Source organism: Pseudomonas fluvialis, assembly GCF_002234375.1.
GTDB lineage: Bacteria > Pseudomonadota > Gammaproteobacteria > Pseudomonadales > Pseudomonadaceae > Aquipseudomonas > Aquipseudomonas fluvialis.
Map to the genome: position 1 here is coordinate 1 of NZ_NMQV01000001.1, position 57010 is coordinate 57010.

Here is a 57010-nt window from a genome sequence, read left to right on the forward strand (position 1 = left end):
GCGTTTCGATCAAGTCTTTCGCCTCAACCGAGGCCGCGCATTCTACAGCAGCCTTTCAATCTGTCAAGCTGTTTTTGAAGAATTTTTCGTTTCTTCTCAACCGCTTAGCTGAACCGAAGCAGCGCTTCCGATCAGCGGGAGGCGCATATTACAGCATCCGAAAACACTGTCAAGCACCTCATTCATCAACAGCGCTTTAGCCCTGCCGACCCGGCGCATTCTACAGAATCGCACCGCTCTTGCAAGCCTTTTATTTACCTAAGTCTTTGATTAAGAAGACTTTTTATGTAAGACCGGCATTGCAAGAGCGGCGAATTATAGGCAGCTCAGCCCGCAGGTCAAGCTTTATTTCCAAACATCCCTCATCAGCCTCAAGGGCATCGCAACAGCCGGTATACGTAATATCAACAGCAACCCACCCACCAAGGCATATGCCAACCATTCACCCCAGTCTGCCCTCACTACCCAGAGCATATGCAGCAATACCAAAGGCAGGATCAGATATATCGTGCGATGCAGGCGGCGCCAGTTCTTCCCCAGCCAACGCTGGCTAGCCCGTGTTGAAGTGAGTGCCAGCAGCAACAGGAGCATCCAGGCTAGCGCGCCAACGGCGATGTAGGGTCGCTGCGCCAGCTCTGCGGACAACGCCCCCCATTGCCAACCAAGCAAGAAGAACAGATAAGCCAGCACATGCAGGCAACCGGCAGTAAAACTCCACAAGCCAAGCTGACGGCGCACCAGCTGCCACCCCGCCCAACCGGTCATTTTTCGTAGCGGAGTCATCGACAAACATGCCAGCAAATAGAGCAGAGCCCATGAGCCCAGACTGTCTACCAGCGCCTTGCCCGGATCCGCACCCAACTGTTCATTGATCGCCCCCCAGAACAGGTGCAGCAAGGGGACCAAGGCCAGAACGAATACCGAAACGCGCCAGTACAGTTTCGCTATCAATAGTTCACCCGCAAATCCATGTTGCTATATAGCCCCGCAACCTCCTCATACCCATTAAACAGGCGCGTATCGATTACGTTCGGCGCAAATAGCCTGCCCGGTAAGCGCCGCTCACGAGCCTGACTCCAGCGAGGATGATCCACATGCGGATTGACGTTGGCGTAAAACCCATACTCTTGCGGCGCCATAGATTCCCAGGTGGTCAACGGACGCTCCCGTAGAAAGCTGATACGCACAATGGATTTGATGCTCTTGAACCCATATTTCCACGGCACGACAAGACGCAGAGGCGCCCCATTCTGCCCAGGCAGGCTACGCCCATACAGACCAACTGCCATGAAGGTTAATGGATGAGCCGCCTCATCAAGATGCAACCCCTCACGGTAAGGCCATTCAAGCAAACTAAACCCAGAACGCACACCCGGCATATTCTCAGCATCTACCACGCTTTCGAAGCGCACATAGCGGGCATGCGAACTGGGCTGGACACGCTCAAGCAGATCTCGCAGCGGAAAACCCAGCCAGGGGATGACCATGGACCAGCCCTCAACACAGCGCAGACGATAGATACGCTCTTGCAGTCGGTAGGGCGCCAGCAATTCATCCAAGGGCAGACGCCCTGGGCGAGCCACCTCACCATCCACCCAAAGCGACCAGGGTTGCGGCTGCCAGTTCCCCGCATGGCAAGCTGGATCCCCCTTCTGAGGACCGAACTCGTAGAAATTGTTGTATTGCGTGACATCACGAAAAGGCGTGAGCACCTCATCCCCGGCATCTCTACGCTGCCAACGTGCTTGCATCAGCTTGTCGCGCAACCAATCTGGATCCTGGCTCGCCGGCACCTCGCTATACGGAGAGACGCCTGCGCCACTCGCAGATCCATGAGCACCTAGCAAACCAGCAGCCGCGAGCCCTTGAAGGAAATGCCGGCGCGCCCTATAAATCCGCTCATCGGTGACATCCGCCTCAGTATTACGCGAGGAGGAAAAGGACTGGATTAACATGCAAGCTCCGCAGTCTTGACCTATGACAGGTCAACAGACCGCGGAGTGGGAGGAAAGTGCCTAGCTCACTGCCTTACGACGGCGCAACTGCAGGAGGTACTGCACAGGCCCGGAAGCCGCATAGGCCAGAAAAATCAGCAGCAAAATGCGCGGCGGGTCACTGAAGACCACCGCAAACACCAGCACCACAACCAGAATCGCCACGAACGGCACACGTCCCTTCAGATCCAGATCCTTGAAGCTGTGGTACTTGATATTGCTGACCATCAACATGCCGGCAGCAGCGACGACCAGCGCCACCACAAACGCCATGTTAGAGCCCTTGATACCAAAATCACTGAAGGCCCAGACGGTGCCGGCTACCACCGCCGCCGCCGCAGGACTGGCCAGGCCGATAAAGAACCGCTTGTCAGCACTCCCGACCATGGTATTGAAGCGTGCCAGCCGCAATGCAGCACCCGCCACATAAATAAAGGCGACCATCCAGCCAACCTTGCCCAAACTCCCCAGAGCCCACTCGAAAGCCACCAGTGCCGGAGCCACGCCAAAGGCCACCATATCGGACAGCGAATCATATTCGGCGCCGAAAGCACTTTGCGTATTGGTCAGCCGAGCGACGCGACCATCAAGACCGTCAAGCACCATGGCGACAAATATGGCAATTGCCGCACTGGCGAATTGCCCGTTCATGCCATTGATGATGGCGTAGAAGCCGGAAAATAACGCCGCCGTGGTAAACAGGTTGGGCAGCAGGTAAATACCGCGATGGCGCACCTTGCGCCCTTCTGCATCTCGACCTTCTTCGACATGCTCATCGATAGGCAGCAGACTTTCGCTGCCGGCACTGCCCAGGGGCTCTTCGGGACGTTCACTCATGAACCATTCCTTGCGACTGATGCTGTATGAATTGAATCAGGCGTCACCCTGCGGGTTCAGCGCCGATGCGCAGGCTTTATACCAGATGCCACGCTGCAAAACGAAAAAACGCGGCTTTCGCCGCGTTTCTTCAGTCATCGTGCGACTCAGTTCTTGGCCTTGTCGACGATCTTATTGGCAGCGATCCACGGCATCATGGCACGCAGCTTCTCGCCGACCACTTCAATGCCATGGGCAGCATTGTTACGACGGTAAGCAGTCATCGACGGGTAGTTGGTAGCCCCCTCGCTGATGAACATCTTGGCATATTCGCCGTCCTGAATGCGCTTCAGTGCATTGCGCATGGCGGCACGCGACTGCTCGTTGATGACTTCCGGACCGGTGACGTACTCGCCGTACTCGGCGTTGTTGGAGATCGAGTAGTTCATGTTGGCGATGCCGCCTTCGAACATCAGATCGACAATCAGCTTCAGCTCGTGCAGGCACTCGAAATAAGCCATCTCCGGCGCGTAACCGGCCTCCACCAACGTTTCAAAGCCCGCCTTGACCAGCTCAACACAACCACCGCACAGAACAGCCTGCTCACCGAACAAGTCGGTTTCAGTTTCGTCCTTGAAGGTAGTTTCGATAATGCCGGTACGGCCACCACCTACGCCACAGGCATAGGACAGCGCGACGTTCTTGGCGTTGCCGGAAGCATCCTGATAGATCGCGATCAGATCGGGGATACCGCCGCCACGCACGAACTCGGAACGCACAGTATGACCAGGCGCTTTCGGAGCAATCATGATGACATCCAGATCAGCACGCGGCACAACCTGGTTGTAGTGAATCGAGAAACCGTGAGCGAAGGCCAGGGTTGCGCCCTTCTTGAGGTTCGGCTCGATCTCTTCCTTGTACAGCTTGCCCTGGAACTCGTCCGGGGTCAGGATCATCACCAGATCAGCAGCAGCCACAGCGCTCTTGACGTCAGTCACTTTCAGGCCATGTGCCTCGGCCTTGGCAACAGTCGCCGAACCGGCACGCAGACCAACGGTCACATCAACACCGGAATCCTTCAGGTTGCAGGCATGGGCATGGCCCTGGGAGCCGTAACCGATGATGGCTACTTTCTTGCCCTGGATGATCGACAGATCACAATCCTTGTCGTAGTAAACATTCAAGCTCATGGAAATCTCCTAGTGCGCGGCCTCAAGGCCATTTATTCAATTGGTTAGATGCTCAGGACCTTGTCACCGCGGGCGATGCCGGTAACACCTGTGCGTACGGTTTCCAGAATCGACGTAGTGCCGATGGCCTGGATAAAGCTGTCCAGTTTGTCGCTGGTGCCGGCCAGCTGAATGGTGTACACGCTGCTGGTGACATCCACGATCTGCCCACGGAAGATATCCGTGGTGCGCTTGATCTCGGCACGCTGCGCCCCGGTCGCCTTGACCTTGACCAGCATCAGCTCACGCTCGATGTGCGCGCTTTCCGACAGGTTCACCAGCTTGACCACTTCGATCAGCTTGTTGAGGTTCTTGGTGATCTGCTCAATGACGTCATCCTGACCAATGGTGGTCAGGGTCAGACGTGACAGACTGGGATCCTCGGTAGCCGCTACGGTCAGGCTTTCGATGTTGTAGTTACGCTGCGAAAACAGGCCAACCACGCGCGACAGCGCACCAGGCTCGTTTTCCAGCAACAGGGAGATGATATGGCGCATGATCAGGTCCGCTCCGTCTTGCTCAGCCACATGTCGCGCATGGCGCCATCGCGGATCTGCATCGGGTATACGTGTTCGCTGGTATCCACAGCAATGTCGAGGAATACCAGACGGTTCTTCATGGCAAAGGCCTCAGCCATCTTCGCCTTCAGCTCGCTACGCTCGGTGATGCGCATGCCGACATGTCCGTAGGACTCCACCAGCTTGACGAAGTCCGGCAGGGATTCCATGTAGGAGTGTGAATAGCGGCTGCTGTACTGCATATCCTGCCACTGACGCACCATGCCCAGCGCCTGGTTGTTCAGGCAGACAATTTTCACCGGCAAGTCGTACTGCAGACAGGTTGACAGCTCCTGAATATTCATCTGGATGCTGCCTTCACCCGTTACACAGGCGACGTCCGCCTCGGGGAAGTTGAGTTTGATACCCATCGCCGCCGGGAAACCAAAACCCATGGTGCCCAGACCGCCGGAGTTGATCCAGCGATTCGGCTTGTTGAACGGGTAGTACTGCGCGGCAAACATCTGATGCTGGCCTACGTCGGAGGTGATGTAGGCATCACCCTCGGTGACCTCCCAAAGGGTTTCGATGACCGTCTGCGGCTTGATGATCGAGCCGTCCCCTTCATCGTACGGGAACAGCTTGCGGCCACCGCGCCACTCGTCAATCTGCTTCCACCAACTGGCCACGGTTTCCTTGTGCGGAGCCTGACCGATCTCCTTGAGGATGGCGACCATCTCGCTCAGCACACTATCTACCGGACCAACGATCGGAATATCCGCCTTGATGGTCTTGGAGATGGATGCCGGATCGATGTCCACGTGGATGATCTTGGCGTTTGGACAGAACTTGGCCGCACCGTTGATGACCCGGTCATCAAAGCGCGCGCCAACAGCCAGGATCACATCGGCATGGTGCATAGCCAGGTTGGCCGTGTAGCTGCCGTGCATGCCGAGCATGCCGACGAATTGCCGGTCACTACCGGGATACGCGCCAAGCCCCATCAGGGTATTGGTTACCGGCAGGTTGAGCATTTTGGCCAGTTCGGTCAGGGCAGCCGAAGCGCCGCCCATGATGACCCCGCCACCGGCGTAAAGAATCGGGCGTTTGGCAGCCAGCAGCATTTCCGCCGCCTTGCGGATCTGTCCGGAATGACCGCGTGTAGCCGGGCTGTATGAACGCAGCTTGACCTTCTTTGGGTAGCTGTACTCGAACTTCTTGGTTGGATCACCCATGTCCTTGGGAATGTCCACCACGACCGGCCCTGGACGACCAGACTGCGCGAGGTAGAACGCCTTCTTGATCACCTCGGGAATTTCCGAAGGATGCTTGATGATGAAGCTGTGCTTCACGATGGGCCGAGAAATGCCCACCATGTCGGTTTCCTGGAAGGCATCGGTGCCTACCATGTTGCTCGGTACCTGGCCGGAAATGATGACCATCGGAATCGAGTCCATGTAGGCGGTGGCAATCCCGGTAATGGCATTGGTTGCACCAGGCCCCGAAGTCACCATGACCACACCGGCCTTGCCGGTGGCGCGCGCATAGCCATCCGCCATGTGCGTGGCAGCCTGCTCGTGACGCACGAGGATATGGGTTACCTCGGGCTCCTTGAACAAGGCATCGTAAATATGCAGGAGGGCACCACCTGGGTACCCGTAGATGTACTTAACGCCTTCGTCACGCAATGCGCGAACGACCATCTCAGCGCCAGATAAAAGCTCCACGTCAATCCCCTCTATAACGCTAGAACGCCAGCCAGCTGGCTTGGCTCTCAAATAGGTGCTGTCAGACACAGAGCATGAGCGACGGGTGGTCGCCGACTACGTCAGCTCCTGACTGAGCAAGCATCGGGATACGCCAGTTGTTTCTGGAGCACCCCACCCAGCGCGAGGTAACGCGGTACGGGTAGAACAGGTCGGCGCGGATATGCACCTCATGATCTGCTGCGCGAACTGACAGGAACAGTCCAGCGCCAGCGAATCCTGAATTGTTCGGATTAGACAGGGTCAAGTCAAGTCATGTGACCCAGTTATCTGCCCGCAAGAGGCGTGATGCAGTGCCAACACACGGCCCCGCGCTTTTGGTTATAGTAATCTCCAGCTTTGCTCAACCGGCACAAGGACATCGCATGCGTCGCATCATTCTCACAGGCAGCCTAGTCATGGCCATGAGCCTGCCCAGCATGGCCGCCCAGGTCTACAAATGGGTCGACAGCAACGGCGTAACGCACTTCAGCGCGCAACCGCCCGAAGACCAGAGCGCCACCAGCATCAGCACCACTATCAAGCCACCTAAGAGCAGTGGCAGCGTAGCGCCGCTGCCCAAGCTGGACAGCCAACTGGAAGCAGGACAGCAGAAAGCCACCGACGACAAGGTCAAGCGCGAAGTGGCCGAGCAAGAGAGCAAGCGCAAGCAGTATTGCAGCGACCTGCGCGAGAACCTCTCCCAGCTTCGCCTCAACCCACGGGTACGCGTCGAGGAAAATGGTGAAATACGCCGTCTAAGCGCTGAAGAACGCCAGGCGCGAATTACCGAAGCAGAAAAGAGCTTGCAGGAAAACTGCCGTTGATACCGTTCAACTGACGGAAGCAGCGTCACTCAGCAAAGCATCGAACTGCTCCAGCAGGGCTATCAGGCCAAGCGCCGATACGCCCTGCAGGGCAAAACTGTACTGCGCCATGGGGGCGATCGCTGAAGCGCCCGGCAAGGGCGCACCTTCCCCAAGCAACTGATGCATGCGCGGCAGAAATATCCACTGCAGCCATTCGATAAAACTCAAGGTATCGACGCAGAAAGGCTCCCGACTGGCCAGCCGCTCAACGCTGGGCGCCTGCGACGCCCAATAGCCTTGCCGGCGCAGCTCCGCTTCGATCAGCAACAGCAGATCAGCCACCTGGTGACTACGCGAATCCATCATCAGAACGTTGCCCGGGCCCGTTCGCGCGCCTGCGCCGCGCCCGCCGCATCACCCTGCTGCTGACGCGCGCGGGCGATCACATCCCAGAACCCCGCCTGCATGGCAGCTCGCCCGCTGGCATAGGTCAAGCCACGTCGCGCCAGTTGCTCAGCCTGGGCGGCATCGCCCTGAGCCAGGCGCACTTCCGCCAGGCGATAGAGCACCTGCGGCTCCCGCGGTGCGATACGTTGTGCACGCTCAAGACTGGCCGCAGCACCCGCCAGATCACCATTGCCCTGCTGCTGCGCGGCCCCCGTCAGGAGCGCCAGCACCGGGCCATCCAACTGTTCATCGGCAGCCAGCACGGAAGACGAACCCGGCACCCCACTGGGCGCACTGTATACGGGGGTATTGGCAAGCGCTGGCGGCAAGGCGGGGGGTACCACGCCAGCTGGCCCGTCGACCACACTACTGGTGATCGGCGCACTGGAGGTCTGTAACGGCGCACTGACCACACCGGGCGGCACCATGACCACGACACCCGAGTCTTGCGGCAAGGTCTGTGGAGATAGCGTATCCGCAGCCGTATAGGCCGGCGCAGCAGAACCCTCTTCCAACTCAGACCAGGGCGCCCCGGCATCGACAACAGGAATGGCACCCTGCTGCGGCGTGGCACAGCCACCCAGCAGCAAACCGGCAGCCAGCAGTATCGGCAACTTGTTCACGTCGCATCCTCGTAATTATCAATCAAGCCAGCCACGCACCCAGTCCATTACCGACTCCACCGGCGCGCCCAGCGACATACCGCAGGGCGTACCGGGAGCCGGCTGACTGCCGCGGATATAAGGCATTTGCACAGCACCGGGACAGCCCGGATCCGAACCCAGGCCGGTTTGCCCATCGATCCAGGCTGGCACCACGTTATCCGGCATCGGCATATCCAGCGGCAAGGGATCGGCGCGACGCATGAAATCGGTCCACACCTGCAGGGCGCCTGTGGCACCGGTCAGCGGTGTCTTGCCATTGTCGTCACGCCCCATCCATACCACACCCAGCAGATCCTGGCCAAAGCCGGCAAACCAGCTATCGCGCGAATCATTACTGGTTCCCGTCTTACCGGCCAGCTTGAGATTGGCTGACAACTGGTTGTACACCGACCGACCGGTACCTTCGCGCATGGTGCGCTGCATGGCTTCTTGCAGCAGGTAGATGGCACCGGGATCAAAGCGCTGCTGCACCTGGAAGGGATAGCCCTTGAGCGGCTCGCCATTGGCCGTCAAGACACTGCGAATGGCCCGCAAAGGGGTGTTGAAACCACCATTGGCCATGGTCTGGTACATCGCACCGACCTGCATGGGGCTCATGCTCCCCGCCCCCAGCAACATGGAGGGATAGGCAGGCCAGTCGACCTCTACCCCCAAGCGCTGCACGGTGCGCAGCACGCTGGGCACACCGAGCTCCAGCCCCAGGCGCGCAGTCGACAGGTTGTAGGATTGCGCCAGCGCCTGATAGAGGTACAGCGTGCCATGGCTTTGCCGGTCATAATTCTGTGGACGCCAGACCTGGCCATCCTGCCCCTTGACCGACAGAGGCTCATCCTGCAGCCAGCTGGTCAAGGTGTACTGGCTGGGGCGCTCCAGAGCGGTCAGGTAGATCGCCGGTTTGATCAGCGAACCGATCGGCCGCTGTGCATCCAGGGCCCGATTGAATCCGGCAAAGCGCGGCTGCCGGCTACCGATCAGGGCCTGCACTTCACCTGTTTCCGGGTTGCTGACCAACATGGCCGCCTCGACCTTATCCACCCCCTGGCGACCGGCCAGACGCTTGAAGGTTTCCGCCATGGCCGTCTCGGCCTTGCGCTGCAGGATGGGATCGAGGCTGGTAAAAACCCGCAGCCCTTCTTCGGTCAAATCCGATTCACGATAATCCTGACGCAATTGGCGCTTCACCAAGTCGAGAAACGCCGGGTAGGAACTGTTGGCCATGCTGCCGCGCTGGGTAACCCCCAACGGCCGCTGCTTGGCCGCTGCGCCCTGCGCGGCATCCACCACGCCCTGTTCAACCAGCAAGTCCAGCACCAGGTTGCGTCGCGCCAGGGCTCGTTCGGGGTGACGGCGCGGATTGAACACCGTCGGTCCCTTGACCATACCGACCAACAACGCGACTTGATCCAGCTTCAGCTCATTGAGCGGCTGACTAAAAAAGTACTGCGCGGCCAGACCAAAACCATGCACAGCCCGCTGACCATCCTGACCGAGAAACACCTCGTTGAGATAGGCCTCGAGGATTTCCTCCTTGCTGTAATGCAGCTCCAACAGCACGGCCATCATCGCCTCAACGGCTTTGCGGCTGAGGCTACGTTCACTGGTCAGATAGAAGTTCTTGACCAACTGCTGGGTCAGGGTACTGCCGCCCTGGCGCAACTGTCCGGCAGTAGCGTTGACCCACACCGCGCGCAAGATCCCTTTCGGCGACACACCGAAATGTTTGAAAAACTCGCGATCTTCTACCGCCACCAAGGTTTCCACCAGGTAAGGCGGCACCTGATCCAACTGGATCAACAGGCGATCCTCGTTATGCGCAGGGTACAGGCCACCAATCAGCAATGGCTCCAGGCGCGCTACCGGCAGATTAGCGCCGCTGGCCAGTTGCAGCGCCGCGACATAGTCGCCCGAGAAACGCACGCGCACGCGTTGCGCCGGTTCCTGGCCTTCATAGAACTGGAAGCCACGGCTATGCAACTCGATCTGGTTACCCGCCACGGCTACCGCACCGGGACCACTGGCCGATGACTCGCGTCGGTACCCCAACGCCTCCAGCTCACTCAGGAAATCGTCTCGATTGAGCTTGAGCCCGACAAACAGCTCCAGCGGCCGCGCATAGACCTTGGCCGGAACAGTCCAGCGCTTACCGGAAAACTTTTCCTGCACCACCGCATCGAGGTACACGGCAAATACCGCCAGCACCACCAGGCCGACCAGGGAAAGTTTGAATAACCAGCCCAGCCAGCGGCGACCGGCGGCAGGAGCAGAGCGTTTGGCGCGTTTGCGCGGAGTACGGGAACGAGTCATGGCGGGCGATTATACGCACTTTGCCCCACCCCAACAGGCACGCCGCAGCGGTTTGCACAGCAACGCACAGCAGCCATAATGCCAGCCCCGAACCACGCCCCAGCAAGGACTGAACGTGAGCCAAGCCCTGATCGCCGCCCTGCAGAACCCCGCCCTCTACCCCCACCCGGTGGAGCAGTTCCAGGTCATCGAGACCCATATTTCCTGGGTGCTGCTCACCGGCCCCTATGCTTACAAGATCAAGAAGCCGGTCAACTTCGGTTTCCTCGATTTCACCACCCTGGCCGATCGCCAGCACTACTGCGCTGAAGAGCTGCGCCTCAACCAGCGCCTGACGCAAGGTCTCTACCTGCAGGTACTGGCCATCGGCGGCAGCGAACAGCACCCGCAGCTCGGCGTCGACGCCGGAGCGCCAGTGATCGAATACGCCCTGCAGATGCGCCAGTTCCCACAAAGCCAACTACTTGCCGAGGTACAGGCACGCGGCGAGCTGCTGCCACAACATATCGACCAGCTGGCCGAGCAAATCGCCCGCTTCCACGCCAGCACGCCGGCACTCCCCCAAGAGCACGCCCTGTGCAACAGCGCGGCGATTGGGGCGCCCATGTGGCAAAACTTCGAGCAGATCCGTCCGCTGCTGCAGGATAGCCGCGACCTGCAACAGCTGGAGGCCCTCGAAGCCTGGACACGCAGTACCTTTGCCCGTCTCGAGCCCCTGCTGGAGCAACGCTGCCAGCAGGGCATGCTGCGCGAATGCCATGGTGACCTGCACCTGGGCAACGCCGCGCTGCTGGATGGCCAGCCAGTGTTCTTCGACTGCATCGAATTCAATGAGCCGTTCCGCCTGATCGATATCGCCTCGGACGCCGCCTTCCTGGTCATGGACCTGGAAGACCGCGGCCTGAAGCCCCTGGCGCGGCGCTTCCTCGACCAGTGGCTGGAGCACAGCGGCGACTATGCGGCGCTACCATTGTTCAACCTGTACCAGGCCTACCGCGCACTAGTACGCGCCAAGGTCAGCCTGTTCAGCATGGCCCAGGAAGGCGACGCTGTGCAGCGTGCCGTCATGCTTCGCCAATACCGTCGTTACGCCGATCTGGCGGAAAGCTACAGCGCCATTCCGTCGCGCTTCCTGGCTATTACCCATGGCGTATCCGCCGTCGGCAAGAGCCATGTAGCCATGCGCCTGGTGGAAGCACTAGGCGCCATCCGCCTGCGTTCGGACCGCGAGCGCAAGCGCCTGTTCGCGGCCCAACAAGGCGCAACCCAGGACACGCTGTACGCTGGCCTATATAGCAGCGAAATCAGTGCGGCAACCTACGCTCATCTGCATCGTTTGGCTGGCGACATTCTCGCCGCCGGTTATCCGGTGGTGATCGATGCCACCTATCTCCAACACAGCCAGCGTCAAGCCGCCCAGGCAGTCGCCGAAACACTGGGCTGCCCCCTGCTGATCCTCGACTGCCACGCGCCACAGGCCTATATCGAACAGTGGCTGGCGCAACGCCAGGCCGACCAGCAGGACCCCTCCGACGCGACATTGGCGGTAATTGCCGCTCAACAGAGCCGACGCGAACCCTTGCTACACGAGGAGCAACTGCTCTGCCAGCGAGTGGACACCCATAACGCCAGCAGCCTGGACAGCCTGATCGAACGCATTCGCCAGCACCTTCCCGGCCTGTGACAGGTACGCCCGGGCAAAGCGCCCGGGCGCTGGCTATACTCGGGAAAACGGCCAACAGGATGACTTGCCATGCCCGCCCCACGCCAACTGGATAACCCGCTGTATCGGCTCCTGCACAGTGAGCGCGTCAAGGAATTCAACGCGCAAAAGCCAGCCGAAGGCCTGATCGACCTCAGCGGCGGAGATTTCCGTGGGCTTGACTTGCGTCTGCTCGACGCCGACCGGGTGATCCTCCGCGACGCCTACTTCCGTGGCGCAGACCTGCGCGGGGTAGACCTGCGTAGCTGCCAGATGGAGGGGGCGAGCATCGCTCATGCGCAAATCTCCGGCGCCTACTTCCCGGCCGAACTGAGTGCTGACGAAATCCTCATGTCGCTCAACTTCGGCACACGCATGCGCTATCGCCCCTGAGCCGCCAGCCATCATGCCCAGCACCAGCCGCGACGAGCTGCAGGAACTGCAGAATCTCGGCAAGACATCTGCCCAGTGGCTGCATGCCTGCGGCATCCACAGCATCGCCGAACTACGCCGACTGGGCGCAGTTCAGGCCTATGCCTGCGTGCGCCAACGCGGCTTCAGGGTCACGCGCAGCCTCCTCTATGCGCTGGACGCCGCGTTGCGCGACCTGCCCAGCCGGCAGCTGGATGAACAGCGCAAGGCCGAGCTTGATCGCCTTTACCACATCAGCCAGGAGCACAATGCACGCCAGCTCACACCTTGAACAGCGCGCCATTTACGCCCTGCCAGGCACAGCCTATTGTTTCACGGCCAGGCCCATGTCCAGCCATACCGCCACACTGACCAGCCGTCCTACCAGACTCACAGATCGCTCAAGGAATTACCGTCATGTATCTACTCGGGGAGCAACCGGCCTACGCCGACCAGCTGATCAACCGCCTGCAGAGCATTCCTGCCCAGTTGCTGCAGGGGCTAAGCCCGGAAGGCCCGGCACTGATCTTTGCCGGCAGCGACGATCTGTGCGCCGAACTGCCGCCCAACCAGCTGTACCTCATCGAGAACGGCCTGCTACACGCGTTGGTCGATGAGCGCCCGCTGTTCTATCTACAGGAAGGCGACCTGCTGGGCCTGCGCCAGGGCATTGACATGCCCAGCTGCCGCTACAGCAGTGACGAGCCGGTCACCTTGCTACCCTACGCGCGCAGCAAGGTCTTCCAGCATATCTATGCCGATGAAACTCGCCAGGAGCTGTTCCTGCAGTACCTGATCGGCCAAACCGCGCTGCTCTCCGACGCGCTAGCGCGCCTCAAGCAACCGGAAATCCGCCCCGCCACAGGCTTCCAGCATTTCGCCGCCGGAGAAGAGCTGATTCACCAGGGTGATGAGGCGGATCATGTATTCATCATCATCGAGGGACATGCCGAAGCCTATGTCGATGGGCACAAGGTCGGCGACGTACAGAAGGATGAGATTTTCGGCGCAATGGCCGTCTTCACCCGCGAGAAACGCAGCGCCACGGTCATCGCCAGCGAGCCCTGCACGGTCATGGTGATTCCCAAGGAGCAGTTCCTCAGCCTGATGCAGAGCAACCCACGCATTGCCCACAGCCTGATCGAAAGCATGGCACGGCGCATCGACCTGCTTAATCGCGAGGTCACCCAACTGCGCCTGAAACAGGAGCCCGCCGAAAGTTTTTGAAAATTATTCTCAAAAAGACTTGCACCATTTATGAGAATAGTTATTATTAACTCAACTGGCCGCGAGGCCAGCCAGATAGCGGAAAGGTCTGGCAGTCTGACCCTTCAGGTTATCTCCTCATCAGGCTAATCACGGTTTTTGACCCGGCTCTGCCGGGTCTTTTTTTGCCTGCTCAACGCTGCCGTAGGCTGGCGCAATAGTCCTGCTCCTCGACGGCCGCGCTGTACCACACATAGTCCGCCTGCTCAGCCGTGACCTCGCGCCCGGCCTCGGCGAGGATCAATACGCGAGCCGCAGGCCCGCCAAGATCAGCCAGGTGCAGGGGCACCCCCACATCGCGCCGCACGTGGTAGGCCCCGGCCAGCAGCATGGCCGGCTGCGCAGCGGCCAACAGCGCCTCGGCCATGCGCCGGTCACGCTGCTGCTGTACCGCCAGCATGGCCGGCAACTGGCTTTCCGGTAGTAACTGGCAATGGCTCTCGCGTATTTGCGCCAACAGTGCCTGGCGCACCGCTGCAGCACTGCTCGCCGTGCCGACCAGCGGCGGAGGCTGGCGATACACCTGCAGCAACTCGCTACGACTCAGATTGGCAGCCAGCAATGGATAAGGCTGACGCAGTGCGTATTCCACCAGCGGCCCATAGAGATGCCAGGGCCAGCCGGCCTGCCAATGCAATGCCAGCAGCGGGTCCGCAGGTCGCGCACCACGCCGCCAGTCATCCTGCGCCTGGCGTAGCGCCTGCTGCTGACTGCTGTCGAGCATTTCCAGCAACAGGCTACCCTGTGCGCGGCGCTGCACCAGATTACGCAACAACCAGAGCTGCAGGGCATGATGATCGGGATTGTCGTGTTGCTCGCCGACCAGCAGCAAAGGGGTCGAGGCCAGTGCCTCCAGCAGTTGCGCAGGCGTCAACAGCCGGCCAGTGCGCAATTCGATGATATGCCCCAACTGGGTATGTTCGCGCGCTTGCGGACTTTGCCAGGCCGGCAGGGCGCTAGGCGCCTGCAACGACTGGCAGGCAACCAGGCCCAGCAGACAAAACAGTAGCAACACACGCATGTTTGACTCCTCGGGTCAGCGGATCAGCACCAGCGGATGATCCAGCAGGGGGTGACGCTGTACCAGCACCGGTAAGCCGAACACCTGCTCCAGCAAGCTGGCTTCGAGTACCTGTGCGGGGCTGCCCTGGGCGTGCACGTGACGCTGGTGCAGCAACAGCAGGTGATCACAATAGCGTGCCGCCAGGTTCAGATCATGCAGCACGACCAGCACCGCCACGCCACGCCCGGCTAACTGTCGCACCGCCTGCAGGATGCCGTGCTGATGCGCCGGATCGAGCATCGCCGTCGGTTCATCGAGCAGCAACACCTGGCCAGGTTGACCAGGCCAGAGCTGTGCGAGCACCCGGGCCAGGTGCACACGCTGACGCTCACCACCGGATAACTCCAGGTAGTTGCGCCCTCGCAGGTGGACGGCATCGGCGGCCTGCAGCGCCGCAGCTACCCGCTGCTCCGTCTGCTGGCGGGCTTCACTGTGTGGCAGACCGCCAAAAGCCACTACCGCTTCGACGGAAAACGCAAAATTCAGCGTCGAGCTCTGCGGCAGAACGGCAAGTTGAAGGGCGCGCTCACGCGCCGACCAGGCGCGCAAGGGGCGCCCCTGCAGTAACACCTGCCCCTGAGTAGGCTCCAGCTCTCCGCTCAACGCCGCCAGCAGCGAGCTTTTACCCGCGCCATTGGCGCCCAGCACGCCCAGCACCTGCCCCGCCGGCAACGTCAATTCGACGTTTTCCAGCACGGCACACGGCCCCCGACAAACTTGCAGTTGCCGCGCCTGCAATACCCCGTCCATCAGTAGCGTCCCCGACTCAGCAGGTAGAGAAAAAAGGGCGCGCCGATCAGCGCGGTGACGATGCCCAGCGGCAACTCGGCCGGCGCCAGCAGCAGGCGAGCTGCCAGGTCGGCCAGCAACAACAGGCTGGCCCCGGCCAGGGCGGCCGCCGGCAACAGCAAGCGATGATCCGGCCCGAGCAGCAGGCGCATCAGATGCGGCACCACCAGTCCGACAAACCCCACCATGCCCACCGCAGCAACCGATGCACCAACCGCCAGCGCGGTGGCCAGCACCAGCTCGGCCTTCAGCCGCTCGACACGAAACCCCAGGTGACGCGCCTCGGCTTCGCCGAGCAACAGCACATTCAGCGCGGCGGCGCGGCGTGGCAGCCAGGCCAGGGCCAGCAGGCCAATCAGCAGCAGCGGCCAGACTCGTGCGTAGCTGGCCGTATTCAGACTGCCCATGTTCCAGAACACCAGGCTGCGCAATTGCTGCTCATCGGCCAGGTAACTGAACAGGCCGACCAGCGCACCGGCCAGTGCCGTCAGGGCGATCCCTGCCAGCAACATCGAAGCAACGTGAGTGCGACCGTCACGTTGACCGAGGCGATAGACCAACAAAGTAACCAGACTGCCGCCAGCAAAGGCGGCCAGCGCCAGCGCGGAAGACTGCAGCCAGTCCGGCAAGCCGGCCAGGCCGAGCAGGGAGCCGCAGACGATGACCAGCGCCGCCCCGAGTGCCGCACCACTGGAAACGCCGATCAAACCCGGATCGGCCAGCGGGTTGCGGAACAGCCCCTGCATGATCACCCCGGACAGCGCCAGCAACGCGCCCACGCACATCCCCAGCACGCTGCGCGGCAGGCGAATCTGCGCGACGATCAGCTCGGCCTGCTGCAATCCCGCGCCATCCAGCGGCACACCACAGAGGCGCAGCAGCGCCTGCAGGCTATCCAGCAATGGCAGGCTCAGCGGCCCCAGGGCCAGGGACAACCAGAAGCTGGCCAGCAGGAGTCCGGCGAGCAGCATGAATACGTAACGCGGAGCCAGGGAAAAGGCCATGTCTATGCCTGCAAGTACAAATCAGCCGGCAGGATAAGAGTCCGGCGCCCGCCTCGCCAGCCCCATGCCTGGTGCGCTTTGCCGGACAAGCCGCCGCCAGGCGATAATTGCGCCTTGTCCTACACGCCAGGAACAGCCGTATGCCACTGCTCTGCACCAGCCGCGAACTGCCCGAAGGCCAGAGTCGCGGTTTCCAGCACGGCACCCTGCGCCTGCTCGCCGTGCGGCATGCCGGACAGGTCTACCTGTACGAAAACCGTTGCCCGCACCGCGGCATTCCGCTGGAGTGGCAAGCCGACCAGTTTCTCGACAGCAGCGCTAGCCTGATCCAGTGCGCCAGCCACGGCGCACTGTTTCTCATCGAGGACGGCCAGTGCGTTGCCGGCCCGTGCAGCGGACAACGGCTGCGCGCCCTGGCCTGCCACGAGGACGCCGCCGGCATCTGGCTGGACGCCGAATAGACCGCCGCTCAGGCGGTGCCGCCCACCGTCAGCTGCTCGATCTTCAGGGTCGGCTGGCCGACGCCGACCGGCACCGACTGGCCATCCTTGCCACAGGTGCCCACGCCGCTGTCCAAACTTAGGTCATTGCCGACCATCGATACCCGGCCCATGGCTTCCGGTCCGTTGCCAATCAGCGTCGCGCCCTTGACCGGCGCAGTGATCTGCCCGTCCTCGATCAGGTAGGCCTCGCTGGTGGAAAACACGAACTTGCCACTGGTGATGTCCACCTGCCCGCCACCCAGGTTGGCGCAGTACAGGCCTTTCTTCACCGAGCGGATGATTTCCTGCGGATCGCTGTCGCCACCCAGCATGTAGGTATTGGTCATGCGCGGCATGGGCAGGTGCGCGTAGGACTCGCGCCGCCCGTTGCCGGTCAGCGCCATGCCCATCAGCCGTGCATTCAGCTTGTCCTGCATGTAGCCGCGCAGGATGCCGTTCTCGATCAGTGTGGTGCACTGCGTCGGCGTGCCTTCGTCATCCACACTGAGCGAGCCACGGCGCCCACTCAGCGTGCCATCGTCGACGATGGTGCAGAGCGGCGAAGCCACCGCCTGGCCCAGCCGTCCACTGAACGCCGAGCTGCCCTTGCGGTTGAAGTCGCCCTCCAGGCCATGCCCCACGGCTTCGTGCAGCAGCACCCCCGACCAGCCCGGACCGAGCACCACCGGCAGGCTACCGGCCGGGGCGGCGACCGCCTCCAGGTTGACCAGCGCCTGGCGCACCGCTTCGCGGGCATAGGCCATGGCCCGCTCCTCGCCCTGGCTATCGGCCTGCAGGAAATAGCGGTAGTCACTGCGCGCCCCACCGCCTTGTGCGCCGCGCTCACGACGCCCTTGCTGCTCGACGATGACACTGACATTGAAACGCACCAGCGGACGGATATCCGCACTCAGGCTGCCATCCAGTGCCGCGACCAGAATACGTTCCCAGACCCCGGCCAGGCTGACTGTGACCTGTTGCACGCGCGGATCGAGCGCCCGCGTGGCGCGGTCGATACGTTGCAACAAGGCCACCTTGTCTGCCCGCGACAGTACATCCAGCGGATTGTCCGCCGCGTACAGCGGACTGAACGGCGGCACCTGGGCGGCCTGCACCCGCCCCTGCTGCCCGGCCCGGGCAATCGAACGGGCGGCACGCGTTGCCTGGCGCAAGGCGGGCAGCTCAATACCGTTGCTGTAGGCAAAACCGGTTTTTTCACCGGCCAGCGCGCGCACACCAACGCCCTGGTCGAAGTTGAAACTGCCTTCCTTGACGATGCCGTCTTCGAGCATCCAGCTCTCGGAAATCTGACTCTGGAAATACAGGTCGCCGGCATCCACGCCAGGCCCGGCCAACTCACCGAGCAAAACCGGCAACTGCTCAAGGCTCAAACCACCCGGAGCCAGCAAATGTTCGCTGACCTGGGCTAGATAATTACTGCTCATGCGCACTCCACAACGCTCGTTGGCAAAGGGCCAACGAGCTGAAAACGACGATGTTCTTCTACCGGCATGCGCTGGCGAATGGCCTGCTGTTCCGCGACATCCACAGTAGCCAGCAAGACGCCGGAGCCTGCGGCCTGCTCGGCGAGCACCCGCCCCCAGGCATCGATGATGGCCGAATGCCCGAAGGTCTGCCGTCCACCCGGATGCATGCCCCCCTGATTGGCCGCCAGTATGGCGCATTGGCTTTCAATGGCGCGAGCACGGGTCAACACCTGCCAGTGCGCCGCGCCGGTCACTGCGGTGAATGCCGAAGGCGCACTGATCAGCTCGGCACCGGCCTGACGCAAGGCGATGTACAGCTCGGCGAAACGCAGGTCGTAGCACACCGTCAGCCCCAGCCGGCCACAGGGCGTATCTGCCAGCACCAACTGCTCGCCGAACGCATAGTCGTCCGACTCACGATAGCGCCCGCGCTGGTCGGCCACGTCGACGTCGAATAAATGCAGCTTGTCATAGCGTGCCACCCGCTGCCCCTGGTTATCGAAGAGCAGCGAACAGGCCCGGGCGCGCGCCTCGGGCTGGCCGTCGGGTGGCAACGGTAAGGTGCCGGCCACCAGCCACAAACCGAGGTCGCGCGCAGTCTGGCGCAACCAGGGCAATAGCGGCCCTTCACCCAAGGCCTCGGCGCGCCCCAGCGCCGCCAGATCGCGCCGCCCCATGGCCGCAAAGTTCTCCGGCAATACCGCCAGGCGCGCACCGCCTGCTGCCGCCTGGTGCAGTAGTTGCCAGGCCTGCTGCAGGTTGTCGGCCAGGTTATCCTGGCTGACCATCTGAATGACCGCCACTGTCATACACGCGCTCCCTAGCGAGGTTTTTCGAAGGGTTTGTCGAAGCTGATCTGCGGCTCGTTCCATGGCCCCTTGACGTCATACTGCACACTGGCAAAACGCGCCAGGCGATCACCCAACAACTTGTCGACGACGAACAACGCACCGCCGATGGCCGGCGCGCCAACCGCTACCGCCGCCAGCGGCAGGTTGTTGCTGACCGGCAGAGTGACCAGCAGCTTGGCATCGATCTGTTCGTTGGCCATGTCCAGCGTGCCATTGAGCTCCAGGTTGCTGGAGGGGCCACTCAGGCGCAACGGTTTGCTGGTGACGAATACCCCGTCCCGTGCATGCAGCTGCCCACGTACTTTGTCGTAGGCCAGGCCCCGCCCCAGCAGGTCGGAGAAATCCAGACGCAGACGCCGGGCGATCGAGTTGAAGTTAAGCAGGCCGAACACGCGCAACGCCTGGCTACCGCCATCGGCCTCGACAAACTGCCCCTTGTCGAGACGCGCATGCAGGTCACCGCTCACACGCTTGAGGCTGACCCAGGCCGGTGAGCCAGGCCAGTGAGCATCCACATCGACACGAAACGACTCGCTGCTGGCGCTCGGCGCGTAGTCCCAGGCACGCAACACCTTGCCCAGATCGCCACCCTGCAAGCGTCCCCGATAGCTGCTCTGGCTGTGCTCGGCGCTGCCGGTCCAGGTCGCCTCGCCGGTCAACTGCAGGCCGCGCATCTGCAGGTCGAGCTGCTGCAGACGCACCCCGTCGGCCTGCGGTCGCGTTTGCAGACGCCAGCGTCCTACCGGCACGCCGGCCAGGCGCAACTCATCGATCTGTATATCCATCGCCGGCACGCGCCGCGGATCGAACCCAGCCAGCGGATCGGGGCGTGGCAGCGCTGTCGAAGGATCGACAGGCGTCTCGCCACGCGGCAAGTCAAGGTAGTCCAGCTGCAGCTGCAGAGGCGCCTCGCCCTGCGCGGGCCAGAGCAGGCTGCCAGTGACCAGCGGACTGCGCAGCGCCAGACGCCAGGCCTCGGCCTGCGGCTGCAACTGCACGGCCGCCTGGTCGATCGTCAACTCGCCGACACGGATCTGCGCGATGTCCAGATCAACCAGGCTCAACCAGCGCAGATCAGTCGGCTGCTGGGCCTGGTGCTGCTGGTGCCAGCGCTGCCACTCCTGCAAGTCCAGCTGTTGCAAGGCGCCACGCAAGGACCAACCCGGCTGTACCGGCAGACGTGCTGCAGCGCCACCCAGGCGCACTTCACCGCGACCGTCGCGCCAGCGCTGCGGTGCTGCGGCCGCCGCCAGACTGAGTAGACCGTCCATATCCAGCCAATAGCGACGCTCCGCGCCACTCAAGGTCATGCGCCAAGCCATATCACGGCGCTGTTCGGCCGATTTGCCGAAAGGCTCCGGCAAGTCGATGTGCAGGCCACGCAGGTCAGACAATACGCGTAGCAGGCTGTCCTCATCGGCCAGCAGCACACGCAGGCGATAGGGCAACTGGCCGCGTAGCGGCGTACTGGCCGGCAGTCCCTGCCATTTCAGCAGGGCTGCCACGGGAGCTCGTCCCTGTACCTCAAGACGCGTCCGCGCACGGCCCTGGCGGCCTTCGGCAAAGGCTTGCAGGTTCAGCACATGTCCCAGGGTGCGCGCACTCAGACCGGTGCTGCGCATGCCCAACGCCGTGTCATAGTCAAAGCGCCCGGTGATCTCGCTGAACTGCAGGTCGGCCTGAGCCAGATACAACTGTGCCTGCTCGGTCTGCAACTCCACCTGTACGCGCGGTGCCTGGCCCTGCTGCAAAGGCAAGTCCAGATGCAGCAGCCCCTGCACAGGCCCCTCTCCTCGCCAACCGGCAAACACCTCGGCACTGGGCTGCGGGGTTTCCTGCAACAAGCCCAGAGCGTGCTGCAAATCGGCCTGCAACTGGCTGTGAAGCTGCAGGCGGGGCATTTGCCCTGGCTTGGCAGTGGCCACCTCGGCCTGTGCCTGGGCGATCTGAATCGCCCCCACCTGCCCCTGCTGCAGCCCCACCCGCACGCCATTGTCATCAACCAACACCTGGCCGCGCCCTTCGCGCAGTGCTGGCCAGCCGGCCTGGTAGGCCAGTTCGGCCTGCTCGACATCGAAGTACAGGCTGAGGCTGCGCGACTCCGGCGGGGCGCCCTTGTTCAGCGAACCCTGATACTGAAAATACCCCTGCTTGACCCGCCCGCCCTGCAGCGCCTGGCGTAACCAGCCATCCAGTTGGCGACTGAAGCCTGGCGAATGGCTCGGCAGGTACTTGCCGGCAAAGCGCGCATCGCCCTCGCGCAGGCCTACGCGCAGGTCCATGTAATCCTCGGCCTGCGGATCGAAGCGCAAACGAATCATGAAGTCCCCGGCCAGGCGGCCTTCATCGGCCTCCAGCTGCAGGTAGGGGCTGATCAGGCTGAAAGCCTGCTCATCCACTTGCCAGAGCAGGCGTGCGCGGGGCTGGCGATAGTGCCAGGGCTCGGCAAACAGGGTCGGGAAATGCAACATGAAACGCTCACCCGCCAGCTGCAGCTCGCCGCCGGCCAGATCGCCAGCCACATAGCCGGTGATATGTTCCGCACCCGGCACCGCTCGCCAGGGAGCAAAGCCGACGTTCTGGAGATTGGCGGCAAAACTCAGTCGATCAAGGCCCTGGCGCTGCGGGTAGAAGTCCAGCTGCAAGGCCTCCAGCCGGCCATGCCCGGCCATGCTCAGCATCACCTCATCGGCCAGCGGCGGCAGACCACCCCAGGCAGATAGCAAGGGCGTCAGCACGGCCAACGGCAACTCGCTGGCGCGCAACTGCCAGACCGGCTCATCGGCATTGCGCGTCTGTATCACCTGCAACTGACGCAGCAACCAGCGTTCGCCACCCTGGCTGAAGCCCAGATCCTGCAACTGCAACCAGTGCCCCTGGCTGCGCTTGCGATAATGCGCCAGCAGGCTCAAATCATCGACTGCCTGGGCCGCCTGCTCACCGCGCGCCAGCTCTAGGGCCGCGCCCTGCAAGCGCAGGCTGGCCGTCTGTAGCGCGCGCGCCTGCCAGTCCAGCCACAGCTCACCGCCGAGCTGCAACTTGCCGAGCTGCCATTGTCCCTGTAGCGCCTCCGGCAGCAGACGCTGTAGCCAGGGCGCCCAGTCGCTCAACGGCAACTGCGCGTAAAGCCGCACGGCACTGTCCCGCCAATTTTCTCCCGCCGCCTGCAGCTGCAACTGCCAGGCCAGCGGCTGACCGTCGGGAAGCACCACCCGGCCATCCAGACGCACCCCGGATGCGCGACTGCGCAGGCTCAGGTTGACATAGCTGAGCGCCAGCGGCTCACCGGCCAGCGGCTGCACCAGCAAGTGACTGTCATACAGGTTCACCTGGCCCAGCTGCCGCAAGCGCTGCAGCATGCCCGGCCAGCTCGGCGCAACGCCCGCCGAGGGCAAGGCCAAGCCCTGCACCTGCCACTGTCCGGTCGCCTGCTCCTGGAGCTGCATGTGCAGACCACTCAGGCTCATGCTCATCAGGCGCAGCTCGCCGGCCAGCAGACTGGCGGGGATATCCGGACGCAGCTCGATGCGCTCCAGCAACAGCCGGTCGTCGCCGTCACCCAGCTGAACCTGATGCGCCGCCAGGGTGGGTGACAGGCCATGCCATTGCCCGTCGAGCCGCTCGATACGTACCGCCATGCCCAGGCTGCGCTGCAGGCTGGCCTGCAGCTGCGGGCGATAGTCATCGAGCAGTGGCAACAACTCGCGGCCCACGCTGACGTACAGCGCAAGCAGCACCAACGCCAGAGCCAGCAGGCCCTGCAAACCGCGTAGCAGCCTCAGCAGCCACTCCCCCAGGCGTTTCATCATCGCGCCCCGCTCAGAGCAGCACCACGTCGTAGTGCTCCTGGGAGTAGGTGCTTTCCACCTGGAACTTGATCGGTCGACCGATGAAGGCCTCCAGGTCGGCAACGTTCCCCGACTCCTCATCCAGCAGGCGGTCGATCACCGCCTGGTTGGCCAGCACCCGGTAGCCTTCGGCCTGGTAGGCCCGTGCTTCACGGAGAATCTCGCGGAAAATCTCGTAGCAGATGGTTTCCGCCGTCTTCTGCAGGCCTCGCCCCTGGCAGCTCGGGCAGGATTCGCAGAGCACCTGGGTCAGGCTTTCACGGGTGCGCTTGCGGGTCATCTGCACCAGGCCCAGCTCGGTGATACCGATGATGTTGGTCTTGGCGTGGTCGCGCTCCAGCTGCTTCTCCAGGGTACGCAGAACCTGGCGCTGGTGCTCCTCGTCTTCCATATCGATGAAGTCGATGATGATGATCCCGCCGAGGTTGCGCAGGCGCATCTGCCGGGCGATCGCCGTGGCCGCCTCAAGATTGGTCTTGAAGATGGTTTCCTCAAGGGTGCGGTGCCCGACAAAACCACCGGTATTGACGTCAATGGTGGTCATCGCCTCGGTCGGATCGATGATCAGGTAACCGCCCGACTTGAGCAGCACCTTGCGCTCCAGGGCCTTCTGGATCTCGTCCTCGACACCGTACAGGTCGAAGATCGGCCGTTCCCCTGGGTAATGCTCCAGACGGTCGGCCACCTCGGGCATCAGCTCGTCGACGAACTGGCAGACCTTCTGGAAAGTTTCCCGGGAGTCGATGCGAATCTTCTCGATCTTCGCGTTGACCAGATCACGCAGGGTACGCAGGGCCAGCGACAGGTCTTCGTAGATCACCGAAGGCGTCGCGGCGCTCTGCATCTGGCTGCTGATCTGCAGCCACAGACGGCGCAGGTAGCGAATGTCGGCCAGAATATCCTCGCTGCGCGCGCCATCGGCCGCGGTACGCAGGATGAAGCCGCCGGTCTCCTCGATACCCTCGGCAGCGATGCAATCGGCGACCACCTGCTTGAGCCGCTCGCGCTCTGCCTCATCCTCGATCTTCAGCGAGATACCCACATGCGCGGTACGCGGCATATAGACCAGATAGCGCGAAGGAATTGACAGCTGGGTGGTCAGGCGTGCGCCCTTACTGCCAATCGGGTCCTTGGTCACCTGCACCACCAGGCTCTGCCCCTCATGGACCAGTGCGCTGATCGGCTCCACCGCACTGCCCTCACGGCTGGAGATTTCCGCGGCATGGATAAACGCTGCGCGCTCCAGGCCGATATCCACGAAGGCCGCCTGCATGCCCGGGAGGACCCGCACCACCTTGCCCTTGTAGATATTGCCGACGATGCCGCGCTTCTGCGTGCGCTCGACGTGGACTTCCTGCAGCACACCGTTTTCCACCACCGCCACGCGTGACTCCATGGGGGTGATGTTGATCAGGATTTCTTCACTCATCGCTCGTATCCACCTAGAACGCTCAAGGCTGCGGGCTGCACGCGATGCGTGAACAACCGGCAGGCTTTAGCCTTCTGCGGCCTGCCAGCAGGACATGCCAAAACGTTCCAGCAACTGCGCGGTCTCGCACAGCGGCAAACCCACCACGCCCGAATAGCTACCCTGCAGCGCCTCGACGAATACCGCCGCCAGCCCCTGAATGGCATAGCTACCCGCCTTGTCGCACGGCTCGCCAGTCGCCCAATAGGCTTGCGCCTCGCCTTCACGCAACACACGAAAACGTACCTGACTGGCTACCACGATACTCTCACAGCGCTGTCCCTGGCGCAGCGCCACGGCGGTCAGCACCTGATGCGTGCGTCCGGACAGCGCCGCCAGGGTAGCCAGAGCATCCGCACGATCGCGCGGCTTGCCAAGAATCCGTCCGTCCAGCACCACCGAGGTATCGGCGCCCAGCACGCAGGCACCGCTCTGCGCCGGCAGGGTCTGCCAGGCTGCCGTGGCTTTTTCCCGGGCCAGCCGCTCGACATAGGCATCAGCCTGTTCGCCGGCATGCGGCGTCTCGTCGATGTCCACCGGCAGACAGCAAAAGGGCACGCCGATCTGCGTCAGCAGTTCGGCACGCCGTGGCGAGGCCGAAGCCAGGTAGAGGTCAACCATGCCCGTCTCCTCAGTTGACCTGGAAACGCCGCTGCAGGCTGCGCAGGCCACCCTGCACCCAGGGCCAGAGCAGCGCGCTGACCAGCGCCGGCAACATGAACTCCAGGGTTGGCGGGCGATTGCCGGCCAGCGCCTGCAGCCACAACTGCAGTAACTGCGCCAGACCGAAGATCACCAGCAGGACCAGCGCCTGCTGCCATTGCGGGAACACCCGCAGACGCTGCTGCAGGCCTAGCACCATGGCGCAGACCAGGCAGAGAATCAGTGCGTTCTGCCCCAGCAGGCTGCCGTACAGTACATCCTCAGCCAGACCGAACAGCCAGGCCGTGGTCAGGCCCAGGCGGTGCGGCACGCTGAGTACCCAGAAGCTGAGAAACAAGGCCAGCCACAACGGCCGGCCGATATCCATGAAGGCCGGCATGGGGGCGACACTCAGCAGCAACGCCAGCAACAGCGTGAGCATGATCAGCCAGCCGCCGCGCGGCGCGGGAGCAGCCATCATGGTTGCGTACCGGAAGTGCTGGGCTGCGCCTGCTCGGCCGCCGCACGGTCAGCCTGTTCCTGAGCCTCGGCCGAATCCGCGGCACGCTGTTCGGCACTGCGCGGATCGGAGAACACCAGCAGCAGATAACGGCTGCGATTGAGTGCCGCGGTCGGCACCGCGCGCACCACGGCAAAAGGCTGCCCCGAGTCATGGATGACCTCTTTGACCACCGCCACCGGATAACCCGCCGGGAAGCGCTGGCCCAACCCGGAGCTGACCAGCAGGTCGCCTTCCTTGATATCCGCGGTATCCGCCACATGGCGCAGTTCCAAGCGCTCCGGGTTGCCGGTACCCACGGCAATGGCGCGCAGACCATTGCGATTGATCTGCACCGGAATGCTGTGCGTGGTATCGGTGAGCAGCAACACGCGGGCGGTATAGGGCATCACCTCGACAACCTGGCCCATCAGTCCACGGGCATCCAGCACAGGCTGGCCAAGGGTCACGCCATCGCGGCTGCCCTTGTCGATCAGGATGCGGTGCGTGAAGGGGTTGGGATCGACACCGATCAGTTCGCCGACCAGCACCTGCTCATCGACCAGCGCCGCCGAGTTGAGCAACTCGCGCAGGCGCACGTTCTGCTCGGTCAGCGCCGCCAGTTTCTGCAGACGACGCTGCAAGAGCAACGCCTCGGCCTTGAGCTTCTCGTTCTCCGCGAGCAGTTCGCTGCGGCTGCTGATCTGGCTGGTCATGCCTTCCCAGGCGCGCACCGGCAGGTCGGCCAGCCAGTAGAAGGGCGTGAGTACCAGGCCCAGCTGACTACGCACTGGCTTGAAGGTGTCGAAGCGCGCATCCACCACCATCAGGACGACCGAAAGCACCGCCAGGATAAGCAGGCGGACACCCAAGGCAGGTCCTTTGGCAAATAGCGGTTTGATGGCAAAGCCCTCACAACGGCATGGATCAAGCAGCAAGCCTCCGACCCGGCAGGCTACGGCCGGGCACCCTCACGCGAGACCGGCCGCCGGTGGCTTACTCGGTGGACAGCAGGTCCATGGAGTGACGATCCATCATGTCCAGGGCCTTGCCGCCACCACGCGCCACGCAGGTCAGCGGGTCTTCGGCGACAATCACCGGCAGGCCGGTTTCCTGGGAGAGCAGCTTGTCCAGGTCACGCAGCAGCGCACCGCCACCGGTCAGCACCAGACCGCGCTCGGCAATATCCGACGCCAACTCGGGCGGCGACTGCTCCAGCGCGCTCTTGACCGCCTGCACGATGGCCGCCAGCGACTCCTGCAGCGCCTCCAGCACCTCGTGAGAGTTCAGGGTGAAGCTGCGCGGCACACCTTCGGCGAGGTTACGGCCACGCACGTCGATCTCGCGCAGCTCGGCACCCGGATAGGCCGCACCGATCTCCTGCTTGATACGCTCAGCCGTCGACTCACCGATCAGCGAACCGTAGTTACGGCGTACATAGGTCACGATGGCCTCGTCGAAGCGGTCGCCGCCAACGCGCACGGACTCGGCGTAGACCACCCCATTCAGGGAAATCAGGGCGATTTCCGTGGTGCCACCGCCGATGTCGACGACCATCGAACCGCGCGCTTCCTCTACCGGCAAGCCGGCACCGATGGCCGCGGCCATCGGCTCTTCGATGAGGAACACTTCGCGGGCACCGGCACCCAGCGCCGACTCACGGATGGCCCGGCGCTCGACCTGGGTCGACTTGCACGGCACGCAGATAAGGACGCGCGGCGAAGGCTGCAGAAAGCTGTTCTCATGCACCTTGTTGATGAAGTACTGCAGCATCTTTTCACAGACGCTGAAGTCGGCAATCACGCCATCCTTCATCGGACGGATGGCCGAGATATTGCCTGGCGTACGGCCCAGCATGCGCTTGGCATCGGTGCCCACGGCGACCACGCTCTTCTGGTTGCCGACGTTGCGAATCGCCACGACCGACGGCTCGTTGAGGACGATGCCGCGCTCGCGCACATAAATCAGGGTGTTGGCCGTACCCAGGTCGATCGACAGATCGCTGGAAAACATGCCACGCAGTTTCTTGAACATGGGGAATAGAGCCCTAGGCAGAGCGTCAGGAAAACGCTGGGTAAAAAAGTGCGGCAAACTCTAACAACGGCGAGCCTTTTGGGCAACCGGCCCGCTGTGGTAGATTGCCGGCTTCTATGGGCCTTGAGTGCCCATCTGCGCGGGCTTTGACCGCATCTTGCGGCGACCGTTCCCGACGGCCTGCAGCCCCCGAACCCCAGCCTGGAGAGATCACGATGGCGCTTGAACGCTCCGACGTGGAAAAGATCGCCCATCTGGCCCGCCTGGGCCTGAATGACGCCGATCTGCCACAGACCACCGCCACCCTCAACAGCATCCTCGGCCTGATCGACGCCATGCAGGCGGTCGATACCGAGGGTGTCGAGCCACTGGCCCATCCGCTGGAGGCCACCCAGCGTCTGCGCGCCGACGTGGTGAGCGAAACCAACCAGCGCGAGGCCTACCAGGCCATCGCCCCGGCCGTGGAAAACGGCCTGTACCTGGTTCCCAAGGTGATCGAATAATGAGCCTGCACCAACTGACCCTGAGCCAGATTGCCGAAGGCCTGGCTGCCAAGCAATTTTCCGCCGTCGAACTGACCCAGCACCTGCTGCAACGCATCCAGGCGCTCGACCCGCAGCTCAACAGCTTCATCAGTGTCACCGAAGAGCTGGCCCTGCAACAGGCGGGTGCCGCCGACCAGCGCCGCGCCGCCGGCGAACAGGGCGCGCTGCTCGGCGCACCGATCGGCCACAAGGACCTGTTCTGCACCCAGGGCGTGCTGACCAGCTGCGCCTCGAAGATCCTCAGCGGTTTCAAAGCCCCCTATAACGCCACCGTGGTGGACAAACTGGCCGCCGCCGGTACGGTCACCCTCGGCAAGCTGAACATGGACGAGTTCGCCATGGGCTCGGCCAACGAATCCAGCCACTACGGCGCGGTGAAGAACCCCTGGGATGCCACGCGCGTGCCAGGCGGCTCCTCCGGTGGCAGCGCGGCTGCCGTAGCCGCACGCCTGATCCCGGCCGCCACCGGCACCGACACCGGCGGCTCGATCCGCCAGCCGGCGGCGCTGACCAACCTGACCGGCCTCAAGCCGACCTACGGCCGCGTCTCGCGCTGGGGCATGATTGCCTACGCTTCGAGCCTCGACCAGGGCGGCCCGATGGCACGTGACGCCCATGACTGCGCCCTGCTCCTGCAAGCCATGGCCGGCTTCGACGCCAAGGACTCGACCTGCGTCGACCAGCCGCTGGATGATTACCTGGCAGCACTCAGCCAGCCGCTGGCCGGGCTGCGTATCGGCCTGCCCAGGGAGTATTTCGGCGCTGGCCTGGATGCGCGCATCGGCGAGAAGGTCATGGCCGTGGTCGAAGCGCTGAAAAAACTCGGCGCCACGGTAAAGGACATCTCGCTGCCGAACATGCAGCACGCCATTCCCGCCTACTACGTGATCGCTCCGGCGGAAGCCAGCTCCAACCTGTCACGCTTCGACGGCGTGCGCTTCGGCTATCGTTGCGAAAACCCGCAGAACCTCGAGGACCTGTACAAGCGTTCGCGCGGCGAAGGCTTCGGCGCGGAAGTGAAGCGGCGCATCATGGTCGGCACCTACGCGCTGTCGGCCGGCTACTACGACGCCTACTACCTGAAGGCGCAGAAGATCCGCCGCCTGATCAAGAACGACTTCGTCCGTGCCTTCGAGGAGGTCGACGTGATCCTCGGCCCGACCACGCCCAACCCGGCCTGGAAGCTCGGCGAGAAGAACAGCGATCCGGTCTCGGCCTATCTGGAAGACATCTACACCATCACCGCCAACCTGGCCGGTATTCCCGGTCTGTCGATGCCGGCCGGCTTCGTCGATGGCCTGCCAGTGGGCGTGCAACTGCTCGGCAACTATTTCCAGGAAGGCCGCCTGCTCAACGTCGCGCACCAGTACCAGCAGGTGACTGACTGGCATCAACACGCCCCGAGCGGCTTCTGAGGACGATCACCATGCAATGGGAAACCGTAATCGGGCTGGAAATCCACGCCCAGCTTTCCACCCAGTCGAAGATCTTCTCCGGCAGCGCCACCACCTTCGGTGCCGAGCCCAACACCCAGGCCAGCCTGGTTGACCTGGGCATGCCTGGCACCCTGCCGGTGCTGAATGCCGAGGCCGTGCGCATGGCGGTGAAGTTCGGTCTGGCGATCGACGCCGAACTGGGCCGCACCAACGTATTCGCGCGCAAGAACTACTTCTATCCGGACCTGCCCAAGGGCTACCAGACCAGTCAGATGGACCAGCCCATCGTCGGCAAGGGCTTCCTCGACATCACCCTGGAAGACGGCACGACCAAGCGCATCGGCATCACCCGCGCGCACCTGGAAGAGGACGCCGGCAAGAGCCTGCACGAAGACTTCCACGGCATGAGCGGCATCGACCTGAACCGCGCCGGCACGCCGCTGCTGGAAATCGTCTCCGAGCCGGACATCCGCTCGGCCAAGGAAGCCGTGGCCTATGTCAAGGCGATCCACGCCCTGGTGCGCTACCTGGGCATCTGCGACGGCAACATGGCCGAAGGTTCGCTGCGCTGCGACTGCAACGTCTCGGTACGTCCGAAAGGCCAGGCCGAGTTCGGCACTCGCGCCGAGATCAAGAACGTCAACTCGTTCCGCTTCATCGAGAAGGCCATCAACCACGAAGTGCAGCGGCAGATCGAGCTGATCGAGGATGGCGGCACGGTGGTGCAGGAAACCCGCCTGTACGATCCGAACAAGGATCAGACGCGTTCCATGCGCAGCAAGGAAGAAGCCAACGACTACCGCTACTTCCCCTGCCCGGACCTGCTGCCGGTGGTGCTCGAAGACAGCTTCATCGAACAGCTGCGCGGCGAGCTGCCGGAGCTGCCGACGCAGAAACGCGAGCGTTTCCAGAGCCAGTACGGCCTGTCCGCCTACGATGCCAGTGTGCTCTCGGCCAGCCGCGAGATGGCCGAGTACTTCGAGCAGGTCGCCGGGGTCTGCGGCGACGCCAAGCTGGCCGCCAACTGGGTGATGGGCGAGCTGTCCAGCCTGCTCAACAAGGACAACCTGGATATCGAGCAGTCGCCGGTTTCGGCCGAACAGCTGGGCGGGATGATCCTGCGCATCCGCGACAACACCATCAGCGGCAAGATCGCCAAGATGGTTTTCGAGGCCCTCGCTGCCGGCGAAGGTGCGACTGCCGACGAGGTGATCGAGAACAAGGGCCTCAAGCAGGTCACCGACTCGGGTGCCATCGAAGCGATGCTGGATGACGTGCTGGCGGCCAACGCCGAGCAGGTCGAACAGTACCGCGCCAGCGACGAGGCCAAGCGCGGCAAGATGTTCGGTTTCTTCGTCGGCCAGGCCATGAAGGCCTCCAAGGGCAAGGCCAACCCGGGGCAGGTGAACGAACTGCTGAAGAAGAAACTCGAGGGATGAAGCCGCTGCAAGCCGCACACCACACGCTGCAAGGAAGGCTCCAGCGACCCCGTCGCGGCCTTTCTCTGCTGGCCTGTGGTGCGCAGCTTGTCGCCGTCCTGCTGCTCGCCGGCTGCTCCACATCGGGCCGTTTCGTCTCCAGCGAAACCGGCCAGGCCTCCTGGTACGGCGGAAAACACCATGGACGACCGACCGCCAGTGGCGAGCCGTTCAACCAGCATGCACTGACCGCTGCCCATCGCAGCCTGCCATTCGGCAGCCGCGTGCAGGTCACCAACCTGCGCAATGAACGCCGTGTGGTGGTACGCATCAATGATCGCGGGCCCTTTACCCGGGGCCGCATCATCGATCTGTCACGCGGCGCGGCGCAGCAACTGGACATGCTGCGCGACGGTGTCGTGCCGGTACAACTGCAACTACTGAGCGAATGAACACAGCCTCTTACAAAGAGCCGCACACGCCAGCCAAAGCGCCTCTGGCGTGCCGTCCGGCAATGATTACACTAGCGCCATTTTTCTGGAGCCTTGCGCAATGACCCTGATGACTTTCGTTTATATCGTCGCCGGCCTGGTGCTGCTGGTCGCTGGCGCCGAAGTACTGGTGCGCGGCGCTGCCAAGCTGGCCGCACAGTTCGGTATCCCGCCCCTGATCATCGGCCTGACCGTCGTGGCCTTCGGCACCAGCGCGCCGGAAACCGCGGTGAGCGTGCAGGCAGCACTGGATGGCAGCGGTGACCTGGCCATTGGCAACGTGATTGGCAGCAATATCGCCAACGTCCTGCTGATCCTCGGGGTGACGGCCGTAGTCGCCCCCCTGCTGGTTTCGCGGCAACTGATTCGCCTCGACGTGCCGATCATGATCGGCGCCAGCCTGTTGACCTTCGCCCTGGCCTGGGACGGCAGCCTGAGCCGTGTGGATGGCGCCCTGCTGTTCGCCGGAGTCCTGGCCTACACCGGCTTTCTGATCATCAGCAGCCTTCGGGAAAAAGGTATTGCCGCCGAGGACGACGAGTTCGCTGCAGAGTTCGGTCTCGACGAAACGCCCAAGCCCTACGCCTGGCTGATCAACCTGGCGCTGATCGCCGCCGGCCTGGTCCTGCTGGTCAGCGGCTCGAACTTTCTGGTGGAGGGTGCCGTTACCCTGGCGCGCGCGCTGGGCATTTCCGAGCTGGTGATTGGCCTGACCGTGGTCGCCATCGGCACCTCGCTACCGGAGCTAGCCACCTCGGTCATGGCTGCCTTCAAGGGCGAACGCGATATCGCCGTGGGCAATATCGTCGGCAGTAATATCTTCAACCTGCTCTGCGTACTCGGCCTGGCATCGCTGGTCTCGCCACAGGCCATCAGCGTGGCAGCCAACGCCCTGGCCTTCGATTTCCCGGTAATGATCGCGGTCGCCATCGCCTGTCTGCCAATCTTCTTCAACGGCTATTCGATCAATCGCTGGGAAGGTGTGCTGTTCGTCGGCTACTACGCGCTGTACACCGTCTACCTGATTTCCAACAGCAGTGGCGCGCCCTGGCTGGGCGCCTTCGAACAGGCCATGCTGACCTTCGTCCTGCCGCTGACCGCCATCACCCTGCTGGTTCTGGCGGCACGCGCCTGGCAGCGCCAACGCCATCACTAAAGCGCACAGACCACAACGCCGCTGAACAGCGGCGTTGTGGTTTTCTTCAGGTCAGCGCCTGCGGCACTTTCTGGCACAGGCTGGCCAGCGCCTCCACCCAGCGCGGATGGGTATTCAGGCAAGGCACCAGCACCAGTTCCTCACCGCCGGCGGCGATGAACTGTTCACGACCACGATCACCGATTTCTTCCAGGGTCTCGATACAGTCGGCCACGAAAGCCGGGCACATTACCAGGAGCCTCTTCACCCCGGCGGCGGCCAGTTCGTCCAGACGCTCCTCGGTGTACGGCTCGATCCATTTGGCACGCCCCAGCCGTGACTGGAAACCCACCGACCATTGTCCATCAGTCAACCCGGCGCGTTCGGCAAAGGCTGCCGCACTGCGCAGGCATTGCGCACGGTAACAGCGCTGCAGCACCTCGGCAGGCGCCTGCTGACAGCAGTCGGCGCTACGCAGGCAGTGCTTGCCACTCGGATCGGCCTTGTGCAGGTGCCGCTCAGGCAGGCCGTGAAAGCTCAGCAGCAGATGATCGAAAGGCTGCTGCAGGTAAGGTTCGGCACTGGCCACCAAGGCATCGAGGTATTCCGGCTGGTCATAGAAGGGTGCCAGGACCTGCAGACGCAGCGGCAAGCTGTGCTGGGCGATGGCCCGGCGCGCCTCTTCGATCACCGTGGTGGTGGTGCTGTCGGCATGCTGCGGATAGAGCGGCGCCAGGGTCACCCGGCGCACGCCCTGCTCAGCCAGGCGCTGCAGCGTGCCGGCAATTGACGGTTCGCCATAGCGCATCGCCAGTTCGGTCGGTCCATGCGGCCAGAGCGGGCGCACGGCGTCGGTCAGACGCTGACTGAGCACCACCAGCGGCGAGCCTTCATCCCACCAGATGGACTGGTAGGCGTGCGCCGAGGCAGCCGGCCGGCGCCACAGGATCAGCCCGACCAGCAGGCGCCGCAGCGGCCAGGGCAGGTCGATGACATAGGGGTCCATGAGGAACTGGTTGAGGTAACGGCGCACATCGGCCACCGAGGTGGAAGCCGGCGACCCCAGATTGACCAACAGCAGTGCGTGATCGGACATGCTCAATCCTTGTCTGTACCCGCCAGCAGGTCGGCCAGGGCCTCCTCCAGCGTGGTGAAGCGAAAACGGAAACCCGCCTGCAACAGGCGGCGCGGCACGGCGCGCTGGCCGTCCAGCAGCAACTCGGCCAACTCACCCAGCAGCAGGCGCAACAGCCCCGCCGGGGCGGCCAGCCAGGCTGGACGATGCAGGGCCAGGCCCAGTGCCCTGGCAAAGTCGCGATTGCGGACCGGCTGTGGCGCGCACGCATTGTAAGGCCCACTGGCCTGCGGATGCTGCAAGAGAAAATCGATCAGCGCGATTTGGTCGGCCAGGTGGATCCACGGCATCCACTGTCGCCCATCGCCCAACAGGCCGCCCAAGCCCAGACTGAACGGCAAGTGCATGCGTTTGAGCAAACCACCCTGACGGGCCAGCACCAGACCGGTACGCAACAGCACCACCCGCAGGCCCAGTGCCTCGGCCGCCCGCGCACTGTCTTCCCAGGCCGCGCACAACTGGCTGGCAAAGTCCTCGGCGGGGCTACCACTGTTCTCATCGAGTTCCTGCTCGCCACCACAGCCGTACCAGCCCACCGCCGAGCCGGACAGGAGCAGCGCCGGACGCTGGCGCCGCGTGGCCAGCCACTCGACCAACTGATCGGTAAGCTGCACCCGGCTGGCCAACAGCTCGGCCTTGCGCCGGCGCGTCCACAGGCGATCGGCAATCGGCGCCCCCGCCAGGTTGACGATGGCATCCAGCGGCTCCTCACCCAGTTCCTGCAGGCGTCCGATACCGCGTACCTGTGCACCGCACAGCGCGGCAACCTGCTCGGGGCGGCGGCTCCATACGCTCAACTGATGCCCGGCCGCCAACCAGTGGCGGCACAGTGCCCGGCCAATCAGGCCAGTCCCTCCGGTAAGCAGAATGTGCATGACGACGCCTCCTCAGGTAACGGCCTGCTAACCTCAAGCATAGATGATCGGCCAGCAAAAACATGTACAGAATAAAAGACTTTGTACAATATAGGTACATCAATCTTCAGCCACCTTGTGAGGCCGCCCATGCAGCACCCCATCGCCATCATCGGTACCGGCCTTGCCGGCCTGTCCGCCGCCCGCCGCCTGCATGAGGCCGGCCTGCCCGTGCAGCTGTTCGACAAGAGCCGTGGCAGCGGCGGGCGCATGTCCAGCAAGCGCAGCGACTGCGGCAGCCTCGACCTCGGCGCACAGTACTTCACCGCACGCGACCGACACTTCAGCACGGCCGTCCAGCACTGGCAGGCACAGGGCTGGGTCGCCCCCTGGCTGCCGCGCCTGTACCAGGCTCGCCAGGGCCAGCTGAGCCCGTCGGCAGACAGTCAGGAACGCTGGGTGGCTACGCCGCGCATGAGCGCGCTGTGCCGCCAGCTGCTGGGCGATCTGCCGGTGCAGTTCGATTGTCGGATCAGCGAGGTCTTTCGCGGCAGCCAACACTGGCAACTACTCGACAGCCAGGGCAACAGTCATGGCCCGTTCAGCGCAGTGATCGTCGCCACCCCTGCGCCACAGGCCAGCTCGTTGCTGAGCGCTGCGCCGAGCATGGCGGCGCAGGCCGCCAGCGTGGTCATGGAGCCGACCTGGGCGGTCGCCCTGTGCTTCGACGAGCCGCTCGACACCGCGCTGGACGCCTGCTTCGTGCAGGACCAGGCGCTCGACTGGATGGCCCGCAACCAGAGCAAGCCGGGCCGCGAGACGCACCACGAACAATGGATCCTGCATGCCAGCAGCACCTGGAGCCGCGCGCACATCGACCTGGACAAGACAGCGGTGATCGACCTGTTGCACGGTGAGTTTGCCGAACTACTCGGCTGTCGGATTCCCCCCGCGACGCTGCGCCTGGCCCATCGCTGGCTGTATTCGCGCCCAGCCCAGGCGCATCAGTGGGGTGCCCTGGCGCAGGGTGAGCTGGGCCTGTATGCCTGTGGCGACTGGTGCCTGAGTGGCCGCGTGGAAGGCGCCTGGCTGAGCGGCCAGGAAGCCGCGCGCAAGCTGCTGGAGCACCGCGATGCCTGAACAACGCCACCGCCTCAATCCACGCAAGCTGCTCCTCTCGAAATGGACCGCACGCCAGGTACAGCAGCGCGAACGGCATTTTCTGGTCAACGACTGGTTGCGTGACGAACAGGGCGAAGTCCTGCAAGTCGAGCTGCAGGCGGTGCTGACACGCCGCAGCCAGTGGATCGACTGGCGTGAACTGCAGGACTCCAGCCGCTGGCAGCAGGGCTGGCACTGAGTTTACTGCGCCGCCAGCAACGCCTCGAATTGCTCGACCGGCACGGGCCGGGCAAACAGGTAACCCTGGAAATGCCGGCAACCACTGTCCAGCAATACCTGGCGCTGCGCCGGGGTCTCCACCCCTTCGGCAATCACCTGCAGTCCCAGGCTCTGCGCCATGGCACAAGTTGCCCGGACAATCGCCAGGCTGCTCGGATTGCCGGGCAGTTCACGGATGAACGACTGGTCGATCTTCAGCTGATCCAGCGGCAGCTTCTGCAGATAGGCCATGGACGAATAACCCGTGCCAAAGTCATCAATGGAAAAGCGTATACCCATCTGTCGCAAGGCATTCATGCGCTGGCTGGCAGCCGCCATGTCATCCAGCAGCAACGACTCGGTGATTTCCAGCTTGAGCAGCTGTGCCGCCGCGCCGGTTTCCTCGAGCAGCGCCTGCAAGTCTTCGACGAAGCCGGGCTGATAGAGCATCACGGCGCTCAGGTTGACCGCCAGGCTCAAGCGCGCCAGCGCGCCACCCTGGGCCTGCCAGCGCGCCAGTTGCAGACAGGCCTGGCGCAGTACCAGGCCATCCAGCGCCTGGATCAGCCCGCTGCGCTCGGCCAATGGAATGAACGCCGCCGGCCCCAGCAAGCCCTGCTGGGGGTGCTGCCAGCGCAACAGCGCCTCGGCTCCCACCACGCCGCAGCCCTCTTCCACCTGGGCCTGGTAGTGCAGGATAAAGTGTCCTTCACGCAGCCCCTGGCGCATTTCCTCCTGCAGGCGCAAGCGCGTACTGACTACGGCCTGCATCTGCGGGTCGAAAAAGCGCAGGGCATTCTTGCCGGCATGCTTGGCTTCATACATGGACAGATCGGCGCGTTTGAACAGTTCATCGACACTCTCGTGGTTACCGAGGAACAGCACCACGCCGATGCTCACGCTACTGTGCAGCGGCTGGCCGAGCAGGCTATAAGGTTGGCTGAGGCTGTGCAGGATCTGCCCACCCAGTTGCTCGGCGCGGCTGGCCGCCTGGTCGGCCTGCCCACCCAGCTGTTCGAGCATCAGCACGAACTCATCGCCGCCCAGACGCGCCACCGCCTCACTGCTGCGCACCAGGGCCGACAGTCGCCCGGCAGCCTGCAGCAACAGCTGGTCGCCCGCCTGGTGACCATACAGGTCATTGATATTCTTGAAATTATCCAGATCAAGGAACATCAGCGCGGCATACTGGCCACTCTGCGCACTGTGCGCCATGGCCTGCTGCAGGCGGTCGAGCAGCAGGCGCCGATTGGGCAGACCGGTCAAGGGGTCGTAAAACGCCAGGTGGCGAATCTGCTGCTCTGCCTCCTTGCGCTCACTGATGTCACTGAGCGAGGCGACATAGTGGCTTACCCGGCCATCGGTGGCGCGCACGGCACTGATCGACAGCCACTCGGGGAAGACCTCGCCACTCTTGCGGCGATTCCAGATTTCTCCCTGCCAACTGCCGTGCTGATGGATCGACTGCCACATCTGCCGGTAGAACTCGGCCCCCTGCTGGCCCGAGGAGAGCAGCCGGGTGTGCTGGCCAATCACATCGTCCGGCTGATACCCGGTAATCCGGCAAAAGGCCTGGTTGACCCGCAGAATGTGACTGCTGGCATCGGTAATGAACATGCCCTGCTGAGTTTCAAAGGCAATCGCGGCGATGCGCAACTCCTCTTCGGCCAGACTCCGCTCGGTGATGTCACGAATGATCATGACCACCGCCGCACGCCCCTCGAGGGTGACATCCAGGCGCCGCGCATGGGCTTCGAACAGCCGCAGCCCGGCCAGGGTCTGCATGCGGTACTCAGTGACCTGGGGCGCATTGCTGGACAACGTCAGGCGTACGAAGGCCAGCAGTGACTCCGCCTGGCTCAGCGCCAGCACTTCATGCAGGCGCTTGCCGAGCAGCGCGCCGACCGGCAGGCGCAGCAACTGCGGGTCAGGGGCAATCACCTCCAGATAGCGGCCGTCCTCGTCGAGCACCATCAACAGGTCAGGCAGGGCCCCGGCAATCGCCCGCAGACGCGCTTCACTGAACTGCAGGTCGCGTTCGGTGTGCTGGCGCTGGCCAATATCCTTGAGCAGCAAGCCCAGCATCACCCCGGCCAACGGCAGGACCAGCAACGAAGGCAGGGCCAGGTACGTGAGAATGCGCTGGTAGTGCTCGGCCGGCAGGGCGCTGAGCACCAGCAGCACGCCCAGATGCAGCAAAACGCCGAACAACCACAACGACAGGGCATTCAGTGGCAGTCGCCCGCGCTGCACCAGCGCACGCATGGCCAGGCCCATGAGCAACGGCAGGATGACGTTCGCCACCCCGACGTACATACCAATACCGCCCAGCCACAGGCGCCCCGCAGCCGCAATCAGCCCGGCCAGCAAGGCAACCCAGGCACCACCGAAAAGCGCGGCCATGCTCAGCACCGCCGTCCGTGCATCGAAGAACACGCCCTCGTGCGGGGCAATCGGCAGCCACATGCCCACCAGGCAAATGACGCCAAACAGCAGCCCCGAACTCAAGCGCAACAGCCAGGGTCGCCCCTGGCAGGCGCGTACGTTGATCGCCTGCAGGTAGCACAGCGCCAGCAGCAACGCCGCGCCCGTGACGAAATCCATAATCATGCCAAGCAACCCTGTACACGCCATGCCCACTCGGCATGGCTACTACCCAGACGTTCCGTTGAGAAGCACTTCGCCGTTTTCACGCCACACTCAGCGCTGCATGAGCAACGGTTGCAGCGCCTGTGCCAAGCAGGGCGCCATGGCAATGGCGTTGCTCGGGTGGCTGATGCAGTCGGTACTCCACACCCGGCCAACACCGGCCGCCGCGATCACCGCCAGGGCATCACCGGCGAACAGCGCATGCGTCACCGCCACATCCACCGTGGCCGCCCCCGCTGCCAGGGCCTGCTGTGCGGCCGCCGCGAGGGTTCGCCCGGAACTGGCCACGTCATCCAGCAACACCACGTTGCGACCACGCAGATCGAGCGCCGGCAGGCTGATCTGCACCTGACGATCGCCGCTCCGCAGCTTCGTGCACACCCCATGCGGCCAGCCATGCACAGCCGCGGCCTGACCGACCCACTGTGCCGACTCGGCATCCGGCCCCAGCAAGAGCGGCTGCTCGACCTGCTCGGCAATCAGTTCGGCAAGCATCGGCGCACCCGACAGGCTGACGGCCACACCACGCGGAATGGCCTCGGCCAGGCTGGCAATGCGATGCAGGTGCGGGTCCACGGTGATCACCCCATCGAACAGGCCGGCCAGAAAAGGCCCGATGATTTGCTGGCTGACCACTTCGCCAGGGTGAAAGGCCATATCCTGGCGCATGTAGGCCAGGTAGGGGGCGACCAGCCACAAACGCTGTACACCCAGGCGACGTGCTTCACCCGCCAGCAAGAGCAGTTCGACGAGTTTCTCGTTGGGGCGATCCAGGCTGCGGTACAGCACCAGCTGTTCGGGCAGCGCCTGGCCAGGCTGCAGGGGCAGGCGCAGACGCAGTTCTTCATCGGGAAAACGGTGAGATTCGACTGCCGCGGCAGGCAGACCGCAGGCCTCGGCCAGACGCCGCGCAGGCAGCGCCTCCTCGGCGAAATACAGCAACAGGCTCTGGCTCATTGATCAGCACTCCACAAAAAAGGCCGGCAGCTGCTCTGCCTCGCCCAGGCTCACCCCCGAGGCACGCACGCAGGCCTGGCGGGCAAATTCCAGATCCGCCGCATAGGCGGCATACACGCGGTACAACGGCGTGCCGGCGCTGACCCGCGCGCCCAGCTTGTGCAGCAGGTCAAGGCCAGCGCCCTGTACCTTGGGCGCACCGGCCAGACGGGCAATACGCGCTAACTGCAGGTTGTCGATGGCGACCAGCACACCCTCCGTGTCGGCACACACCTCGAAGCTCAGCGGCGCCAGCGGTGGATTCCGGTAGTCGAACTCTCGCAGCCCCTGCGCCTGCATGATCGCGTGCATCTTGGCCAGGGCCCGCCCGGAATCGAGGATATCGCGGGCAATGGCAAAGCCATCGCCACCGCGCACATCCGGGTCGAACTCAAGCATGCGCCCGGCCAGGCGCAGCGATTTCTGACGCAGGTCGTTGGGCGCGGCCGGATCATTGGTCAGTACCTGCAGGACATCACGCGCCTCCAGCACCGGGCCAATACCATTACCCACCGGCTGCCGACCGTCACTGATGATCACGTCAATGGCCAGCCCCATGCGCCCGGCCACATACTCGAACAGCTTGCGCAGCTTCTGTGCCTCGGGCATGGAGCGCACCTTGGCGCTCGGCCCGACCGGGATATCCAGCAACAGGTGGGTAGAGCCGGCAGCGACTTTCTTGGAAAGGATCGAGGCCACCATCTGTCCGGGCGAATCCAGGGACAGCGGCCGCTCCACGGCAATCAGCACATCGTCGGCCGGCGACAGATCGCTGGTGCCCCCCCAGGCCAGGCAGCCGCGGTGGGCGTGGACGATCTCCTCCAGGCGGGCGAAGGGCAACTCGACATTGGCCAGCACCTCCATGGTGTCGGCGGTGCCGGCCGGCGAAGTGATGGCCCGCGAACTGGTTTTCGGGCAGAGCATGCCGTGGGCGGCAACGATCGGTACGACCAGCATCGAGGTGCGATTGCCGGGAATACCGCCAATGCAGTGCTTGTCGACTACCGGGTGCTCACGCCAGTCCAGGCGCCGGCCAACGGCGGTCATCGCATCACTGAGGAAATACACCTCTTCGCGGTCCAGTTCACCCTGGTTGCAGGCGACCACGAAGGCCGTCAACTCGATCTTCGAATAGCGGTGCTCGCTGATGTCACGCACGATGGCCCGGAAGTCATCATGGCTAAGGCGCTCCCCGGCAATCTTGCGGTGCAGCGCATGGATCGAAGCCGGCGGCTCGGCCTGGGAAATACTCGCTGGATGCCCGTTGGCCACGCCCAGCTGGGCAAAGGCATCTTCCGAGAGGCCCAGTTCGCCAACCGCCACGATGCATTCGTCATCCACCACATTGAGGCTGGCGAGGATGCGCCGGCCATTGGCGCTCACCTCGACCTTGGACAATGCCTGGAAGCCCTCGGCACGATAGATGGCACAGTCGCGGTGCAGATAGGCGACGTTTTCCCGGTAGGTATCAATGGCCACCCGGCGCAATTGCAGGGTGGCACTGGCGGGTGTTCGGCGATGGGCCATGGGCGGTCTCCGCAGGTGACAGTGCTGTGCCTGAACGGCACGTTAGCAGAGGCATAAACAGGCCGGCCATTATGCAAAGCCGCGCATGCGACCTGTTGTCGCAGATCAGTATGTCAGTCGAACAACGCATCCAGCGCCTGCTCCAGGCGCGTCACGGCAATCACCTGCAGGCCGGCCGGCGCCTCCTTGGGCGCATTGCCCTTGGGCACGATGGCGCGCTTGAAGCCGTGCTTGGCCGCCTCTTTCAGGCGTTCCTGACCGCTCGGCACCGGGCGGATCTCGCCGGACAGGCCGATCTCGCCGAACACCAGCAGGTCGTGCGGCAGCGGCTTGTTGCGCAGGCTGGAAATCACCGCGGCCATCAGCGCCAGGTCGGAAGCGGTCTCCAGCACCTTGACCCCGCCGACCACGTTGAGGAACACGTCCTGGTCGTAGGTGGGGATGCCGCCATGCCGGTGCAATACGGCCAGCAGCATGGCCAGGCGATTCTGATCGAGCCCCACGGTCACGCGCTTGGGGTTGGCCATATGGCTGGTGTCGACCAGCGCCTGCACTTCCACGAGCATCGGCCGGGTACCTTCCCAGGTGGCCATGACCACGCTGCCCGGCACCGCCTCCTGGGCACGGGTGAGGAAGATCGCCGAGGGGTTGGTGACCTCCTTGAGGCCCTTGTCGGTCATGCCGAACACGCCCAGCTCGTTGACCGCGCCGAAGCGGTTCTTCACCGCGCGCAGCAAACGCAGGCGGCCGTCGGACTCGCCCTCAAAGTACAAAACGGTATCGACCATGTGTTCCAGCACGCGCGGGCCGGCCAGGGCGCCTTCCTTGGTCACGTGGCCGACCAGGAAGATCGCCGTGCCGCTCTGCTTGGCGTAGCGCACCAGCAGCGCCGCGCTCTCGCGCACCTGCGCCACGCCGCCGGGGGCGGACTGCAGCTGCTCGGTGAAGATGGTCTGGATCGAGTCGATGACCATCACCTTGGGCTGCTCGCGGCGCGCCACGTCGATGATCGATTCGATGCAGGTCTCGGTCATCACCTTGAGTTTGTCCTGCGGCAGCTCCAGGCGCCGCGCGCGCATGGCCACCTGCTGCTGCGACTCCTCGCCGGTGACATACAGCGCGGGGAGCCTCTGGGCGATATTGCACAAGGTCTGCAGCAGGATGGTCGACTTGCCGATACCCGGGTCGCCGCCGATCAGCACCACCGAGCCATCCACCAGACCGCCGCCAAGCACCCGGTCCAACTCGCCGGAGACGGTGGAGAAGCGTGGCACTTCCTCGACGCTGACCTCGGCCAGGGTCTTGATCTGCGCCTGCTGCCCGGCCCAGCCGCCGCGCCCGGACGGTGCGCCAGCGCCACCACTCTCGATCACCGTCTCGGTCAGGGTGTTCCAGGCCCCGCACTCGCCGCACTGCCCGGCCCACTTGGGAAAGGTCGCGCCGCACTCGGTGCAGCCATACATGCGCTTGGCCTTGGCCATGAAGTGTCTCCGCCACCGGGAAAAGCGCGGATAATAGCGCACCCAACCGCCGGGCGAGGCCCCATGCAGATCGAACTCATGCACACCGACGCAACAGCCACCGAGCTGATCGCCAACCTCTACCAGTTCTATGCCTACGAGTCTTCGGACTGGGAGGATGAAGAGGTGGAGAACGACGGGCGTTTCTACATCCACCATGCACACCTGGCGCGCTACTGGCAGGAGCCGGACTGGAGCGCCGGCCTGATTCTGGTGGACGGCTTCATCGCTGGCTTCCTGCTAGTCGAGCGTAGCGAGCTGCCCGGCATCGACGCCAAGGAATTCGCCGACCTGTTCATCCTGCGCAAATATCGCCGACGCGGTATCGGCCGGGCACTGTTCCAGCAACTGGTCTGCGCCAGCGGTGAGCCCTGGGTGATCAGCCTGTACCGCGACGATCCGCTGGGCATGCCATTTGCCCAGGCCCTGCTGGGCGAGTTGCCCAGCCACTGGTGGCGCGCCCTGCCCAGCCCCGAACCCGCGCTGCTCAGCTACCTGCTGCACTGTCCTCGCCAGTAGGCGCATACACCACGCGGTCGCGCCCCTGCGCCTTGGCCTGGTAGAGCGCCGCATCCGCCGCCTTGAGCACCTGGGCGACCGGCGTGGGCGGCCCTGGCCACAAGGCCACGCCCAACGACACGGTGACTGCCGTACCCGTCGGGCTGGGCATACTGGCCATGCTCAGGCGCAGGCGCTCGGCAACCCGCATGGCCACTGCGGCATTGGCCTGCGGCAAGAGCATCAGAAACTCCTCGCCACCGCTGCGGCACAGCAGGTCGGTACTGCGCGAGCAGTCACGCATCAGCCCGGCCAGGTGCTGCAAAACCCGATCCCCCAGCGCATGGCCATGACGATCGTTGATCTGCTTGAAATGGTCGATATCCAGTGCCAGTACGGCAAACGGCAGGCGCTGCTGCTGCAAGCGCTCCAGGCCGAGGGCCAGGCCGCGACGATTGAGCAAGCCGCTCAGCGGGTCGGTAATGTTCTCCTCGCTAAGTCGGCCCAGCTTGTCGTGCAGCATCGCCAGCCCTTCCTGCATGGCGCGCTGCAACTGCTGCGCCTCGAAATACCAGGCGCGCACACGGCGCACTTCCTCATCGGCAGTCGGGCTGTCCCAGTGCTCCACGGTATCGGCCAGGTTACGCAGTGGCCTGGCAATCCAGCGGGCCAGCCAGGCAATCGCCAGGAGCGACAGCAGGGTGATGGGAATGCTGTTACGCAGCGTCTTGAGCATCAGCTCGTCCAGCTCTGCCAGGGTTTGCGCCGTTGGCCGCTGCGCGACCACCCCCCAGCCAGCGCTGGGCACCGGTGCGTAGCCGGCCAGCATATCGATGCCACGTGAATTGATCAGCCGCTGCATGCCGGCACGCCCCTGCAGCACGGCCTCCACCGCCGGATTATGTAAGACCACCTGTTCGCCCACACGCTGCGCATCGGAGTGATAAATCAACTGGCGGCTGCGATCGACCACGTAGAAGTGCGTACCGTCACGGTAATAGTGCTCGGCCAGCAAGGCATGCAAGGCATTGGGCTGCTGCAGATAGAGCGTGCCCCCTACCAGGCCGAGAGCCTGGCCGGCGGCATCCACCACCGGATAGGAGAGAAACACCAGCAGTTCGCCATTGACGCCGCGAAAGGGTTGCGACACCCAGGAGCGCTGGCCATGTCCGTCATCGGCTACCGTGCCCTGGCTACGCAGGCCCAACATGGCAAGACCGTCGCTGGACGTGGCGATGATCCGCCCCTGTCGGTCATGTACGGTAACCGCGTTGAAGCTGCGGCTCAGGCGACTCAGGCGTTCAGCCTCATCCATCCGCGCCGCGGCATCTGCCCAGCTCTCAGCCAGGCGACCAGCGCTATAGGCCAGTTGCTCAAGGGTGTTGAGCAAAAACAGCTCCGTGCTGGCGGCCTGTTTGGCGGCATACACCCGGTTGGCCTCCAGGGTCTGCGCCATCAGCAGATCGCGCTCGGTCTGGTAGCTCGAAAGAACGGCGTTGATGAAGGTCACCAGCCCGACCGCCAGCCCCAGCAAAACGATCAACAGGCGCAGATCAGGTTTGAACATTCGCGTCTCACCCTCCCCACGGCACGAGTGACGTCGTTGCTATGTCTCAGCGTAGCCCTACTACGACGCCGCACAGCGCCCGACCTGGCAACCCCTGGCAAATGCACATGACCTCTCGCAGCCATCGTGCTGGCCAGCAGGCAACAGACGGCAGTTTAGCCGGGATGGCGGGTAAATCGACATGCCAGCCCTTACGCATCCAGCCGCAAAAGCCGTTTGTTAATGATAAATAGTCGCATTAATATGCGCGAATATTTCCACTTCCTGGATGTTTGCCGTGCCTGCCGCTCTCAACCATGTCGCCAGTCTTTACCAGCAGCATCACCGCTGGCTGCTGGGCTGGTTGCGCCAACGCCTGGATTGTCCGGCCCAGGCTGCCGACCTGAGCCAGGACACCTTTGTGCGCCTCCTCCAGCAACCGCAACGCCCCACCATCGACGAGCCGCGTGCCTTGCTGGGCACCATCGCACGGGGCCTGCTGATCGATCACTATCGCCGGCGCAGCCTGGAACGCGCCTACCTGCAAGCACTGGCCGTGTTGCCGGAGCCTCTGCACCCGGGCCCGGAAGAACAATTGCAACACCTGCAGACCCTGGTCGCGCTGGACCGTGTCCTCGATGGGCTCAAACCGTGCGTGCGCGAAACCTTCCTGCTTTCCCAGGTTGAAGGCCTCGCTTATGCGGAGATTGCCCAGCGCCTGGGACGCTCGATCAGTTCCATCCAGCAGTACATGGGCCAGGCCCTGCGCCATTGCCACCGCCAGGGGCTGCTATGAATGCACCAGACGATACGCTGTTGGAGCAGGCTATCGACTGGCGCGTATGCCTGCTCTCCGGCCACGCCACGCCCGAGCAACAAGCGGCCTGCCTGGCCTGGCGTCAAACCAGCGCAGCACATGAAGCCGCCTGGCAGCGCCTGGAACGCTTCAGCGAGCGCCTGGGCAGTCTACCCCCAGCCCTGCTGCAGCCCACCCTGCAAAAAGCCCGACATGACCCGCAGCGCCGCCGGGCCTTGCGCCAACTAAGTGTGTGCGGCCTGCTGCTCGGCGGCACGGTGCTGGGCCTTGACCAGGCACCCTGGCCTACCTGGCTGGCCAACCAGCGCACGGCCATCGGCGAGCGTCGCCAGTGGCGATTGGCCGATGGCAGCTTGCTGCACCTCAACAGCAACAGTGCAGTGGACCTCTTGGAACTGGGCGATCAGCGGCGCCTACAAGTCCATCAGGGCGAGGTACTGATCGAAGCAGCCAGTCCCTGGCTGATCGCTTGTGCGCAGGGTCGCTGCCTACTGCAGGAGGGCCAGCTACAACTGCGCCTTGATCCACAACCGGTTCGCCTGAGCCTGTATCGCGGGCAGGCCAGCTGGCAGGGCGAAGGCGCACTCACAGACCTGGCTGCCGGCCATGACTACTGGGTGCGCGACACCCAGGCACAACTTGCCGGCCCCGCCGACATCGACCGTAGTCGCTGGCAACAGGGCCTGCTGGTAGCCAAGCAGATGCCGCTGGCCGAACTACTCGGCGCATTGCGCAGGCAGCGCCATGGCCTCTTGCGCTGGGCGCCGCAAGTCGCCGCCTTGCGCATCTCCGGGGTTTTTCCGCTGGATGACACGGAACGTGTGCTGCAGGCCGTCGCCCGAACCCTGCCGGTACGCCTGCACTACCGCACGCGCTACTGGGTCAGCGTGGAACCTGCCTAAAAAAAATTGCAGGTTTTGCACGCTCGTTCGGCCTCCTTGCCAACAGCCATTGGCCACCGGAGCCCACACCATGCGTCATGCCGTCGCCCCTACCCTGCTCAGCCTCTGCCTGCGCGCCAGCCTGCTCGGCCTGGCCAGCGGGCCACTCCTGGCCCAGGCAGCCGGGCAACCCTTCCAAATCGCCGCTGGGCCACTGGAGCAGGCGCTCAACAGTTTTGCCAGCCAGGCTGGCATCCTGCTCAGCTACGACCCGCAACTCAGCCAGGGACGCCAGGCGCCCCCCCTGCATGGCGACTACGCCATCGCCGATGGTCTGGCCCAGTTGCTCGCCGGCAGTGGCCTGCGTGCCGTACGCAGTGCCGACGGCAGTTACCATCTGGAGCTGGCCGCCGAACAAGGCCAGCTGCAATTGCAAAGTCTCAGCGTGATGGCCGAGCTGGACAGCCCGGTCGGCGAAGACCGCGGTTATGTCGCCTACAACAGTCGCAGCGCCAGCAAGACCAACACCCCACTGGCCGCTACGCCGCGCTCGGTCAGCGTGGTCACCCAGCAACAGCTCAAGGACCGCAACAGCCAAACCATCAGCGATGCACTGCGCTACTCGGCAGGTATCCAGGGCGGCTACTTTGGCGAGGACAACAAGCAGGACTGGTTCATCCTGCGCGGCTTCAAGCAAGCCAACAACGGCCTGTTCCAGGATGGCGTACGCGTCTATTCCAGCGGCTTCTACAGCTGGCAGGTCGATCCTTACCTGCTCGAACGTGTCGAAGTTCTCAAAGGTGCCTCCTCGGTGCTGTATGGCCAGTCCACGCCAGGCGGCATCATCAACCTGCAAAGCAAACGCCCGAATGCCGAGGCACGCAACGAAGTCGGCCTGCAATACGGCAGCTTCTCCCGCCAGCAACTGCACTTTGACGTGGGCAGCGACCTGGACAGCCAGGGCAGCATGCGTTTTCGCCTGGTCGGCCTGAGTCGCGACACCGGCACCCAGGTCGAGCAGGTGGACAGTGAACGACTGCTGCTGGCTCCGTCGCTGCGGATCGACTTCGCCGAAGACAGCTCGCTGACCCTGCTGGCCAGCTGGCAGCAGGATAATTCCCAGCCACAGCTGCAGTTCCTGCCGGCAGAAGGCAGCCTGTGGGCAACCGGCAACGGACGCATCGCTGACGATGTCGCGGTCGGCAATCCGGCCTATGAGAAGTTCGACCGCCGCCAGTTCAATATCGGCTATGAGCTCAACCACCGCCTCGACGAGCACTGGGACTTCCAGCAGAACATGCGCTACGGCAAGCTGGATGTCGAGTTACGCCAGATGTACTACGCCGGCCATGCCATCGACCTGCTCAACCGGGCCGCCGGCGTCCTCGCCAGCCGTCTCAACCTGCCTTTCGACACGGCATTCGCCCTGGCCAGCGGCGCACTGCCCGACCTCAACGATCCCTCGCGTCGCACCATCATGCGCGGTCTGACGTATACCGATGGCCAAGCCGACAACCTCTCGCTGGACAATCGACTGCTCCAGCACTGGAGCCAGGACAACCTGGAAAGCACCCTGCTGCTCGGCCTCGACTACCAGCAATTGCACATCGACGAACAGGCTTTTGCCAGCGACCCGCTGGTTCGCGAACCCCTGGATATCTACCAGCCTATCTACCCGGCCGGCACCAGCCTGATCAACAGCGCCACGCTGGCCCCCTTGAGCGCCGCGGACCTGCAACACAAGCAGACCCGTGCCGACCAGCTGGGTTTGTACCTGCAACATCAGCTCAAGCTTGACGAGCGCTGGGTCAGCCAGCTGGCCATGCGCTATGACGATGCACGCAGCGACCTGAACAACCGCAGCAGCGGCGTCAACAAGAGCCTGCGCGACCATGCCATGACCTGGAGTGCCGGCCTGGCCTACCTGGCCGACCACGGCCTGACTCCCTACGCCAGCTACTCGGAGTTCTTCCTGCCGGTTACCGACATCAACCCCAGCAGCGGTGAGCCGTATCAGCCAGAACAGGGCGAGCAGTACGAAGTCGGCGTGAAATACCTGCCCGAACAGCTCGACGCCAGCGTCAGCCTGGCCCTCTTCGAGCTGACCCAGGACAACGTGCGCAAGAATGGCAGCAATGGTGTGCGTACCCAGCTGGGCCAGGTGCGTAGCCGCGGCGTGGAGCTGGAGGCCAGTGCCGACCTCAGCCCGCAGCTGCAACTGACAGGGGCGCTCACCCTGCTCGACGCGCAGACCCGCCGTAGTACGCTGGCCGCCGAGCAGGGCCGGCGCCCCTCGCAGGTCGCCGAACGCCTCGCCTCGCTGTGGGCGGTCTACCACTTCGACCAGGGCCCGCTGAGCGGCTTTAACCTGGGCATGGGCGCCCGCTACACCGGAGCCAGCTACGGCGACAATCAGGAAAGCGCCCAACTTCGCGTGCCGTCCTTTACCGTGTATGACGCCATGCTCAGCTACCGGCTGGACGACCTGACCCTGCAACTCAACGCCAACAACCTCACCGACAAGCAATACATTGCCACCTGTGATTACTACTGCTGGTACGGCAACCGACGCAACCTGATCGCCAGCCTCAGCTATGCCTGGTAAAACGCGCCGAGTCCGCCACACCTTCGCCGGCGTCGGTACGCGCAGCCTGGCAGCCCTGCTCGGCGGCTACCTGGTGGCCTACAGTGGCACGTTGTGCCTGGCCGTCTATCTGCCCTTGGCTCGTCCCGATCGAGCCGTCTGGGCCAGCCTGGCCAGCTTTGCCCTGTGGGCGCTGGCCATGCTACTGGCGTTTGCCTGCCGCACCCCCCTGCGCGCCTGGCTATGGCTGGCCGGGCTCAGCCTGCTGCTGAGCGGCAGTGCCTGGCTGGCCGGCACATGGGGCATGCGGCCATGAGCCTGCGCCAACGCCTCGCTGAGCTGCACGGCTGGGCCGGCCTGGCCAGCAGTTGGTTGCTGTTCGTCATACTGTTTTCCGGCAGCCTGGCCTGCTTCGACAAGGAAATCGAACGCTGGATGCGCCCACTGCTGCACACGCCGCAGCCCATCGAGGCGAGTGCACAACAGGTCCTGCAATGGCTGGAACAGCATAACCATGCCGAGCTGCACGCCATCTGGATGCAACCGCCCGCACCCCGCCAGCCCTACTGGCGACTGATCTGGGAAACCGCCAGCGGAGCCCGTCAGCAGGTCCTGCTTGATCCGCAGTACGCACAACCACTGCCCGCCAGCGTCGGCGGTGAGTTTTTCCTGACCTTGCACTGGAACCTGCACAGCGGCACCCCGGGCATGTATCTGGTCGGCCTGGCCGGCATGTTGATGCTGGTCGCCCTGCTCAGCGGGCTGCTGATCCATAGGCGGCTGATCAGGGATTTCTTCACCTTCCGGCGACGCGCCAGTGCCCCTCGCGCCTGGCTGGACCTGCACAACCTGGCTGGAGTCAGTGCCCTTCCGTTCCATCTGTTCATGGCCTACAGCGGCGTGGCCATCATGGTCGCCAGCTACATGCCGGCCGCCGCGCAATGGCTGTACGGCAGCGACCTCGAGCAGTTTGCCACGGAGGTCAGCGGCAGCTACCACCGCGACGAACTGCAACGCCCAGGCCCCGCCAGCCTGCCCGTGCAGCAAGTGCTGGAGCAGGCGCAAGCACGGTGGAACGGCGCGCCGATCTTGTGGATCAACATCGAGCATCCAGACGACGCCTCAGCCGTCATCCAAGTACGCCAGCGCAACGACTCGACGATCGCCAGCCCACAACAGCACCTGTACTTTGCCGCCGAGAACGGCGCGCTGCTGCACCATCAACAACCCAGCGACGCCTACCAGGCCTACACCTGGATGACTGGCCTGCATAAAGGGCAGTTCGCTGAAGCCCCGCTGCGCCTGCTCTACCTGCTGCTCGGACTGGCCGGCTGCCTGATGCTGCTGGCCGGCAACCAGCTATGGCTACGCAAGCGCCAGGCTCGCGATGGTCAGCCTCGCGCACTCCTGCAGGCAATCAATGCCGGCGTGTTCCAGGGATTACCGCTGGCCTGCCTGGCCTTACTGTGGAGCAACCGCCTGTTACCTCAGCACTGGCCGGGACGCGACGCACTGGAAGCTGCCAGCTTTGCCCTGACCTGGCTGGGCTATGCGCTGTGCTGCATGGCCTGGCGCCATCATCCTGCGCGGGGTAGGCGCTGGTACCTGTTCGGCGGCCTGGCCATTGCCTTGCCCTTGCTCGCCCCGCTACAGGTGCCAGGCCACCTGCTGACCAGCCTGGCCAATGCTGACTGGGCCTTGGCGGCGATCGACCTGGCGTTGCTCGGCGCTGGCCTGGTAGGCCTGTATGTCGCACAGCATGCTGCCCGAGGACCTCGGACATGCTGATCGCCCTGCTGCTCTGCTATGGCTGCGCGCTGGGGCTAGGCATGCCCGCCCTGCATCGTCAGCAGCACCTGGCGCCGCTGGCCTCCTTCCCATACCGGGCCTGGCAGGTGCTGGCACTGACCTGCCTACTCGGTGCGGGATACTGGCTGGAACAGGCTGGCTACAGGCATGCCTGGCTGTGGCTAGTCTGCCTGCTGATGCTGGCCGGTCTGCTGCGCGGGCTTTTTCCGGCACGCCCCGGACAACTGCTGGGCGCCTGGCTACTGGCCTGGCTGCTGGCCGGCAGCCTGCATGGACTTGATCTCAGTCAATGATAAAAATTCGCATTTGCACAGAATGATCAACACACCGTGCCAACGGATCATTCTGGAGAACTCCATGCACTACGCCCGCCCTCTTTCCGCACTACTGCTTGGCCTTTTGCTCGCCGGCCACAGCCTGGCCAGCGAGCGCTATGAACACTTCAAGGGGCAGCCGTCCGCAAGTCTCCCACAAGCCCTGCACAACCTGGGTGAATACAACCAGAAACTACAGGCGCTGCTGGCCAAGCCGGCATTTGATGAACACGACCTGCACGAAGTCCATGCCCTGACCTACACCCTGGAAAACGCCCTGGGGCGTATCGACAGCGAGCTGAAAGTCATCGCCGCAGACCTCGAGGCCGTACACAAGGCCTCTGAACACAACGACCCAGCCAAGGTCCGCCAGCACGGCCAGGCGTACCTGCAAGGGAGCCAGCCACTCCAGCGCTGAAGCGCGCGGCTCAGCGTGTGGCCTGGCGCTCGCGCAGTTGCGACTTGCCCTGCTGCCTTTGCTGGTGCCTGAACTCAACCAGCTTGTAGGCCAGGTAGTACTTGTAGATGTTCGCCACATAGTCGACCGTCTCACGCCCCACCACGCGCGCAGCGGCATGCTCGACATTGCCGAACCAGACATTCGGGTCGAGGCCCGATTTCTCCGCCAGACGCCGGAACTTGCGCAGATTGCCAGGGCCGGCGTTGTAACCGGCGAAGGACAGCAGGGTGCGATTCATGTCGGTCAACTGCGGATCATCCAGGTAGCGCGCAGCGAGCAAGCGCATGTACTTGCTGCCCGCCTCGATATTGCGATCGGCACTCTTGTCCACGCCCTGGATGCCAATGTCCGCCGCCGTACTGGGCAACAGCTGCATCACCCCCACGGCCCCCATCGGGCTGCGCGCCGCCTGGTTCAGGCGCGATTCCTGAAACCCTTGCGCCATGAGCATCAGGTAATCGAAGTCATAGGTCATGGCGTGCTTCTGAAACAGTGCCACCAGGCTCTCGAACTTGCGCATTTCCGCTTCACGCGTGGGATTACGCAGGCGCTTGCCACTCTGCGTGACATAACGTACGCGCAGCGCGTTGCCGAATGGCGTGCCCAGCCGATGGCTACGCGCAAAACTGTCCAGCGCCTCTTTGAGCTGTGGGCTGCCTGGGCGAATGGCCCAGGCGAACTCGGCATCCTGATGAATGTAGAAGGCATCGTGAATCCGTAAGCGCTGATAAAGCGGCTGCCAGGCCTGGGCAATATAACGGTCCACCACCACGGCGTTGAGCAGGCCGGCATTGAGCATTTCCAGCAAGTCCTCGGACTCCAGGTTCTCGTCAGCCAGCATGATGCGCACGGGCGCCATGCCGCGCGCCTTGAACTGTGCGTTGAGCGCCAGCAAGTGCTCGTGATAGCTGCTGGAGCGTCGTACCGTCACCTCATAGCCGGACATTTCCTCCAGCCGACTGATCGGCTGGCTGGCCGGTCCGGTGACCAGGGCTTCACGGATACCGGAGACGAACGGACTGGCAAAATCGACCTGCTCCAGGCGCTGCGTGGTGATCGTCAAACCACCCGCGGCGATATCGCCCTCGCCGGCCAACAGCTTGGGTAGCAACTGGTCACGTGCGACCGGGATGAACATGACTTCCCAGCTCAGCGAGCGACGCGGAAAGGGCTGGTGACGATTCAGCCAATCCTCGAAGGCCTTGCCATAGCTGTAACTGATACCGTCCTGCTGCCCGCGATCAACGGTGTAAAAGGTCTTGCTGTAAGGCACCAGGATGCGCACCAGGCGCCGCTCGCGCATGCCCTGCAGATCCCCCGTCCAGGACTCGGGCAAGGCCAGTACCATGCCATCGACTTCCGCCTCCTCGCTGGCACTCAGTGCCACATCAGGAAGCGCCAGCGAGGCCTCGGGCGCAGCCTCCAGCGTGGGAGCCAAGGTTTGTGCCCTAGGCTGGCAAGCGACCAGCAGCAGGCACAGCAGCCATACAGCGAATACACGCATCAGCATCCTCCAAGACCTGTCGGCCCGTTCCATTGCTCGCCCAGAAAAAAACCGGCCTCCTCACGGTAGGCCGGTTTTTCATGATACGCCGGGGCGAATCAGCCGCAGCAACCGCCACAGCAGGAACCCTTGCTCTTTTTCAGCAGCCCGGCGATTTCATCCTTGAGCGCCACACGCTCGACCTTCAGCGCACCCAGAGCGGCATCATCGAGCAGCTCGATGCCATCTTCGATACGGCAAATCTGCTTGTCGAGATTCTCGTAGGTCTCGGCCAGGCGCGCGAAGTGCGCGTCAGTCTGGCGCAGCTCCTGCATTTTCTCGCGCATTTCCGGGAAATCCTTGATCAACGGGTGATGTTCTACATACATAACGGAAACTCCGTGGTTGGCCTATGTCTGTAGACTACCCAGCCCCAGGACGCGCGCCCTTGACGCCGGTCAACTCCCTGGCGCGCCGTGCGACAATCCGCCCCGTGCCCATTGAATTCGCCCCGCAGGGCGCTACCCTGCAAGAGTCCCCGCTAACCCTGAGAACCCTCCATGTCAGACTACCATCGCTGTAGCGCCTGCCGTGATGGCCAGGCATTCCCCTTGCCGCTGGGCATGGCCTTCCAGCCGATTGTCGACGTGCGGCAACAGCGGATATTCGCCCATGAAGCGCTGGTGCGGGGTGCCAATGGCGAGTCAGCAGGCAGCCTGCTGGAACAGATCAACGAGAGCAATCGCTATGCCTTCGACCAGGCCTGCCGGGTACAGGCTGTGGAATGGGCGGCACGCCTGCAGGTACCGGCCCTGGTTTCCATCAACTTCATGCCCAACGCGGTGTATCGCGCGGAAACCTGCATACGCACCACGCTGGAAGCGGCCAAACGCTGCAACCTGGCACTCGACAAGATCATCTTCGAGGTCACCGAGCAGGAGCAGGTACTGGATATCGATCATCTGGTCGGCATCCTCCGCGCCTATCGCCAACAGGGCTTTCGCACCGCCATCGACGACTTCGGCGCCGGCTATGCCGGCCTCAACCTGCTCGCCGACTTCCAACCCGACCTGCTCAAGCTGGACATGCAGCTGATTCGCGGCGTCGACCAGGATACGGTACGCCAGGTGCTGGTCGACAGTACGCTGCAAATGTGCCGGCGTCTGGGCATTCAAGTCATCGCCGAAGGCGTCGAGACCCTGGCCGAGCTGCACGTCCTGCGCGAGTTGGGTGTCGAACTGTTCCAGGGCTACCTGCTGGCCCGCCCCGGCTTCGCCTGCCTACCGGAAGTGCACTGGCCCGACTGAACAGCGGCTGCAGCCAGGCCGCCGCTGACATACACTGCCGGGTACCTAAACTCACAACAGGGACTCGACATGAGCTTGCTTTCCGAATTCAAAGCCTTCGCCGTCAAGGGCAACGTGGTCGACATGGCCGTCGGCATCATCATCGGCGCCGCGTTCGGCAAAATCGTTTCCTCCTTCGTCGGCGACGTAGTGATGCCCCCCCTGGGACTGCTGATCGGCGGTGTCGACTTCAGCGACCTGGCCGTGGTGCTCAAGGCCGCCGAGGGCGACAGTGCCGCCGTGGTACTCGCCTACGGCAAGTTCATCCAGACCGTGGTGGATTTCATCATCGTCGCCTTTGCCATCTTCATGGGCATCAAGGTCATCAACCGCCTCAAGCGCGAAGAAGCGGCCGCGCCGGCCGAACCGCCCGCGCCCAGCGTCGAACAGCAACTGCTCGGGGAAATCCGCGACCTGCTCAAGGCCCGTCACGACCAGCCCTAAGAGGCCCACGCCTGCGTGCCGGGTGACTTTCCCGGCACGCGCGCCAAGACTGACCTAGACTCAGCAAGCGACCGCAGTCGCCATAACAACAATGCCATCACCCTCTGCAGTCAAGGCGAGTCGATGAGCCAGCACAGCGATGACGATCTGTTTGCCTTCGATCAGGAAGACCCTGGCGAGCCCTCCCACGCGGCACATGCCAGCTGGCGCATCCTGATCGTCGACGATGACCGCGATGTCCACCAGGCGACCTGCCTGGCCCTGGCCAAGACCGAGATACTCGGCCGCCCGCTGCAGTTCCTGCATGCCTACTCGGCACAACAGGCACTGCAACTCCTGGATAACGAAGCCCAGATCGCGGTGATCCTGCTGGATGTGGTCATGGAGTCCGAGCAGGCCGGCCTGCAACTGGTCAAGCGTATCCGCGAAGAGCTGCACAACAGCGAAGTGCGCATCATCCTGCGCACCGGCCAGCCCGGCTACGCACCGGAAATGGACGCCATCCGCGATTACGACATCAACGACTACAAGACCAAGTCCGAACTGACCCGCAACCGCCTGTACACCGTCCTGACGGCAGCCATCCGCTCCTACGAACAGATTCACACCATCAATGCCAATCGCCGCGGCCTGGCCATGGTGATCAAGGCCAGCAGCCAGCTGCTCGCCCTGCAGGGGGTCAGCGAGTTCGCCGCGGGCATCATCACACAGATCTGCGGGCTGTTTGGCTTGCCGCCGGAAGGCGTGGTATGTGCCTGCGAACAAGCCGACCAGCCTGGCCGGGCGCTGGTGGTAGCCGCTGCCGGACGGCTCACCGAGTGCATCAACCAGCCGCTTGCCAGCCTGCCGGACAACCGTGTCGCGGCAGCCCTGGCGCAGGCCCTGGAACAGCGCGGCAACCTCTACCAGGCGCATGCCACCACCCTGTTCTTTGCCAGCCAGGATGGCCAGGACATGGCCGCCTACCTGCAAACCCAGCGCCCACTGAGCCTGCTCGATCGACAACTGCTGGAAGTGTTCTGCAGCAATATCGTCATCACCCTAGACAATGTACTGCTGCTCAGTCGCCTCAAGGATCACGCCTACTACGACCCGCTGCTGCATATCGGCAATCGCCTGGCGCTGATCCAGGCGCTCGACCGTGCGCTGGCCGGCCCACAGCGTGAGCAGGCCAGCCTGGTCCTGCTGGATATCGATGGTTTCTCCGAACTCAACGACACCCTTGGCCACCAGCTTGGCGATGCCCTGCTGGCCGCTGCCGCCGAGCGCCTGCAGCAACAACTACCGCGCGAAGCCCTGCTGGCACGCGTAGCCGGCGATGTCTTCGGCATCCTCCTCGACAATCGACTGATCGATACACCGCACCTGCAGGCGCTTTTCCAGCAACCCCTGCAGTTCGCCGGGTTGCAGCAGCACATCACCGCCACCATTGGCCTGACCTGCCTGGACCAGATCGACGGCAGCGGCAGCGATGCCCTGAAAGCCGCCAATATCGCGCTCAAGCACGGCAAGCAGCAGCAACGTGGCAGCATCAATCATTTCACCCGAGCCATGGAACAGGCCACCCATGCCCGTGTGCGCCTGCTGCAGGAGCTGCGCGAAGCCTTCGAGCAGCAACAGCTGTTCCTTGTCTACCAACCGCAGGTGCGCCTGCAGGACGGCCTGTTGGTAGGCGTCGAGGCGCTGCTGC

The 57010-nt window shown here is 63.5% G+C and carries 53 protein-coding genes (1 of these 53 cut by a window edge); 24 read left to right on the forward strand and 29 right to left on the reverse strand.

What is annotated here, in order from left to right:
- Positions 1-345: 345 nt before the first annotated feature.
- From CFY91_RS00005 to CFY91_RS00030, 6 genes are all read right to left on the reverse strand, one after another.
- On the reverse strand, positions 346-948 hold the full coding sequence (locus tag CFY91_RS00005) for a protein-methionine-sulfoxide reductase heme-binding subunit MsrQ (RefSeq protein ID WP_093984402.1): 603 nt from the start codon (positions 946-948) through the stop codon (positions 346-348).
- Complete coding sequence (gene msrP, locus CFY91_RS00010) at positions 948-1955, reverse strand: protein-methionine-sulfoxide reductase catalytic subunit MsrP (protein WP_093984282.1); 1008 nt, start codon at positions 1953-1955, stop codon at positions 948-950. Before msrP ends, CFY91_RS00005 begins: the two co-directional genes overlap by 1 nt.
- A 60-nt stretch (positions 1956-2015) precedes the next feature.
- Positions 2016-2831 carry a CDP-diacylglycerol--serine O-phosphatidyltransferase gene (gene pssA, locus CFY91_RS00015; RefSeq protein ID WP_093984283.1) on the reverse strand — a complete coding sequence of 272 codons (816 nt, stop codon included), beginning with the start codon at positions 2829-2831 and terminating at the stop codon, positions 2016-2018.
- A 146-nt stretch (positions 2832-2977) separates the two neighbouring features.
- The gene (gene ilvC / locus CFY91_RS00020; protein ID WP_093984403.1) at positions 2978-3994 is read right to left on the reverse strand and encodes a ketol-acid reductoisomerase; all 1017 of its coding nucleotides are present in this window, start codon (positions 3992-3994) and stop codon (positions 2978-2980) included.
- A gap of 50 nt (positions 3995-4044) precedes the next feature.
- On the reverse strand, positions 4045-4536 hold the full coding sequence (gene ilvN / locus CFY91_RS00025; RefSeq protein ID WP_093984284.1) for an acetolactate synthase small subunit: 492 nt from the start codon (positions 4534-4536) through the stop codon (positions 4045-4047).
- A 2-nt stretch (positions 4537-4538) separates the two neighbouring features.
- Positions 4539-6263: an acetolactate synthase 3 large subunit gene (locus tag CFY91_RS00030; protein WP_093984285.1), complete on the reverse strand. Its 1725-nt coding sequence runs from the start codon at positions 6261-6263 to the stop codon at positions 4539-4541.
- A 404-nt stretch (positions 6264-6667) separates the two neighbouring features.
- Here CFY91_RS00030 and CFY91_RS00035 point away from each other — a divergent pair, with 404 nt between their 5' ends.
- Positions 6668-7108, forward strand: a complete 441-nt coding sequence (locus tag CFY91_RS00035; protein WP_093984286.1) for a DUF4124 domain-containing protein — start codon at positions 6668-6670, stop codon at positions 7106-7108.
- Between the two features lie 6 nt (positions 7109-7114).
- On the opposite strand, the gene CFY91_RS00040 is transcribed toward CFY91_RS00035, so the two are convergent.
- From CFY91_RS00040 to mrcB, 3 genes are read right to left on the reverse strand one after another with little or no spacing between them, the layout of a single operon-like run.
- A complete protein-coding gene (locus CFY91_RS00040) occupies positions 7115-7453 on the reverse strand; it encodes a YqcC family protein (RefSeq protein WP_093984287.1) in 339 nt (112 codons plus the stop codon).
- Positions 7454-7455: 2 nt separating this feature from the next.
- Positions 7456-8160 carry a tetratricopeptide repeat protein gene (locus tag CFY91_RS00045; protein WP_165765277.1) on the reverse strand — a complete coding sequence of 235 codons (705 nt, stop codon included), beginning with the start codon at positions 8158-8160 and terminating at the stop codon, positions 7456-7458.
- Positions 8161-8178: 18 nt separating this feature from the next.
- Positions 8179-10506, reverse strand: a complete 2328-nt coding sequence (gene mrcB / locus CFY91_RS00050; protein ID WP_093984288.1) for a penicillin-binding protein 1B — start codon at positions 10504-10506, stop codon at positions 8179-8181.
- Between the two features lie 115 nt (positions 10507-10621).
- Between mrcB and CFY91_RS00055 the strand changes: the two genes are divergently transcribed.
- From CFY91_RS00055 to CFY91_RS00070, 4 genes are all read left to right on the forward strand, one after another.
- Positions 10622-12190 (forward strand): bifunctional aminoglycoside phosphotransferase/ATP-binding protein, encoded by a 1569-nt coding sequence (locus tag CFY91_RS00055; RefSeq protein WP_093984289.1) that lies wholly within the window; start codon positions 10622-10624, stop codon positions 12188-12190.
- Positions 12191-12259: 69 nt separating this feature from the next.
- Complete coding sequence (locus tag CFY91_RS00060; RefSeq protein WP_093984290.1) at positions 12260-12601, forward strand: pentapeptide repeat-containing protein; 342 nt, start codon at positions 12260-12262, stop codon at positions 12599-12601.
- A gap of 13 nt (positions 12602-12614) precedes the next feature.
- A complete protein-coding gene (locus CFY91_RS00065) occupies positions 12615-12911 on the forward strand; it encodes a TfoX/Sxy family protein (protein WP_093984291.1) in 297 nt (98 codons plus the stop codon).
- 125 nt (positions 12912-13036) lie between these two features.
- A complete protein-coding gene (locus CFY91_RS00070) occupies positions 13037-13846 on the forward strand; it encodes a Crp/Fnr family transcriptional regulator (protein WP_093984292.1) in 810 nt (269 codons plus the stop codon).
- A 172-nt stretch (positions 13847-14018) separates the two neighbouring features.
- Here CFY91_RS00070 and CFY91_RS00075 read toward each other — a convergent pair whose 3' ends face one another.
- From CFY91_RS00075 to CFY91_RS00085, 3 genes are read right to left on the reverse strand one after another with little or no spacing between them, the layout of a single operon-like run.
- On the reverse strand, positions 14019-14906 hold the full coding sequence (locus CFY91_RS00075) for a ChaN family lipoprotein (RefSeq protein ID WP_093984293.1): 888 nt from the start codon (positions 14904-14906) through the stop codon (positions 14019-14021).
- 15 nt (positions 14907-14921) lie between these two features.
- Complete coding sequence (locus CFY91_RS00080; protein ID WP_093984294.1) at positions 14922-15698, reverse strand: heme ABC transporter ATP-binding protein; 777 nt, start codon at positions 15696-15698, stop codon at positions 14922-14924.
- Entirely contained in the window at positions 15698-16708 is a 1011-nt protein-coding gene (locus tag CFY91_RS00085; protein ID WP_371870541.1) for a FecCD family ABC transporter permease, read from the reverse strand. Before CFY91_RS00085 ends, CFY91_RS00080 begins: the two co-directional genes overlap by 1 nt.
- 173 nt (positions 16709-16881) lie before the next feature.
- On the opposite strand from CFY91_RS00085, the gene CFY91_RS00090 reads away from it, so the two are divergent.
- Entirely contained in the window at positions 16882-17202 is a 321-nt protein-coding gene (locus CFY91_RS00090; protein WP_093984296.1) for a Rieske (2Fe-2S) protein, read from the forward strand.
- A gap of 8 nt (positions 17203-17210) precedes the next feature.
- On the opposite strand, the gene tldD is transcribed toward CFY91_RS00090, so the two are convergent.
- The 8 genes from tldD to mreB all read right to left on the reverse strand — a co-directional run bounded on the left by tldD (position 17211) and on the right by mreB (position 28052).
- Positions 17211-18668 (reverse strand): metalloprotease TldD, encoded by a 1458-nt coding sequence (gene tldD / locus CFY91_RS00095; RefSeq protein WP_093984297.1) that lies wholly within the window; start codon positions 18666-18668, stop codon positions 17211-17213.
- Complete coding sequence (locus CFY91_RS00100; protein WP_093984298.1) at positions 18665-19519, reverse strand: carbon-nitrogen hydrolase family protein; 855 nt, start codon at positions 19517-19519, stop codon at positions 18665-18667. Before CFY91_RS00100 ends, tldD begins: the two co-directional genes overlap by 4 nt.
- A gap of 11 nt (positions 19520-19530) precedes the next feature.
- Positions 19531-23370 (reverse strand): YhdP family protein, encoded by a 3840-nt coding sequence (locus CFY91_RS00105; RefSeq protein WP_243392510.1) that lies wholly within the window; start codon positions 23368-23370, stop codon positions 19531-19533.
- A gap of 10 nt (positions 23371-23380) precedes the next feature.
- Positions 23381-24838, reverse strand: coding sequence for a ribonuclease G (gene rng / locus CFY91_RS00110; protein ID WP_093984299.1), 1458 nt, complete (start codon positions 24836-24838; stop codon positions 23381-23383).
- Positions 24839-24904: 66 nt separating this feature from the next.
- Positions 24905-25498: a Maf family protein gene (locus CFY91_RS00115; protein WP_093984300.1), complete on the reverse strand. Its 594-nt coding sequence runs from the start codon at positions 25496-25498 to the stop codon at positions 24905-24907.
- A 10-nt stretch (positions 25499-25508) separates the two neighbouring features.
- Positions 25509-25997, reverse strand: coding sequence for a rod shape-determining protein MreD (gene mreD, locus CFY91_RS00120; RefSeq protein ID WP_093984301.1), 489 nt, complete (start codon positions 25995-25997; stop codon positions 25509-25511).
- Positions 25997-26920 (reverse strand): rod shape-determining protein MreC, encoded by a 924-nt coding sequence (gene mreC / locus CFY91_RS00125; RefSeq protein ID WP_093984406.1) that lies wholly within the window; start codon positions 26918-26920, stop codon positions 25997-25999. The genes mreD and mreC overlap by 1 nt, the downstream gene beginning before the upstream one ends.
- Positions 26921-27014: 94 nt before the next feature.
- Positions 27015-28052: a rod shape-determining protein MreB gene (mreB, locus tag CFY91_RS00130; protein ID WP_093984302.1), complete on the reverse strand. Its 1038-nt coding sequence runs from the start codon at positions 28050-28052 to the stop codon at positions 27015-27017.
- A gap of 215 nt (positions 28053-28267) precedes the next feature.
- On the opposite strand from mreB, the gene gatC reads away from it, so the two are divergent.
- The 5 genes from gatC (at position 28268) to CFY91_RS00155 (ending at position 33098) form a co-directional block, all read left to right on the forward strand.
- Positions 28268-28555, forward strand: a complete 288-nt coding sequence (gene gatC / locus CFY91_RS00135; protein ID WP_093984303.1) for an Asp-tRNA(Asn)/Glu-tRNA(Gln) amidotransferase subunit GatC — start codon at positions 28268-28270, stop codon at positions 28553-28555.
- Positions 28555-30012: an Asp-tRNA(Asn)/Glu-tRNA(Gln) amidotransferase subunit GatA gene (gene gatA, locus CFY91_RS00140; protein WP_188390287.1), complete on the forward strand. Its 1458-nt coding sequence runs from the start codon at positions 28555-28557 to the stop codon at positions 30010-30012. The genes gatC and gatA overlap by 1 nt, the downstream gene beginning before the upstream one ends.
- 11 nt (positions 30013-30023) lie before the next feature.
- Positions 30024-31472, forward strand: coding sequence for an Asp-tRNA(Asn)/Glu-tRNA(Gln) amidotransferase subunit GatB (gene gatB / locus CFY91_RS00145; protein ID WP_093984304.1), 1449 nt, complete (start codon positions 30024-30026; stop codon positions 31470-31472).
- Positions 31469-31903, forward strand: a complete 435-nt coding sequence (locus tag CFY91_RS00150) for a septal ring lytic transglycosylase RlpA family protein (RefSeq protein WP_093984305.1) — start codon at positions 31469-31471, stop codon at positions 31901-31903. Before gatB ends, CFY91_RS00150 begins: the two co-directional genes overlap by 4 nt.
- A 100-nt stretch (positions 31904-32003) precedes the next feature.
- Positions 32004-33098 (forward strand): calcium/sodium antiporter, encoded by a 1095-nt coding sequence (locus CFY91_RS00155; protein ID WP_093984306.1) that lies wholly within the window; start codon positions 32004-32006, stop codon positions 33096-33098.
- Positions 33099-33144: 46 nt separating this feature from the next.
- Here the strand turns inward: CFY91_RS00155 and hemH are convergent, their stop codons facing one another.
- Together hemH and CFY91_RS00165 are read right to left on the reverse strand one after the other, a co-directional pair.
- Entirely contained in the window at positions 33145-34173 is a 1029-nt protein-coding gene (gene hemH / locus CFY91_RS00160) for a ferrochelatase (protein WP_093984307.1), read from the reverse strand.
- Between the two features lie 2 nt (positions 34174-34175).
- Positions 34176-35087 (reverse strand): TIGR01777 family oxidoreductase, encoded by a 912-nt coding sequence (locus CFY91_RS00165; RefSeq protein ID WP_093984308.1) that lies wholly within the window; start codon positions 35085-35087, stop codon positions 34176-34178.
- 129 nt (positions 35088-35216) lie between these two features.
- Between CFY91_RS00165 and CFY91_RS00170 the strand changes: the two genes are divergently transcribed.
- Both CFY91_RS00170 and CFY91_RS00175 read left to right on the forward strand, forming a co-directional pair.
- Positions 35217-36206 (forward strand): NAD(P)/FAD-dependent oxidoreductase, encoded by a 990-nt coding sequence (locus CFY91_RS00170; protein WP_093984309.1) that lies wholly within the window; start codon positions 35217-35219, stop codon positions 36204-36206.
- Entirely contained in the window at positions 36199-36426 is a 228-nt protein-coding gene (locus CFY91_RS00175) for a TIGR02450 family Trp-rich protein (RefSeq protein WP_093984310.1), read from the forward strand. The genes CFY91_RS00170 and CFY91_RS00175 overlap by 8 nt, the downstream gene beginning before the upstream one ends.
- Before the next feature lie 2 nt (positions 36427-36428).
- On the opposite strand, the gene CFY91_RS00180 is transcribed toward CFY91_RS00175, so the two are convergent.
- The 4 genes from CFY91_RS00180 to radA all read right to left on the reverse strand — a co-directional run bounded on the left by CFY91_RS00180 (position 36429) and on the right by radA (position 43099).
- Positions 36429-39056 carry an EAL domain-containing protein gene (locus CFY91_RS00180; protein ID WP_093984311.1) on the reverse strand — a complete coding sequence of 876 codons (2628 nt, stop codon included), beginning with the start codon at positions 39054-39056 and terminating at the stop codon, positions 36429-36431.
- Between the two features lie 90 nt (positions 39057-39146).
- Positions 39147-40052, reverse strand: coding sequence for a ribose-phosphate diphosphokinase (locus CFY91_RS00185; RefSeq protein ID WP_093984312.1), 906 nt, complete (start codon positions 40050-40052; stop codon positions 39147-39149).
- 3 nt (positions 40053-40055) lie between these two features.
- Positions 40056-41618 (reverse strand): thymidine phosphorylase family protein, encoded by a 1563-nt coding sequence (locus CFY91_RS00190; protein WP_093984313.1) that lies wholly within the window; start codon positions 41616-41618, stop codon positions 40056-40058.
- A gap of 113 nt (positions 41619-41731) precedes the next feature.
- On the reverse strand, positions 41732-43099 hold the full coding sequence (gene radA / locus CFY91_RS00195) for a DNA repair protein RadA (protein WP_093984314.1): 1368 nt from the start codon (positions 43097-43099) through the stop codon (positions 41732-41734).
- 63 nt (positions 43100-43162) lie between these two features.
- Here radA and CFY91_RS00200 point away from each other — a divergent pair, with 63 nt between their 5' ends.
- Positions 43163-43657 (forward strand): GNAT family N-acetyltransferase, encoded by a 495-nt coding sequence (locus CFY91_RS00200; protein ID WP_093984315.1) that lies wholly within the window; start codon positions 43163-43165, stop codon positions 43655-43657.
- Here CFY91_RS00200 and CFY91_RS00205 read toward each other — a convergent pair.
- Positions 43626-45203, reverse strand: coding sequence for a GGDEF domain-containing protein (locus CFY91_RS00205; protein WP_093984316.1), 1578 nt, complete (start codon positions 45201-45203; stop codon positions 43626-43628). The two genes, CFY91_RS00200 and CFY91_RS00205, sit on opposite strands and share 32 nt — an antisense overlap.
- A 277-nt stretch (positions 45204-45480) precedes the next feature.
- Between CFY91_RS00205 and CFY91_RS00210 the strand changes: the two genes are divergently transcribed.
- From CFY91_RS00210 to CFY91_RS00240, 7 genes are all read left to right on the forward strand, one after another.
- A complete protein-coding gene (locus CFY91_RS00210; protein WP_371870540.1) occupies positions 45481-45978 on the forward strand; it encodes a sigma-70 family RNA polymerase sigma factor in 498 nt (165 codons plus the stop codon).
- Positions 45975-46901, forward strand: a complete 927-nt coding sequence (locus CFY91_RS00215) for a DUF4880 domain-containing protein (protein WP_093984318.1) — start codon at positions 45975-45977, stop codon at positions 46899-46901. The genes CFY91_RS00210 and CFY91_RS00215 overlap by 4 nt, the downstream gene beginning before the upstream one ends.
- A gap of 70 nt (positions 46902-46971) precedes the next feature.
- Positions 46972-49485, forward strand: a complete 2514-nt coding sequence (locus CFY91_RS00220) for a TonB-dependent siderophore receptor (protein WP_165765278.1) — start codon at positions 46972-46974, stop codon at positions 49483-49485.
- Positions 49475-49780, forward strand: a complete 306-nt coding sequence (locus CFY91_RS00225; protein WP_093984320.1) for a hypothetical protein — start codon at positions 49475-49477, stop codon at positions 49778-49780. The genes CFY91_RS00220 and CFY91_RS00225 overlap by 11 nt, the downstream gene beginning before the upstream one ends.
- A complete protein-coding gene (locus CFY91_RS00230; protein ID WP_093984408.1) occupies positions 49777-51252 on the forward strand; it encodes a PepSY-associated TM helix domain-containing protein in 1476 nt (491 codons plus the stop codon). Before CFY91_RS00225 ends, CFY91_RS00230 begins: the two co-directional genes overlap by 4 nt.
- Positions 51246-51566: a hypothetical protein gene (locus CFY91_RS00235; protein ID WP_093984321.1), complete on the forward strand. Its 321-nt coding sequence runs from the start codon at positions 51246-51248 to the stop codon at positions 51564-51566. Before CFY91_RS00230 ends, CFY91_RS00235 begins: the two co-directional genes overlap by 7 nt.
- Positions 51567-51630: 64 nt before the next feature.
- Positions 51631-52005, forward strand: a complete 375-nt coding sequence (locus CFY91_RS00240) for a DUF6746 family protein (protein ID WP_093984322.1) — start codon at positions 51631-51633, stop codon at positions 52003-52005.
- Between the two features lie 10 nt (positions 52006-52015).
- Here CFY91_RS00240 and CFY91_RS00245 read toward each other — a convergent pair whose 3' ends face one another.
- Entirely contained in the window at positions 52016-53551 is a 1536-nt protein-coding gene (locus tag CFY91_RS00245; protein ID WP_093984409.1) for an MltF family protein, read from the reverse strand.
- A 98-nt stretch (positions 53552-53649) separates the two neighbouring features.
- On the reverse strand, positions 53650-53919 hold the full coding sequence (locus CFY91_RS00250; protein WP_093984323.1) for an HP1242/YdcH family protein: 270 nt from the start codon (positions 53917-53919) through the stop codon (positions 53650-53652).
- 171 nt (positions 53920-54090) lie between these two features.
- Here CFY91_RS00250 and CFY91_RS00255 point away from each other — a divergent pair, with 171 nt between their 5' ends.
- The 3 genes from CFY91_RS00255 to CFY91_RS00265 form a co-directional block, all read left to right on the forward strand.
- On the forward strand, positions 54091-54837 hold the full coding sequence (locus tag CFY91_RS00255; protein WP_093984324.1) for an EAL domain-containing protein: 747 nt from the start codon (positions 54091-54093) through the stop codon (positions 54835-54837).
- Between the two features lie 69 nt (positions 54838-54906).
- Positions 54907-55320 carry a large-conductance mechanosensitive channel protein MscL gene (mscL, locus tag CFY91_RS00260; RefSeq protein ID WP_093984325.1) on the forward strand — a complete coding sequence of 138 codons (414 nt, stop codon included), beginning with the start codon at positions 54907-54909 and terminating at the stop codon, positions 55318-55320.
- Between the two features lie 123 nt (positions 55321-55443).
- A protein-coding gene (locus CFY91_RS00265; protein WP_093984326.1) for a putative bifunctional diguanylate cyclase/phosphodiesterase crosses the window boundary here: on the forward strand, positions 55444-57010 show its 5' portion. It continues 686 nt past the right edge of the window; 1567 of the gene's 2253 nt are visible here — the first part of the coding sequence; its start codon is at positions 55444-55446; its stop codon lies off the right edge, out of view.

What these genes read in the sequence shown, in the direction of transcription:
- CFY91_RS00180 (WP_093984311.1), bottom strand. Translation starts at nt 39,056, where the DNA reads ATGATTATGGATTTCGTCACGGGCGCGGCGTTGCTGCTGGCGCTGTGC.
- CFY91_RS00220 (WP_165765278.1), top strand. Translation starts at nt 46,972, where the DNA reads ATGCGTCATGCCGTCGCCCCTACCCTGCTCAGCCTCTGCCTGCGCGCC.
- CFY91_RS00250 (WP_093984323.1), bottom strand. Translation starts at nt 53,919, where the DNA reads ATGTATGTAGAACATCACCCGTTGATCAAGGATTTCCCGGAAATGCGC.
- CFY91_RS00065 (WP_093984291.1), top strand. Translation starts at nt 12,615, where the DNA reads ATGCCCAGCACCAGCCGCGACGAGCTGCAGGAACTGCAGAATCTCGGC.
- CFY91_RS00115 (WP_093984300.1), bottom strand. Translation starts at nt 25,498, where the DNA reads ATGGTTGACCTCTACCTGGCTTCGGCCTCGCCACGGCGTGCCGAACTG.
- CFY91_RS00230 (WP_093984408.1), top strand. Translation starts at nt 49,777, where the DNA reads ATGAGCCTGCGCCAACGCCTCGCTGAGCTGCACGGCTGGGCCGGCCTG.
- tldD (WP_093984297.1), bottom strand. Translation starts at nt 18,668, where the DNA reads ATGAGCAGTAATTATCTAGCCCAGGTCAGCGAACATTTGCTGGCTCCG.
- CFY91_RS00100 (WP_093984298.1), bottom strand. Translation starts at nt 19,519, where the DNA reads ATGACAGTGGCGGTCATTCAGATGGTCAGCCAGGATAACCTGGCCGAC.
- CFY91_RS00070 (WP_093984292.1), top strand. Translation starts at nt 13,037, where the DNA reads ATGTATCTACTCGGGGAGCAACCGGCCTACGCCGACCAGCTGATCAAC.
- hemH (WP_093984307.1), bottom strand. Translation starts at nt 34,173, where the DNA reads ATGTCCGATCACGCACTGCTGTTGGTCAATCTGGGGTCGCCGGCTTCC.
- CFY91_RS00170 (WP_093984309.1), top strand. Translation starts at nt 35,217, where the DNA reads ATGCAGCACCCCATCGCCATCATCGGTACCGGCCTTGCCGGCCTGTCC.
- CFY91_RS00215 (WP_093984318.1), top strand. Translation starts at nt 45,975, where the DNA reads ATGAATGCACCAGACGATACGCTGTTGGAGCAGGCTATCGACTGGCGC.
- CFY91_RS00105 (WP_243392510.1), bottom strand. Translation starts at nt 23,370, where the DNA reads ATGATGAAACGCCTGGGGGAGTGGCTGCTGAGGCTGCTACGCGGTTTG.
- CFY91_RS00155 (WP_093984306.1), top strand. Translation starts at nt 32,004, where the DNA reads ATGACCCTGATGACTTTCGTTTATATCGTCGCCGGCCTGGTGCTGCTG.
- gatC (WP_093984303.1), top strand. Translation starts at nt 28,268, where the DNA reads ATGGCGCTTGAACGCTCCGACGTGGAAAAGATCGCCCATCTGGCCCGC.
- CFY91_RS00040 (WP_093984287.1), bottom strand. Translation starts at nt 7,453, where the DNA reads ATGGATTCGCGTAGTCACCAGGTGGCTGATCTGCTGTTGCTGATCGAA.
- CFY91_RS00200 (WP_093984315.1), top strand. Translation starts at nt 43,163, where the DNA reads ATGCAGATCGAACTCATGCACACCGACGCAACAGCCACCGAGCTGATC.
- CFY91_RS00085 (WP_371870541.1), bottom strand. Translation starts at nt 16,708, where the DNA reads ATGCTGCTCGCCGGACTCCTGCTGGCCAGCTTCTGGTTGTCCCTGGCC.
- gatA (WP_188390287.1), top strand. Translation starts at nt 28,555, where the DNA reads ATGAGCCTGCACCAACTGACCCTGAGCCAGATTGCCGAAGGCCTGGCT.
- CFY91_RS00245 (WP_093984409.1), bottom strand. Translation starts at nt 53,551, where the DNA reads ATGCGTGTATTCGCTGTATGGCTGCTGTGCCTGCTGCTGGTCGCTTGC.
- CFY91_RS00165 (WP_093984308.1), bottom strand. Translation starts at nt 35,087, where the DNA reads ATGCACATTCTGCTTACCGGAGGGACTGGCCTGATTGGCCGGGCACTG.
- radA (WP_093984314.1), bottom strand. Translation starts at nt 43,099, where the DNA reads ATGGCCAAGGCCAAGCGCATGTATGGCTGCACCGAGTGCGGCGCGACC.
- CFY91_RS00235 (WP_093984321.1), top strand. Translation starts at nt 51,246, where the DNA reads ATGCTGATCGCCCTGCTGCTCTGCTATGGCTGCGCGCTGGGGCTAGGC.
- CFY91_RS00035 (WP_093984286.1), top strand. Translation starts at nt 6,668, where the DNA reads ATGCGTCGCATCATTCTCACAGGCAGCCTAGTCATGGCCATGAGCCTG.
- CFY91_RS00190 (WP_093984313.1), bottom strand. Translation starts at nt 41,618, where the DNA reads ATGGCCCATCGCCGAACACCCGCCAGTGCCACCCTGCAATTGCGCCGG.
- gatB (WP_093984304.1), top strand. Translation starts at nt 30,024, where the DNA reads ATGCAATGGGAAACCGTAATCGGGCTGGAAATCCACGCCCAGCTTTCC.
- CFY91_RS00080 (WP_093984294.1), bottom strand. Translation starts at nt 15,698, where the DNA reads ATGGACGGGGTATTGCAGGCGCGGCAACTGCAAGTTTGTCGGGGGCCG.
- CFY91_RS00255 (WP_093984324.1), top strand. Translation starts at nt 54,091, where the DNA reads ATGTCAGACTACCATCGCTGTAGCGCCTGCCGTGATGGCCAGGCATTC.
- CFY91_RS00240 (WP_093984322.1), top strand. Translation starts at nt 51,631, where the DNA reads ATGCACTACGCCCGCCCTCTTTCCGCACTACTGCTTGGCCTTTTGCTC.
- CFY91_RS00225 (WP_093984320.1), top strand. Translation starts at nt 49,475, where the DNA reads ATGCCTGGTAAAACGCGCCGAGTCCGCCACACCTTCGCCGGCGTCGGT.
- CFY91_RS00175 (WP_093984310.1), top strand. Translation starts at nt 36,199, where the DNA reads ATGCCTGAACAACGCCACCGCCTCAATCCACGCAAGCTGCTCCTCTCG.
- CFY91_RS00075 (WP_093984293.1), bottom strand. Translation starts at nt 14,906, where the DNA reads ATGCGTGTGTTGCTACTGTTTTGTCTGCTGGGCCTGGTTGCCTGCCAG.
- CFY91_RS00185 (WP_093984312.1), bottom strand. Translation starts at nt 40,052, where the DNA reads ATGAGCCAGAGCCTGTTGCTGTATTTCGCCGAGGAGGCGCTGCCTGCG.
- rng (WP_093984299.1), bottom strand. Translation starts at nt 24,838, where the DNA reads ATGAGTGAAGAAATCCTGATCAACATCACCCCCATGGAGTCACGCGTG.
- mreB (WP_093984302.1), bottom strand. Translation starts at nt 28,052, where the DNA reads ATGTTCAAGAAACTGCGTGGCATGTTTTCCAGCGATCTGTCGATCGAC.
- msrP (WP_093984282.1), bottom strand. Translation starts at nt 1,955, where the DNA reads ATGTTAATCCAGTCCTTTTCCTCCTCGCGTAATACTGAGGCGGATGTC.
- CFY91_RS00090 (WP_093984296.1), top strand. Translation starts at nt 16,882, where the DNA reads ATGCCACTGCTCTGCACCAGCCGCGAACTGCCCGAAGGCCAGAGTCGC.
- ilvN (WP_093984284.1), bottom strand. Translation starts at nt 4,536, where the DNA reads ATGCGCCATATCATCTCCCTGTTGCTGGAAAACGAGCCTGGTGCGCTG.
- mreD (WP_093984301.1), bottom strand. Translation starts at nt 25,997, where the DNA reads ATGGCTGCTCCCGCGCCGCGCGGCGGCTGGCTGATCATGCTCACGCTG.
- CFY91_RS00150 (WP_093984305.1), top strand. Translation starts at nt 31,469, where the DNA reads ATGAAGCCGCTGCAAGCCGCACACCACACGCTGCAAGGAAGGCTCCAG.
- mscL (WP_093984325.1), top strand. Translation starts at nt 54,907, where the DNA reads ATGAGCTTGCTTTCCGAATTCAAAGCCTTCGCCGTCAAGGGCAACGTG.
- mrcB (WP_093984288.1), bottom strand. Translation starts at nt 10,506, where the DNA reads ATGACTCGTTCCCGTACTCCGCGCAAACGCGCCAAACGCTCTGCTCCT.
- pssA (WP_093984283.1), bottom strand. Translation starts at nt 2,831, where the DNA reads ATGAGTGAACGTCCCGAAGAGCCCCTGGGCAGTGCCGGCAGCGAAAGT.
- CFY91_RS00060 (WP_093984290.1), top strand. Translation starts at nt 12,260, where the DNA reads ATGCCCGCCCCACGCCAACTGGATAACCCGCTGTATCGGCTCCTGCAC.
- CFY91_RS00205 (WP_093984316.1), bottom strand. Translation starts at nt 45,203, where the DNA reads ATGTTCAAACCTGATCTGCGCCTGTTGATCGTTTTGCTGGGGCTGGCG.